This window comes from Streptomyces sp. NBRC 110028 (assembly GCF_001417735.1).
In the GTDB taxonomy this organism is placed as follows: Bacteria; Actinomycetota; Actinomycetes; order Streptomycetales; family Streptomycetaceae; genus Streptomyces.
In genome coordinates, this window is the sequence record NZ_BBUZ01000041.1 from 55713 (window position 1) to 102339 (window position 46627).

A 46627-nucleotide genomic window follows, 5' to 3' on the forward strand; every position below is an offset into this window, starting at 1 on the left:
TTCCCGCCTCGATGCGGGCCCGGCTGAGCAGCCCGGCCACCACGCGGTCCAAGTGGTCGACCAACCGGACCGCGTCAGGCATCGCCGAGGCCGCGCGTGGCGTTGCGGTGTCGCTGTTCTCCATGGTCAGGCGCAGAGTGGCGAGCGGAGTACGCAGTTCGTGGGCCGCCTCGGCCAAGAACTGCTCCTGCTGGTCCAACGCGAGAAGGGCCGGGCGCATGCTCCGTCCGGACAGCAAGTGCCCGGTGCCGGCCGAGGCGAACACCAGAACGGCGCAGCCTGCTGTGAGCCATCGGACCAGTTCGGCGTGACTTCGCTCCTCGGGAGCCAACTCCACCGCGGTGAGTACGACAGCTCCGATGTCGTCAGTGTTCCAGACCGGCGCGGCCGCCCAGCGCAGCTTTCTGCCGTCAGCTCCCACCTTCGTCGCCAAGACCGTCCCCTGTTCTTGGACCGTGGATGTCCACAGAGCGTCGAGTCCGGACGCGTGCGGCAGCACGGCATGGGAGGGCCGCACCCAACGGACCTCGACGGGACCTGTGCCCACGCGCCGGAGTACCGCGGTCACGGTCGATGCCTTCGCGAGATCGTCTTCTGACAACGGTTCGAGGTGCAGCACCCCGTGGTCCATCCAGACGGCTCGGGACAATGCCGTCGCACGTGCACTCACCTGCGCGTCCAGACTGCGGGATGCGGACCGGGCATCGATGGAGGCGGCGATGAACACCAGCGTGATGAGGCAAGCGGCACTCACGGCCGCGTACACCAGCGTCAGTGTCCATCGCATCCGTCGCAGCCTGGCGGCGGCGGGACGGTCGTTGGTCACGCCGATCCACCGATGTGGTATCCGACGCCTCGGAGGGCGGTGATGAGATCAGGAGGCCCAAGCTTTCGGCGCAGCTGCCCTATCACGACGTCGACCACATTCGACATGGGGTCGCTCATCTCGTCCCAGCAGCTTTCGATCAGCTCGCTACGAGTGAGCACCTCTCCGGCTCGCAGCATCAGCGCTTCGAGCACGGCGAACTCCTTCGCGGTCAGCGTCAGCAGTACACCGGCGCGACGCACCCGTCGACTCGGCAGATCCAACGTCAGATCGCCGACGGCGAGCTCCGGCAGCCGTGGCGCCTGACCGCGCCGGCACAGGGCGCGCACCCGCGCGGTCAGCTCAGCCATGGCGAACGGCTTGACGAGGTAATCGTCGGCACCGTGCTCGAAGCCCGACACCCGGTCGTCGACGGTTCCCCAAGCGGTGAGTACCAGTACGGGTAATGCCCTGCCGGCGGTGCGCCACCTTTTGATCAGAGCGAGAGCATCACCGTCGGGCAGCCCACGGTCGGCGATCACGCAGTCGTAGGTGTTGACCGACGCCTTGAGATCGGCCTCCTCAAGGCACTCCGCCCGATCGACTGCGCATCCCACCTTCCGGAGTCCTGCTGCTATCGCCGGGCCGAGGTCGGGATCGTCTTCCACCACGAGCATGCGCATGACCGGCGAGCCTACAAGCTCATTACGTGGGCACCGAAGCACGGCGAGACCATCGGCGGGGCATGATCTCAGGGCGCCCGCCGGTGCCGCCAGACCGCCTACGTGCTGAAGCAGCACGTTTCCGAACAGCGCGGTGCGGCGCCGACGTGGCCCTCCGACCCGGCTCCGCAGGGCGGTGACTCGCGGGCAGTCCGAGCCGACCTGCGGCTTCTCCGCTCCCAGGGCTCATTCCGTCGGCCCCGACCGGATCGCCCGACTGCTTTTTACACGACAACGGGCCGGTAGGGAAGACGCCAAGACTAGGGATTCTCGCACTCACTGGGGCCGCTCTTTACACATCCTGTCCCGGCGCAAATACTAGTCGAAAGCGCAGTCCTCAAAATCGCTCGGAACCGGCAGGCACCACTGGGTTCAGTCGTCCTCCGGTGCGATGCAAAGGAGTGACCGTCTCCGTGCGTACCGTCTTACTCCTGTTACTCCTGCGCGCGTCACAGCGCCCATCACTCGCGTACGCTCCCTGTGGCGGCTCCGCCCTCCGGCGAAGGCCGTGTCCCTGTGTCCGGTGCGCCAGAGCACTGCATGAGACCGCCTGTACCGCCACCCGGCCCGGTGAGCTGCTCAGAACCTGACACCCCGCCCGCGGCCGATCTGATCGCTGCATCAACGGGGGTGGCGTTCGCCCGGAATTCCCCACGGGAATTATCCGGCGTCACACGCATGACCAGGTGACATATCGGCGCGCAATGCACATCGCTCCTTTCCGCATGCCCGCGGTGGTCTTTGTGTTGTGCGCACCGATTTCCCGAAAACCGTTCCTCGCATTGTTTCGGGGCGTTGCCATGGCCGCATCCCCTGCGCGCTGGGTAAGCGAGCGCGAAGAATGCCGATCGCAGGAGGGAAGAACCATGCAAAGTTCGCGGCAGAGCCGGAAAACGAGCGCGCGTGCCCAGGACGGACCAGGCCCCGACGCCCGCCGGGGCCTGGAATTGCAGGTATTGGGCCCCATGACCCGGCGCCGCGAGGGCCGGGAAACGCCGCTCGGGCCGCCGAGGCACCAGGCGCTGCTGGGCCTGCTGCTCATCCGGCTCGGACAGGTGGTCCCCACCGACCAGCTGGCGGAGGAGCTGTGGAGCGGGGCCCCGCCACGCCGGCCCGCCGCCACCCTCCAGACCTATGTCTCCCACTTACGCCGCTCACTCGCCCCTGACTCCGGCGCGGAGGGCGCGCGGCTGCTGCGCTTTCAGTCGCCCGGATACGTCCTCGCGCTGGACCCCGAGTACGTCGACGCCCATCGCTTCGAGAGTCTGATCGCACAGGCCCGGCGGTACGCGGGCGAGCACCTCCTCCGGCCGGCCCACGATCTGCTCACGGCCGCGCTGGGGCTGTGGCGCGGCAGCCCCTTCTTGGGCCTGACCTCCTACGAACCTCTCGCCGAGGAGAGCTCCCGGCTGGAGCAACAGCGGCTGACGGCGGTCGAGTCGTACGCGGAGGTATGCCTGGCCCTGGGGCAGCCGGACGCGGTGGTGGCCCGGCTCGGCCCGGAGGCTCGCCGTCATCCGATGCGCGAGCGTCTCATCGGCCATCTGATGACCGCCCTGTACGAGCTGGGCAGGCAGGCCGAGGCGCTTCAGCTCTATGAGCGCACCCGCGCTTGCCTGGCCGAGGAGCTCGGGGTGGACGCCGACGCCGAACTCCAGCGCGTGCACACCCGTATCCTCCGCCATGAACTGACCGTGCCATCGCACTACTCCGGCGCGGAGGCCGGACCCCCCGTCGTCCACCTCGGCCACCCCGTGGGCCACCTCGGCCACCCCGTGGGCCACCTCGGCCACCCCGTGGGCCACCTCGGCGGCGATGACAGCTCCCGGAACAGCTTGCGGGACGGCTCGGAGAGACGGTCCCCGGCGCCTCCGGACGAGGTGCCGACGGCGGCGCGGCCGGGGGAAGCGCCGTCGTTCGTCGGCCGCGAGCGTGAACTCGCCGCTCTGCTGAGGCTCACCGACGACGCTCTGCAGGGGGCGGGGCATCTGATGGCCGTGGTCGGAGACATGGGTGTCGGCAAGACCCGGCTCATCGCGGAACTCGTGGCCCGGTTGGGAGAGATGGGGCAGGAAGTCATCTGCGCCCAGTCCGATCCGGGGGAGGGCGTTCCCGCCCACTGGATGTGGTCCCAGATCCTCCGCCAGCTGGCGCTCTCCCGCCGCAAGAGCTTCCGCGAAGCCACCGCGAGCTATGCCGAGTCGCCCAATTTGGCGCTCCTCGAACCGCCTTCCGGTCCCCAGCCCTCCCGGACACGCTTCCTGCTCCAGGACGCGGTGTGCGTCACTCTCACCGCCCTGGCCGCCGAACGGCCGCTGGTGCTCGTCCTGGAGAATCTGCATCTCTCCGACGGTCCGTCCCTGGATCTGCTCAGGCTGCTCAGAGCCAGGCTGTACGGCAGCCGGCTGAGCGTTCTGGTGACGATCAGCGACGCCTACGGCCGCGAGGAACCGGTCCGCGGCGAGGATCTGAGCGGGAAGCTGAGCGACATCCTCAGCGATCCGGGGACCCGGACGATGCGGCTCCAGGGGCTGTCCGAGCAGGCCACCGAGGACCTCATCGCCGCCCAGGTGGGGACTGGTGTCGACACCCAGGTGGTCCGCGCGCTGCACCGGCGCACCCAGGGCAATCCGTATCTGCTCCTCCAGCTGCTGTCGATGCTCGGAACGACGAAGTCCCTGCACGACCACGACGCGGTCAGTGCGCTGCTCACCGAAGTACCGCCCGATCTCCACACGCGGCTGAGCCGTCGGCTGGCGGCACTGCCCGCGCGGACGAGACGGGTGCTGGAGGTGTGCGCCGTCCTCGGCGCCGAGGTCGACCTCGACGTGGTCAAGGCGGTCCTGGACGACGGCGAGGACTTCGCGGCCGCCGTGGACAGCGCGGTGCGGGGCCATCTGCTCACGGCCGACGCCAAGCGGCCAGGGGTGTTCTCCTTCACCTCCGTTTTCGTCCGGGAGACCCTGCTCGGCGAACTCGCCCCGGACGACCGCGACCGGTTGCACGCGCGGGCGGCGCGGCTCGGGTAGCGGCCGGACCAGGTGCTTTCCGGCCCGGAGGGGCACGGACCCCGCGGGCTTGCGACCGGCTGCAAGCGGATCGCAAGGAATCCTCCAGCGAGCGGGCAAGGTTCCGGAAAGGGACACGGCGCAGACTGTGAAACAGAAGCCGACGGGCCCCCGGGGAGCTGGTTCCCCGGACCCCGTCACTTCCGAAAGGCGCCGCCTGCACAGAATGTCCCGCTGAATTCCAGGTTCGCTCCTTCTTCGTCAGGAAAGAGCCGCATGTACACGTCGGAGTTGCATCTGCCCGCCACCCGAGAAGATTTCGTCCTGGCCTGCCTGGAGCGGTCCGGCGAGAACGCGAGACGATGGCTGGAGGCCCTGGACGGGGTGTGCTCGGAGACGGTGGCCCGGCACGCGGCCTCCGTGGACCAGGAGCGCAGGGCCCCGGAGGAATCGCTCAAGGCGCTGCGGGACATCGGTGCCTTCGGGGTGCAGATCCCCGTATCGCACGGAGGGCTCGGCCTCGGGAACGCCATGGCCGCCCTGGCCGTGGAACGGACGGCACGGGCGTGTGCGTCCACGGCCGCCATCCTCATGTTCCACTACCAGGTCGTGCATCGCACCGTGCGATACGGCGACGAACTCCAGCAGAAGAGGGACCTCCCCGCGATGGCCGCCGGTGAGCGGATCGCGGCCAGCGCGTGGACCGAACCCGGCCCGTCGAAGAGCAAGTCGGATGTCAGAACGTCCCTGGCGGGCCGGGCGGACGCGCTGTTCGTCGACGGTACCAAGACGTACTGCACCGGCTTGGACTCCGCCTCGGTGATAGACGTGCTCGTGAACGCCTCCACCGACGACGGCCACGGCCCCACCTTCGTCCGGGTGGACGCGGACCACGCGGGGGTGGGCCGGGAGATCTATCCGATGCTGGGCCTGCGCGGCACCAGTACGGGGACGGTCACCCTCTCCCGCGTCCCGGTGGCGCCGAACGCCGTGATCGGCGGCGTGGGAGAGGCCCGGCAGCTGATGCGCGCCAACCACGAAACCCCGCTGAACCCCGCCCTGCTGGCGCTTGGCATCGCGTCGTCCGCGCTCGGCCGGGCCCTGGAGATGGTGCGGGAGCAGGCCGCCGAACCGACGCCGGTCCTCCTCTCCGAGAGCCGTGCGCACCGCCTGGCCGCGACGACAGTGGCTCTGGAGAGCGTCTACGCCTACGCCGCCCGTCTGGTGAGCGGTATCGCGGCGGCGCCGGATGACGCGTACGCGGCCTCCAGCAAGCTCAAGGTGGCGGCCACCACGGTGGCCGAGGACCTCACCAGAAACCTCACGCATGTGGTGGGTTCCCGCGGCTTCCTCATGGAGTACGGGCTGGAGCGCCACCTCCGCGACGCCCAGGCGACCGCGCTGATGGGACCGGGAAACGAGTTGTGTCTGCGGCGTATCGCGGACGACCTGGTGTGAAGGACCGAGCAGATCTGGAGGCAAGCGCGTGACGGATCTCATCGAAGCCCCGGCGCGGCGGCATACCAAACCGGACCCGATCGGGGCAGGTTTCCTCTATCACTGCGCCCCGAGGTTCGCCGACATGTACCGCGCCCTGGTCGAGTGCGGCGGCCGGATCGACATGATCGAGTATCTGGCGACCCATTTCGGCTCGGACGTCGAATACGTGGCGGAGGTGAACCGCAGTCTGGGCGACCCGCCCTCCACGCTCCACTGCTACGAATACATGATCGGGTGTGTGGACCGCCCCGACGAGCGGACGATCACCAAGCTCCGGCGCATGGCCGAGCTGGCCAACTGCCAGTACATCGGCGAACACGTCGGCATGATGGGCACCGGTGAGCGGTACTCCGGCACCTTTCTGCAGCCGTTCGGCACCGACGAGCAGACCGAGCGGTTCATCGACAATCTGCGGGCCCTCGAAGGCGCCCCGGGATGTCCGCTCACCATCGAGAACCAGTCACAGGTCTACAACCAGGTCGGCCCGCGCTCCATCTGCGAGCAGGTCCGGGACATCGCTCTCGGCGCCGATGTGGGAATCCTGCTGAGCCTGTCGAATTTCATCATCGCCGAGCGGTTCGTCTCCATGGACCGCGAACGGGAACTGGCCGCGATCCCCCTGGACCACGTGTGGCAGGTGCATCTCCCCCTGGGGCGGGCGGAGGAGCTGAACGACCCCGGGCTCGGTCTCGACTGGCGGCGGGAGGAACAGCGCTGGGCCAACAGCACCCTGGAACAGCTCTTCCGCGAACCCTCGTTCAAACCGGTCTCGGTGATCTTCGAGATCGAGGATGCGGGCACCCCGTCCCACGCCCGGCCGGAGGAGCTGCGTGACGCCCTGGACTGGGCGCGCGAGCTGCTCGGGGCCGATACCGAAGTGGCGGTGGCGTCATGAGCCTGCGCGAGGTGCAGACCTTCCTCGCCGAGTACGTGCGGGACAGCGACGTCCGCCGCCGCTGCGACGGCGGCGAGCTGACATCCGTACTCGATGGGAGGGAACTCACCGAGGAGGAGCGCGGACTCATCGAGCAGATCAAGCTGGACGACCTCACCAAGGTGGCGGAAACGGTCCGGCGTGAGCGGTTCGACCGGCTCAGCTCCGTCTTCGCGCTGCTCTTCGACCATCTGGCGCCCCACTGCGACGTCCCCGCGCTCTACCGCCGCTTCGACGACGAGCACCGGCACGGCTGGTGGCAACGGCGCGCGGAGATCCGCCGGTTCGAGGCATTCGTGGTGGCGTTCATCGTCGATCACCGGCTGCCGCCCTACCTGGTGGACCTGTGCCGGCTGTGCTCCGCCATCACCACGGTCGCCGAGTCCCCCAAGGAACAGGGGCCCGCGCACGCCGATCCGCCCGGGGCGGTGACCGTGCGCGGGAACTACCGGGTCGTTCTGCGGCGGCCCTACGAGGTGCTGTCCTTCCGGTACAACGTGCTGCCCCTCCTCGACGACCCGGACACGGTCACCCAGGTCACCACCCCGGGAGCCCGGAAGGTCCTCGTGCAGCGCATCTGGGACACGCACAAACGCTGCCAGGTCTTCGACCTGGCGGAGGAACCGCTGATCGGCTCGATCAGCGAGGCACCGGCGAGTGTGCTGGAACTCGCGGGACGGCTGCCGGCCTACACCTACGAGACGTTGTTCTCGGAGGTGGCCGAGCTGCACCGGGAAGGCATCGTGCACCTCGTCGTACCCCCTGAGCTTGCTGGTGAGCTCACCCGTCCGGGTGGGCGTTAGCCAGCGGGGGTGTCCGCCGCCGAGCTCACGGGTGACGGACACCGATGTCATGACCCGTCGTCAAGCGCCGGGTTGGATCTCACCAATGTGGAGGCTGTCATGCAGAAGCGTCGTAGCGCCGGCCCTGGCACCATCGTCGTGAAGTTCACCGGTTCCACCGAGACCCGCGCCGTCGCGGCTCCCGCCGTCGAGGCCACCGGGCGCGGCCGCAAGACCGGGCCGGGCACCATCGTGGTCAAGTTCACCGGCAACGCCTGACCGGTGGTGCGCGCTCGTCGGCTGACCACCGGGCACGTCCCTGACGGTGTGCCGGACGAGTGATGAGTCGAGTGGTCCGTGCCGCACCGCGGCACGGACCACTCTTCCACCCCGGCCGGTCACCGAGAAGGGAGATCCGCCGTTGACCGCCTCCGTGCGGCGAGCAGCCGCCCCCACATCCAGTGTTCTGGAGTTGCTCCGGCGTCGGTCGAGCGTCCGGAACTTCACCGGAGAGCGTCTGGAGCCGCACGTACTGGACGCCCTGCTCGACACGGCCCTCCGGGCGCCGACCTCCTTCAACTTCCAGTCCTACTCCCTGGTGACCCTGGTCGACGAGGGCCGCAGGAAGGAACTCGCCGAGATCCTGGGCAAGGACTTCGTACGGCAGTGCGCCGCCTTCGTCCTCGTCTGCTGTGACCTCGCGGCCCTGCCGGAGAAGGGCGACAACTACGGGGTGCCGCTCGGCGAGTGGTCGGCGGACGCCGCCCTGTCCGCCACCATCGACGCCTCGATGGTGGGCATGTGCCTGTCGCTCGCGGCGGATTCGCTGGGGCTCGGGACCGTCATGATCGGGGCGGTGCGCCGGTCACCGGACCGGGTGGCGGAGGTGTTCGCGCTGCCGCCCGGCGTCACGCCGCTGTTCGGCGTGTGCATCGGATGGGCCGCTACGACACCGGCCGCCCGGCCGCGTCTCCGTTCCGACTTGATGGTTCACCGCGAGCGCTACCGGCAGACCGGGTCCGAACGGGCCGCGCTGCCGAGCGACGCCATCCTCCGCAACCCCGCCGGGCCGGTCACGGAGCAGGACCTTCACGAATGGCGGGCGCAGGTGGTCAAGGGGCTGAGGACCTTCCGCGGGCCGGGCTGACGGGCCGCACCGGACCGCCCGCCTTGCCCGCCTGCCGCGTCATGCCACGCCCCCCCGAGACATGCGAAGGTGAACATGTGCCGCGTCTATGGATACATCAACCGTGACGTACCACCGACGCGCCTGGCACACACGGGCGCCCTCCTGCACCACGGCGGGCCGGACGGACACTTCCTCGACCACGGCCCCGGCTGGGCCCTGGGGGCCACCCGGCTGGCGGTGATGGCTCCCCGGCACGGTGCGCAGCCCTACGCCCTCGGTCCGATCCGGGTGGTGTTCAACGGCGAGATCTACAACCACCGGGAGTTGCGCGAGCGGCTCGCCAGGCACGGATACCCCATCGACGACCCCTGCGACGGCGCGGTGCTCCCCGCCCTCTACCACCGGTACGGCACCTCCTTCGCCGACCATCTGGACGGCATGTACGCCATCGCCGTGATGGATCTGCGGGGCGAGCCGCGACTGGTGCTCGCCACCGACGACACCGGCGTCAAACCCCTTTACTACCACCGTGACCGGCACGGTGGCGTCTCCTTCGCCTCCGAGATCGCTGCCCTGCGGTATCTCTCGGGCGCGGGTGCCCGGCACGCTCCCGACGCGCTGGACACCTTCCTGACGACGAAGACCCCGCTCGGCACCCGCTGCGTCTACGAGGACATCACGGCGCTGGAGCCCGCGCGGACGGTGACGGTCACCGCGCGCGGCCGGATGCGGTGGCACCCCCGCGCCCCGGCAGCTCCCTCACCCGGGCCGGACGCGGCCGGGCCGGAGCGAGCCGCCGGCGCGGTGCGCGACCTGCTCCGCACGGAAGTCCACCGGCTCGCCGTGGCGGACGTCCCGGTGGCCGCCGTCCTCAGCGGCGGGCTCGACTCCTCCCTCGTCACCGGGCTGCTCACGGAGGTGGTGGACGACCTGCACGCCTTCCACATCCGCTACCGGGGCTCCTGGCCCGCCGACGAGTCCACCCACGCGCGCGCCGTGGCCACGGCGCGGGGCGTCCGGCTGCACGAGGTCGAACTCGACCCCGCGCACATACCCGATCTGCTGCCGAAGGTCCTGCGCCACCTGGGACAGCCGAACGCCGACCCCATCACCGTCAGCACCTACGCGCTCTTCGAGGCCGTGCGGGACGCGGGCTTCACGGTGGCGCTCACCGGCGACGCGGCGGACGAGCTGTTCGGCGGCTACGCACGGGTCACCGAGGGGGTCTCGGCCCAAGGCGACTGGGGCGCTGAGTACGTCCGCGCCCTGGCCGCCGTGCCGTCCCCGCTGCGTACGCGGCTGTACCGGCCGGACTACCGGGATCTGCTGCGGGAGATCCACACCGCCGAGGAGGAGCTGCTGGAGCGGGTGCGCGGACGGGAGGGCGACCGCCTCGCGGCCATGACCGACGTGGAGATCGGCCTGCGGATGCCCGCGTACCACCTGCGCCGCGTCGATCACCTGAGCATGGCCAGCGCGATCGAAGTGCGACCGCCGTTCTGCCAGCGCTCCCTCGTGGCGGCGGCGCGCCGGCTGCCGGCCTCGCTCAAGGTGCACCGGGGCCAGGGTAAACGCGTGCTGCACGCCGCGGCCCGGGGGGTGGTGCCCGAGCGCGTACGGAACCGGCCCAAACAGCCGTTCACCCTGCCCATCACGGCGATGCTCGCCCCGGGCACCGCGCTGTTCGCCCACGCCCAGGAGGTGCTGGCACCGGCGGAGCTGCGGACCGGCGGAGCGCTCGACCCCGGCGGTGTCACCGCCTTGCTGCGCCGGCAGGCCCTCGCACCCGACGCCGGATCGGCGCTCGCCATCTGGTCGCTCATGGTCTTCGAACTCTGGCGGAGGCAGGAGAGCGAGCCCGTCCCGGCTCCGCGCCCCAGGGAACAGGTGGCGTGATGCGTGCCTACATCGCCCACGCCCAGGGCAGCCCCTGCCCCACCCTGGTGCTGCCGTCGCCGATCGCCTGGCCCGAGGACGAGGAGACGCTCTCCTGGATCCTCACCGGTGTCCACCGCGCGCTGTGCGAACGCGGGGCCGCTCATGTCCTGAAGATCGCGCTGGTGGCGCCGCCCGCCGACCCCGGATGCGATCTCGCGTACCGCTTCGTCCAGGTGGTGCCCGGCGCCGTCCCCCGGTTCGAGTTCGGGGGCAGTTGCGGGCATTCGATCCTGAGTTCGGTGCTCGCGGTGAGCCAGATGGGCATGGTGCCATGGCTCCGGCCGGGCGTACGGGTGCGGGTGCGGGTCCTCACCAACGACGACACGGTGGTGTGCGAGCCTTTGGACATCACCCCGGCCGGGGACCGCGTCACCTTCACCGTCGGTTTCCGGCGCACCGCGCCGACCCCGCTGGCGGGCACCCTGCTGCTGGGCGAGACGGTGAGCGTGCTGCGCTCCGGGGGGCTCGAGATCCCCTATTCGCTCGTCTCGCTCGGCAACCCCTATGTCTTCGTCGACGCACGGGAGCTGGACATCCCCGACGAGGCGGCGCTGTTCGCGGCCGGGGCACCGCTGTTCCGGGCGCTGACGCGGACGCGCGAGCTGGTGGCTCACCGGCTCGGCTGGGACTCTCTGTGCTTCCCCAAGGTGGCGGCCCTGCTGCCGGCCGGACCCGGAGTCCTCGCCGCGCGGGCCATATCGGTGCCCTCCTGGCATCCGACGCTCGCCCTCACCGGGGCGACCTGCCTGGCGACCGCAGCCGCCCAGGAGGGCACCATCCCGCACCGGCTGGCCGGGGTGGACACGAGCGGGCGGCTCACCGTGCGCACCGCCGCCGGGCGTACGCAGGTCCGGGCCACCACAGCCGCCGGCCGGCTGGTGGAGGTGAGCGTGTCACCGAAGTCGGTCCGTCTCGTCACCTCCCTCGACCTGCCGGAAGCGGGCGCGCGCAACTACGCGGTGCCCGAGCCGTCCAAGCCGTGAACGGAGTGCCCGTGCGATCACCACAGCTCTACGACCTTCTCCTGCGGGGCGGCACGATCGTGACCCCGGACGGGGCCCGCCCCGCGGACGTCGCCGTACTGGACGGCCGGATCGCGGCGCTCCTCCCGTCGGCGGCCCGCGTGGAGGTGCCCGCGGCGAAGTCGACGCTGGACGCCTCCGGACGCCTTGTCCTGCCGGGGCTCATCGACTCGCACGTCCACTTCCGCACCCCCGGTCTCACCCACAAGGAAGAGTGGCGGACGGGGTCCATGGCCGCGGTCGCCGGCGGGGTCACCACCGTCATCGACATGCCCAACACGGTTCCGCCGCTGATCACACCGGAGGAGCTGGCCACCCGCCGGCGGCTGATCGAGGGGCGGAGCCTGGTGGATTACCGATTCCACGCCGGGGTCGATCCCTCGCGCGTGGAGGCGATGCGCGACTGGGACCGGGCCGAGGCCGACTCCTTCAAGGTCTTCCTCAGCAGCCACCACACCACACCGACCGTGGTCCGCGACCTCCGCACCCTGCGGCGGATCTTCACCATCGCCTCGGACACAGGTGTCACCTTGCTCTTCCACGCGGAGGACGATGCCGTCTTCGGCCTTCTCGACCGGCGGCAGGCGCCGCCCGCGCGGTACAGCGAGTACGAACGTCATCGGCCACGGACCGGCGGCATCGTGGCGACCGCCCAACTCATCAATCTGGCAGCCGAGTTCGGTGTACGAACCCATGTGGTCCACGTGTCCACCCGGGAGGAGACCGATCTGCTCGCGGCGGCGGCGAGCACCGGCATTCCGATCACCTTCGAGGTCACCGGACACCATCTGACGTTCGTGGACGCCGACATCGGGCGCCTCGGACCGCGGATCAGGCTCCGTCCGGCGATCCGGGACGAGGCCGACCGGGACCGGTTGTGGGAGGCGGTCCGCACGGGCGAGGCAGCCACCGTGGGCAGTGACCACTCACCGCATACGGTGGCGGAGAAGGCCCGCCCCGTCCCGGATGTGCCACCGGGTCTGCCCGGGGTGCAGGAGCTGTTCGGCACCGTGTGGAAGGGGCTGCGGAGCCGCTGGCCGCAGGAGGCCACGGAGACTTTGATGGCCATCGTCGCGGAACGCCTCGCGCTGGCTCCGGCCCGGCTGTTCGGACTCGCCGACCGGAAGGGCAGCATCGAGGTCGGCAAGGACGCCGACCTGGTCATCGTGGATCCCGAGGCACCGTGGACGATGACCCCCGGGCGCATTCACACCAAGAACGACTGGTCGGCGTACCAGGGCGGCGAACTCCTCGGCGCCGTCGAGGCGACCGTCCGGCGGGGCGAGGTGGTCTACCGGCAGGACGGCTCCGGCGAGGCGTTCGGTGAACGGAACGGCAGATGGCTGCCCGCCCGGGACTCCGGGGCGGAGGGCACCGCCCCGGGCGACCGTGCCGGGCGGCCCCGGCTCCGTACCGCCGCGGCGCCCCGGGTGGGATGATGGGGCCTTCCGCCCGTACGCCGGTCATGGCGCCGGGGCGGGCCGCGCTCCCGCCGCCACCGGCCGATTCCTGGAGGTCTTCGCATCGGTAACGTGACAGGCAGGCTCCGCCGGCCTGCGGGAAAGTCCCTCGCTTCTCGCGATGTCGCCCTGCTGTGGAGTGCGACGGTCTTCGATTCCGGCGCTACCTGGGTCATCCGCATCGTGATCTTCGTACGTATCCTCGAGCAGTACTCGACCTCCACCCTGGCAATGGTGGAACTCGCCGGCATCCTGCCGTCGTTGCTGCTCATGCCGCTGGCCGGAAGCCTCGCCGACCGATACAACGCCCGCACGCTCTCGCTGCTCTCCATGGCCACCCAGGTCACGTGTTTGGCGGCCCTCCTCCTCATGTTCCACCACGGCCCGGCCACCGTCGCGGCCCTCTACGCGCTGCTGACGATCGGCAACGCGTTATGGCAGCCGGCCCGGCAGGTGTGGCTCTACCGGCTGGTGGAGCCGAGCCAGTACACCGCCGTCAACGCGACCATCGGCTCGGTGCAGGGCCTCATGACGGTCATCGGCGCCGCCACCGGCGGCGTGCTGACGGCCTGGAACCCGGACCTGACCGTCCTGCTGGCGCTCGCCGCCCAGACCTGTGCCGCCATCGGCACCCTCATCGCCCGGTACCCCACCTCCACCGGGACCACTCCCGCCGAGCCCGGGACCGCTCCCGCCGAGCCCGGGGCCCGTTCGCTGCTGCGGGACGCACGCGAGGGCGTGACGCTCGTGGACCGCTACCCCCTGGCCCGGTCCATCATCTGGGTCGGCATGGCCTGGGGCCTGATCAGCGGTGGGTTCAACGTCCTCATCGCAGGACTGGCACTCAACGAACTGCACAGCGGAAGCGGGGGGCTCGGGCTCTTCTACGTGGTGGACGGGACCGCGGTGGTGATCGGCAGCTGGTGCGCCGCCCGCCTCCGGCGAGCCGGCCACCTGCCGGGCTACGCCCTGGCGTACATCGCCCAGGGCGTGTTCTGGGCCCTGATGTTCGCCGCCGGAAACGTCGTCCTGGGCCTGGTGCTCTTCGGCGTCATGCGGCTGGCGAGCGGGGTGATCATCGCGCTGGACACCACCATTCTCCTGGAGACCGTGCCCGAATCCCTTCGCGGACGGGTCACCAGCCTCCACATGACGACCTACAACGCGGTGTCCCAGCTCTCCCTCGCCCTGATCAGTGGCCTCCTGGCCGCCGTCGACATCCAGTCGGTCGGCATAGCCACCGGTGTCCTGTCCACGGCTGTCGGCGCACTGTGGTGGATCACCACCGCCCGCCGGGCCAACCTCACCTACCTGTCCGCGGCCCACGACGCTCCGCCCCGCCCCGTAGCGGCGCCACCGCACGCCGAATGAGGCTTTCCGTGGCCACGGAAAGCCGGGCCGGTACCGGCTTGAGTGCCCCGGTCAACCGGCCGCGCCAGGGCACACGCCACACGACACCCCCTGGCCCGTGCCCGGCCGGTGTTTCAGCCCTCCAGGCGCCAGGACTGGTTCGCGCCGCCCGTGCAACTCCACAGCTGGACTTTCGTCCCGTTGGCGGTCCCCTGGCCATTGGCGTCCAGGCAGAGCCCCGACTGCACCGCTGTGATCGTGCCGTCGGGATTGATGTTCCACTGCTGATCTGCCTGCCCGCCGCAGTCCCAGATCGTCGCCGGGGCGCCGGGGCCCGTCTGGCCTGAGGTGCCCAGGCACTTGTTGCCGTAGACCACCAGCTCCTTCCCGGCGCTGTGGGTCCACCGTTGGTTGGAGCCGCCGTTGCAGTCCCACAGTTGTGCCTGCGTGCCGTTGGCCGTGGTGGAGTTGTTGATGTCGAGGCAGCGCCCCGACTGCCGGCCGACGATCTCCTGGTTGCCGGAGGGCGCCGGCGGATCCGAGCCGAACTGTGTGAAGAACTGCCATACCGCTGCCGACGTCCAGGTGCGCCAGCCGCCACCGGTGGAACCGTCTATGGGACCGGGGTCGTGGCCCGCTCCGTCGAACGCGGCCCAGACGACGGGGTATCCGGACCTGCATCCGGAGTAGGTGGTGATGATGTGGGTCAGGCTTCCGTAGGACGGCTCGGGCGGGTTCTGCGGGGTACAGCCGTTCGTCCGGACGAAGGTGTCGCGCAGTTGCCGTCCCGACGCGATGGGCAGCACGTTGTCCCTGAGGCCGTGCAGACCCATGTAGGCGATGGGCTGGTTGCCCCCGTCGCACCCGCTGAGGTTCGCGCCGGAGTAGACCGCGACCGCGCGGAAGACCGTCGCCCGGGAGCAGGCCAGGGCGTACGACATCGCAGCGCCGTAGCTGAATCCGGCCGAGAACAACTGGGTGGTGTCGACGCACAGACCTGCCTCGATCTGGCCGACCATGGCGTCGACGAAGGCCACGTCCTGGCCACCGGGGTTGGCCCAGCCGTTGCCGTTGCCCTGGGGCGCGACGAAGATCGTGCCGTTGTTCGCGTCCGCCAGGCGCCGCAGACCGTAGTAGGACCAGTTGTACCCGTCCGTTCCGCCCGAGTCGACGTCGCCCGCCGTGCCGCCCCGCCAGTGGAAACCGAAGATCAGTCGGTAGGGGTGGTCACTGTCGTAGCCGGCGGGGATCCGCAGTATGTAACTGCGGGTCTGGCCGCCGACCTGCATCGTGTGCGTACCACTCGTCAGCGCCGGGGCCTTGCCGCAGCCGGCGGTCGCCCGGACGGCGCCGGCGGTCGTGGCCGGCGCGGGCGCGCCGAGGCCGCTGCCGAAGGAGGTGCCCGGGGCCGCCAGGACGAGGAGTACCGCAGCCGCGATGGACATGAAGAGGCGTTTGGGTTTCATGTGCTCCTTCTTCCGAAAGCTTGCCGCTGTGGCCGCTCAGGCCCCGGTGATGGTCCATTCGTTGTTGGTGCTGGAGTTCGGTGTCCACATCACCGTGGTCGCGCCGACCGTGGTGCTGCCGCTGCCGTCGAGGGCGGTGCCGGTGCCCCGGTTGACGATCTGGTAGCGGTTGTCGCCGAGGCTGACCAGCCGCCACTGCTGGTTGTCGCCCCCGTTCCACGCCTCCTGCCGGGCGGGAGCGCCGTTGGCGGCATTGCCCCAGCTGTCGGCGGCCATGCCGTTGGTGCGGTTCATGATGCGGTAGTAGCCGTTGCCGAGGTCGATCAGCTGCCACTGGAGATTGGCGCTGCCGTCGTAGTTCCACTGCTTCAGGTTGGAGCCGGAGGCGACGTTGCCCCCGCTGTCGAGCGCCAGTCCGCTGGTCACGTTGGCGATCTTCACCCAGGTGGTGGAGCCCCCCGGCGCGCCCAGGACGGGGATCTCGCCGGAGAAGGTGAGCTTGACCGTGTACGCCAGGGCGCTGAACGGCGGATTGGCCGAGGGCATGGTGAGGTGCAGGCCGGAGGCGTCCTGGGTGGGTGCGGGAAGGTCGATGTAGGTGCCGGCCGTGTTGTTCAGCAGTTGCGCGCCCGTCAGGCTGCTGAGGTTGATCTGGTTCGAGTTCAGCGTCGTGATGGTCGTGGTGGCGCCCTGCCAGCCCAGCGCGGTGGCGTAGAGGACCTTGTTGTCCCGGCTGCGGGTGAACCGGATGTCCTGCGGTTTGCCGGCCACCGGCCCGCTGAACGAGCCTCCGCCCATCTTGGTGGGCCCCTCGCCGTAACTGGCCCAGGAGCGGGTGGCGTACACCGCCTCTCCGAAACGGCCGAGCCAGTCGCCCATGGCGAGCAGGATGGACTGCTGCCCGGAGGGGATGGTGCCGTCGGCCATCGGAGCGATGTTCAGCAGCATGCTGCCGCCCTTGCTGACCCGGTCGATCAGCGAGTGGAGCAGTGCCTGCGTCGAGTAGTAGCCGATGCCCACCGTGTAGCACCAGCTGGAGGAGGAGATGCTGTCGTCGGTCAGCCAGTAGGGGGTGAGCAGCCCCGCCGGGCCGCCGCGTTCGAAGTCGAAGACCTCACCCTTGTTGTTGAGGCCGTCCTTGTAGGTCGCGGCCACGTCCTTGTTCCACGAGACCGCCTGGTTGTAGTAGTGCGCGAGGAACTGGAGCCGGTAGGACTCCTGCACCAGGTTCAGGTCGAAGTCCTGCCAGAGCAGGTCCGGCTGGTAGCCGTCGATGACCTCGATCAGCTTGTCGTACCAGAGCTTGTTCTCCGCGGCCGAGCCCTGTTGGCCGTAGAGGATGCGCAGCGCCGGGTCCGACTGGGACGGCACGTGGTCGTAGTAGCCGTTGAAGTGATAGGCGTGGTGCAGCGCGGCCATGAACTTCAGCCCCTGCCCGCGGATGGCCCGCGCGTGCAGCGCCACGAGGTCGAGTCCGGGGCCGTGCCGGACCGAGTTCCACGGGTTGGAGCGGCTGTCCCACATGGAGAAGCCGTCGTGGTGCTCGGCGACCGGGCCGGCGAACCTGGCACCCGCGGCCTTGAACAGCCGCGCCCAGGCGTCCGGATCCCACTTGCCGCCCTCGGAGACCGGTTTGGGGGCGAACTGCACGTGGTTGCCGGCCTTGTCGCGGGCGCCGTCGATGAAGTTGTTGTACGGCCATGCCGAGGGGTCGCCGTAGGTGGCGATGTGGTGCCGGTTCTCGGCGGAGCCGCCGATGTACATGTTGCGCGGATACCACTCGTTCCCGAACGCGGGAACGCTGAAGACGCCCCAGTGGTAGTAGATGCCGAACTTGGCGTCCTGGAACCAGGCCGGGGCCGGGGGGTGCTGGTCCACGGAGGACCAGCTCGCGGTGTAGCTTCCGGGACCTTCGGTCGCGGCGGCCTCGGGGGCGAACCGCAACAGGCCGAAGGCCGTGGCCGCGCCGGCCGCCGTCAGCAGCCGGCGCCGGCTGACCGGCAGGGAAGAGGGAGACATGGGGGCCTCTCGGGGGAGATGACGGAGGTGATGCGGGAGTCGGTGATCGCCGGCCGGTCACCGGATCAGTCGCGCGTCCACTTCTGGTTGCTGCCGCCATCGCAGGTCCACAGCCGCAGCAGGGTTCCGTTGGCCGTTCCCGCGCCGGTGGCGTCCAGGCACAGACCGGACTGGACACCGGTGATCGTGCCGTCGGCGTGGAGCGTCCATTTCTGGTTGCCGCCGCCGTTGCAGTCCCAGATGTCGACCTTGGTGCCGGGGCTGGTGCCCTGGCCCGCCGCGTCCAGGCAGTAACTGCCGTAGACCCGCAGCTCACCGGACGAGGTGTCCGTCCACTGCTGGTTGCTGCCGCCGTTGCAGTCCCACAGCTCCACCTGGGTGCCGGCCGTCTGCGACTGGTTCGGCACGTCCACGCACCGGCCGGAGCCGGCCCCGACGATCGTGCCGGTCGTGCCGCCGTCGTTCCCGCCGCTGCCGGGGGTGATGGACAGGTTGTCGAACTGCGCCGTCTCGCCCTGGCCGGTCCCGTAGCCGATCTGCCCGCTCGCCCAGGTGCGGTCGTTCACGGAACCGACCGTGGCACCGTCGATGACGGCGGTGATGGTGGTGCCGGAGAAGGTGAGGCCCAGGGTGTGCCACCGGTTGGTACCCAAGCCTGCGCTCGTGCCGCGGGCCAGGGTGGAGACGCCGCCGCCTGTGTTCGTGTTCAGGATCGACCAGGCCCCGGTGTCGCTCACCCGCAGGTGGTAGGCGTTCAGTCCTCCGGTGCGGTCGTAGTCGTGCCCGCCCGCGCGGCCGATCAACTCGACGTATCCGGGCTGTTCGAGCAGCACGTCCGAGGAGACGGTGTAGTCGCCCCAGCTCACGTCACCGAGCAGGGCGTGCGGATCGGTCAGCGCGTCCCAGGTGATCGGCTTCTGCGGGCTCATCTGGCGCACGCACTTGCCGTTGCGGCCACCACCGCAGCCCACCGCCTCGAAGGCGCCCTGCCAGTCCATGAGGTACTTCGCCTCGGCGCCGGTGGCGTAGCTGCCGAAGGAGTCGCTGTACGGCAGCTTCAGCTTGCCCTGGGCGGGGGCGGTGGCGGTGCCCTTGCCCTGGCCGGTCGTGGTGGTCAGGGTGTACACGCGGCCGGGCTGGACGGTGAGGCTGAAGCCGCTGCCGGACGGGGTGATGTCCGTGGTGTGCACGAAGTAGTCGGCCGGGTTGCCGGAGCGCACGTCGGTCGACCACACGTGGACGGTCTTGGTGGAGAGCCCGCCGGTGACGTTGAAGTCCAGCGTCTGGGCGCCGCCGGCGTCCATCGTCTCGATGACCGTGGAGTAGTCGGAGTTGTTCGTGGACTTGAGTGAGACGTAGCTGCCGTTGTTCCGGTTGCCGCCGATGTAGCCGCTGGAGGCGTCGAGGTAGTGCCACCCCGGGGCGGTGAACTGGCTGGTCTGTGCCATCACCCAGGCGTTCTTGCCGATCGCGTAGTGGCCGGACCAGGGCTGCGAGGCCAGCGCGAGCCCCATGGTGGGGTACGGGATGTTGGGTGTGACGGCGGCGACCACCGGCCAGTTGAGGTACGCGGTCATCCGGCCGTCGATGTATCCGCGGTTGATGCCGCGGGCCACGGCCTGCGCTCCCCCGTTGTAGTCGTCCGAGCCGTTCTCGCTCGCCCACAGTGTCTTGCCGGACGACGTGGCGGCCGCCGGCACCGAGCAGTTGGACTGGGACGACCGGTAGCCGCAGGGGTAGTGCGTGCCGATGACGCTCACCGCGGCGGCGAACGCCGGGTTGGAGTTGACGTCGTTCGCCACGTTCCAGTCCGAGTCAGCCGCGACGATCTTGACGTTGCCGTAGCCGTTGCTGTTGAGCGCGCTGCGCAACTGCTCGTACCACGAGATGTTGTAGCCTCGCTCGTTCCACCCGCCGAGGTAGTCGATGCTCAGCCCGTGCTGCTTGGCGCAGCCCAGCCAGGAGAGCAGGTAGTTGGTCATGTCGGTGGACCAGAAGTTCCCGCCGCCGATCCAGCCGGGCGCTCCCCAGGCGAGCCCGTACAGCTTGATGTCCGGGTTGCGCGCCTTGGCCTGCTCCATGAGCCACCACTCGTAGCCGCGGTCGCAGTTCAGGTCGGACCGGGTGTGCTGGTGGCTGGGCTCGGCACCCGAGGTGGAGTTGGTGTCACCCCCGACCTCCGCCTTGAGGATTTGCAGGGAGGCGCCGTAGCCGGGTTTGAACAGGTAGTCGAGGACCTGGCCGCGCTGGGGCTCGGGATAGTCGATCAGGAGTCTGCTGTTGCCGCCCCCGCCGCTGATCGCGCCGACGCCGTCGAAGGTCCGGCCGCCGGAGGCGCCGTTGATCGTGACGGAGGTCGCGGCCTGGGCCGGCGCGGCGGCCGTGCCCACGATGCCGCCGGCGGTCAGGAGGAGGCCCGCGAGCACGGCGGTCGAGGCGCGCAGGCGCCGGAACAGCCGGCTGAATGCTGACACGGTGGGTTCCTTTCGCAGGTCGATCAGCGGAGGAAGAAGTCCTGGTTGGTCCCCGGCCCGTTCTTGCACTGCCACTGGTCCAGTTGCTGGCCGAGGTTGCCGCCGGCGCCGTAGACGTCCAGGCACAGGCCGCTGTTCTTGTTCTGGAAGGCGTAGGAGCCGTCGGACTGCGGCAGCGGCAGCCAGAGGCCGCCCGCCGCCGTGCCGGGGGCCTGCTGGACGATGTCCGGGGTGCCCGCCGCCGTGGAACCGCCGGCCACCGCCACGTCCAGCCCGGAGTCCTGGGCCCGCAGTTCGCCGTAGCCGCCCGAGGCGGACACGAACCGGAACTGCTGGTTGCCCTGCCCGTTGCAGGTCCACTGGTCGATCGCGGCACCGGCGCTGTTCGAGTTGCCGTGGACGTCCACGCACAGGCTGTTGGAAGCGACCACGAGCTGGTGGTAGCCGTCCGGGAAGCCGCCACCGCCGGAAGAGGCCGGTGTCAGATAGACGGAGAACGCGTCGTGGGCGCCCTGGAACGTGATCGGCACGGTGATCGAGCCGCCCGAGGCGCTCACGTTCTGGTCGTACACCGTCTGGGGGGCGCCGAGCGGCGCCTGGTCCGGTATGCGGCGCACGGTGACGTGCACGCCGTCGGCGTTCGCCAGCCAGGGCACGGACGCCAGCCCGTCGAAGGTCACCGACGCGGCGCCGGTGTACCCGTTCGAGTCGCCGATGACCGCCACGGCTCGCTTGGCGGAGGAGTCCTCGGAGGCCGAGATCGCCGTCGAGCCGACCTGGCCGGAGGTGTCGACGAGGGTGCCGGTCATGTCGGCGTAGTCCCGAAGCGCCCACCAGTTGCCGGTCGGCTGCCAGCTGCCCCCGCTCTGGGTGAGGACTCCGGTGAGGTTCGGGGTGACGCAGCACACCCAGTTGCCGCGCATCGCGTTGGTGTACCCGGACTGGGCGAACCGCGCCAGGTACCACGCTGTCACCCCGGCGGTCTGCCGGTCGGCCGGCTGGTACTCGTTCGAGGACAGCGGCAGCGGACCGATGCCCGCCGCGGTCAGTTCGCTGTTCAGGGTCCGCGCGACGGTGACCGGGTCGTCGACATCGCCCTCGTTGTGGTTGGTGATCATGTCCGGCACCGTCCCGGCCGCCTTCACGTGCGCGAGCCAGGTCTGCCATTCACCCGGGTTGCGCTGCGGGGTGAACGCCAGTGACGGCCCGACGATCCGCGCCCCGGGGGCGATGCGCCGGATCTCCCGGTAGGCGGTGTCCCACATCCGGAAGTACTGGGCGCTGTTCACCCCCCGGGTCCAGAAGGCGGAGATGTCCGGCTCGTTCCAGATGTCGTAGGCGAACGTGAGCCCCGAGGCCTGCAGCGCTCCCACCGTGGAGTCGATGAAGCTGACCCAGTTGGAGCAGTCGCCGTTGTCGCACGGGTACCGCGTGTTCGACGGCTGGCCGCCGTTCGCGCCGTAGATGTCGCTCACGAGCACCTGGTACTGCGCGTGGTAAGGCGGCCGGGTGAGCCGTCTCGCCTGCGCGGTGATCGAGTCGAGGTCGGCCCGGGTGGCCGAGCCGTACTGGTAGCCGTCCCTGATCCAGCCGCCGGAGAACCATCCGCCGCCGCGGAAGGCGTTGATCCCCAGCGGCTGCATGAACGGGTCCGCCGGCTGGCTGCCGTCCTGGGTGATGCCGTAGAGGAACCCCTCCCCCACGCCGGTCGACGGTCCCCGCGTCGACGCCAGGTGCACGCTCAGCGACTCGCCCGCGGCGGCCCGGCTCGCGGTCGCCGACAGCGATGACAGCACGAACGCCAGGACGATGCCGACCGCCAGTACCAGCCGGCCGGGCCTCGCTCTCGACCTCATCCGATCCTCCTCACGGTTCGGCTCTCACAAGGTCAGCTCAGTGACCATTGCTGGTGGGATCCCCCGTTGCAGGTCCACAGCTCGACGGGGGTGCCGTTGGCGGTGGCGGCGCAGTCGCGGATCTGGGTCTGCCTACCCGGTGTCGTGGACGCGCCCGGCACCTCCAGGTGCCTGCCCGCACCCACCGCACGCAGCGCACCGGTCGTGTGGTTCGGGGGTGCGAGGACGTGGCGAACGCCGGCGCGCCGAACGCGGCCAGGGCCGTCCCGGTGCCGGGCCGGGGCGCGGAGGGGTACTCATCCCAGCGTCCAGCGCTGGCTGCTGCTGCCGTTGCAGGTCCACAGCTCGGCGAGGGTTCCGTCGGCCGTGGCTCCTCCGGTGACGTCCAGGCACAGACCGGACTGGACCCCGGTGATCGTTCCGTTCGGGTTCAGCGTCCACTGCTGGTTGGTCTGGCCGTTGCAGGACCAGATCTCCACCTTCGTCCCGGGGCTGGTCCGGTTGTCGTAGGCGTCCAGGCACATGCGGCGGCTGCCTGAGTAGACGGTGAGCTGGTCGGAGGTGGAGTGCGTCCAGATCTGGTTGTCCCCGCCGTGGCAGCTCCAGATCTCCACCTGGGTGCCGGCGGTCGTGGTCGAGTCCGGTACGTCCAGGCACTTGCCGGCAGCCACCGCGTGCAGCGCGCCGGTCACGCTGGTGCCGCCGCCGCTACTGGTGCCGCCCGCCACCCGGTACATCACCGTGCCGTGTGCCGGCACCGAGGCGCTGATCGTGCCGGAGGTGGTCGAGGACGCTCCCGACCACAGGTCGGTCAGCGCGTAGGCGGACGCGCCGGACTTCCCGATCGCGGCCGCGGTGGTGGTGATGGTCGCCGTCGAGCCCGTCTCGTTGAACAGCGCGACCGACACGTCCCCATTGGCCAGCGGCTTGGCCAGCACGTCCAGGCCGCCCGAGGAGGAGACCATGGTGCCCTGCTTGCCCAGGGGATCCTGGTCCACCGCGATCACCCGGGAGTTGGTCAGCGTGGACAGGGTGTCCGCACTGGCCGAGGGGATGTTGGTGCCCGCGATCAGCGGCGCGGCCATCTCCGCCCACAGGCTGAACTCGCTGCGGCTCTCGGTGGCCGTCAGTGAGCCGTTGCCGACCTCCAGCATGTCCGGGTCGTTCCAGTGGCCGGGACCGGCGTAGGAGGCCAGCCCCACGTTGCTGTGGAAGATCGACAGCATGCTGGAGAAGCTGGCGTTGATGTCCCCGGTGGTGCGCCAGCTGTTGCCCACCTCCGCGCCCCAGGTCCATACGTTCTCCTGGCCCCAGTTGCACAGGCTGAACAGGATCGGCCGGCCGGTGGCCGCCAGGGCGTCACGCATCACGGTGTACCGGGTCCGCGCGGGCGCCCCCGTGTTGTTGCAGTTGTCGTACTTCAGATAGTCCACGCCCCAGGAGGCGAACGACTGCGCGTCCGTGGTCTCGTGCCCCAGGCTGCCCGGATACCCGGCACAGGTCGCGGTGCCCGCGTCCTCGTAGATCCCCAGCTTCAGCCCCAGCGAGTGCACGTAGTCCGCGGTGCCCTTGATGCCGTCCGGGAACTTGACCGGGTCCGGCACCAGGCGGCCGCCGGAGTCGCGGCTGTGGGTCATCCAGCAGTCGTCGATGTTGACGTACGAATAGCCCGCCGCCTGCATACCGTTGGTGTGCATCGCCTGCGCGGTGGACTTGATGAGCGACTCGGAGACGTTGCAGCCGTACGCGTTCCAGTCGTTGAAACCCATCTGCGGGGTCAGCGCGAGCCCGTTGCCGAGCGCGGCGGCGGGTCGCGCCGTTCCGAGGGAGACGAGGGGAACGGCCGCGGTGAGCAGCACGACCGAGACGATGAGCGTCAATGTTCTGCGCAAGGACATCCGCGGGGACAGCGACAACCGTCGCCTGACTCTCGCAGTGGACACGGGCATGATCCATCACTCCTGGGCCTGGTTGCGGAAGGAGGCGCCCACTCCCGGGGCGCCTCCGCCGGGTGTGGTGCCGGTGCGGCGGGTGACGTTCACCCGCTCCGGTTCACGGGGCCCTGGAGACCGGAAGCGCGGTCCGCCGCCGATGAATGCCGCGCCTGGCCGCGCACGGAACGGGGCGGTTTGATCCAGCCCGCCGCGTCCGCGGCCTGGACCCCCGCGTTGAAGGCGTCCGCCATCTTGCGGTAGCCGTTGTCGTTGGGGTGCAGGGCGTCGGCCAGGTCCGCGGCGGTCAGAGCGCTCATGTCCACCAGGCGTACGTGCTTGCCGGCGGCCTGCTCGGCCTGGACGATCCCGGGGAGCTTGGCGTTGAACCCGGGCCGGTGGGCCTCCTCGGTACCGCTGGTGGAGACGATCAGGGTGCCGACGAGGACGGTCGCGTCGGGCGCGTCCCTCGTGATCTGGTCGATGAGGGCGCGGAGCCGGTCGGGGGCGGTCGGGACCTGATAGTTGCCGTTGAGATCGTTGGTGCCGATTTCCAGGGTGACGACATTCGGCTTGTAGCGGGCCAGCACGGAGTCCGCGATGCCTGCTATCTGGTCGATCCGCCAGCCGGAGTGGCCTTCGTTGTCCGGGTCGGACATGGACCCGCTGCGTCCGGAGCCGACGAAGTCCACGGCGTGCCCCTCGGCCGCCAGACGGTTCCACAGAAAGCTCCGGTAACCATTCCCGGACGGGCTGCCGACGCCCCAGGTGATCGAGTTGCCCAACGGCATCAGCCGCAAGCCGGCGGGCGCGGCGGCCCGCGCGGCAGGGGGCGGCGCCCCGGTGCCGGTGGCGGCCGTCGCGGGTAATGCGGCGCCCATGCCGAGCGCGGCCGTCAGCGCCGCGGCGAAGGGGATCCGGTACGTCTTCATCAGCGTTCCTCACGGGTGCGGGATGGTGGATGTGGTGAACGAGCCGCCGGCCCGTGCGGGCCGGCCGGGAGCGAGGGCCCGGGAGCGGGCCGGTCAGCGGGGGGTGAAGTCCTGGTTGCTGCCGGGGGTGTTCTTGCGGGGCCATGGCGCGACCTGCCGGCCGAGGCCGCTGCCGCCGCCGTAGACGTCGAGGCGCAGACTGTCGCCGCCGATCACCAACTGGTGGCGGGTCGGGGCGAAGGGGGATCGGGCGATTCCGCCGGACGGTCGGAAGATCCGGGAGGTGCCGCCGGGCGCCGGGCACGCGGATGCCCGTATCCGATGGCGAGTGGCCCGTGCCGGTGGTGAGCCGGCCACGGGCCGGTCACATCAGTCGAGATTCCACTGCTGGTTGGCCCCACCGTTGCACGGCCAGAGTTCCGCCGGGGCGCCATTGGCGGTGGAAGCGCCGGTGACGTCGAGGCAGAGTCCGGACTGGGTGCCGATGACGGTGCCGTCGGAGTTCAGCTGCCACTGCTGGTTGGCGCCACCGTTGCACGGCCAGGTGACCACCTTGGTGCCGGCGGACGTCTGGTTGTTGTACGCGTCCAAACACATCTGGCTGCCGCCGCTGTAGACGGTCAGCTGGCCGGAGGGCGTGCGGGCCCAGGTCTGGTTGGCGCCGCCGCCGCAGTCCCAGATCTGTAGCTGGGTCCCGGCCGTGGTGGACGAGTTGGGCACGTCCAGGCACTTGCCCGCGCCCACCGCGTGCAGCGCGCCCGTGCCCGTCCCGCCGGAGGAGTTGCTGTATCCGGCAGCGGTGATGTTGGCCTGGACCGCGTTCTCGGTGGCGTCCGACGGATAGCCTGAGGTCATCACCCCCTCGTAGAAGGTGCCTTGGGCGCCCTTGCTGTTGTCCCCGCCGGTGCCCAGGATGATGGCACCCTGCTTCCGCATCGGGTTGTAGCCCGGGACGTTTGGACGCGGCCCGTCGTAGAAGGTGGACAGGGCGCCGGACTGGGCGTTGCCGCCACGGATCGCCCAGTGGTTCGGGCCGCCCTTGATGATGGCGGTCGTGTACCGGTGGTTGATGGTCGGGTCGCCCGCGTTGTAGCGCTGGTTGACCCCGGAGAACAGGCCGTTCTCCAGATCGGCCATGATCCAGGGGCCGTTGCCCGAACCGTAGCCCCAGACCTTGATGTTGCCGAAGTAGATGGCCTCCATGGTGCCGTTGCCGTCGTCGTTGCTGTCCGTCTCGGCGTTGCCGTAGTCGAAGCAGCATCCGCCGTTGTAGTGCGTGCCGTCGAAGATCGCGTACATGCCCTCGGGGTTGTCCCCGGTGGCGATGCCGTTGGTGTGGTTGTCGCGGTAACCCGTGCCGGGCGCCACGAACACGCCGTAGGCCTTGTGACCGCCCACCGTGGTGGGCGCGGCGGTCGCGTTCGCGAGGTTGTCGGGGCCGCCCGCGGCACCGCCGCCGGGCGCCTGGGTGAGGTTGTTGCCGCGGCCGGACTGGTCATAGATGATCGTGATGAGACAGGTCGTCCCCGAACAGAACGAGTCCTGGGCGGCGGCGTCGGCGTATCCGCCCACGTCCAGGACGCCGATGTTCCGGGTGCTGTTGTCCGAGGCACGCCGGACCTGGTAGAGCGGCCCGTTGTACGAGGCGTACAGCGCTCGCGTCGTGCTGTGCGCCGCCACGCAGGGGGTACCGCCTGCCGCGTAGATGTCGCACGGCCCGGACGTGTCCGCGCGAGCCGTACCCGTCGTGGCCGTGACCCCGGCCAGCGCGCCGGCGACGAGCACGGCCGCGGCTCCCGCCCGGGCGAACACTGTCGCCCCTGAGCCGGGCGAGCGCGTCGGCAGAGGGATGTGTGCCCGGCCCGGCACGTGGTCCGGCCCGCCACCGCGCCCTGCCGCCGCGAACAACCGTCGCACGCCCCCGCGCACGGACAGCGAGTGGCGCCTTGTACGCATGGTTCTCATCTGATCTCCCTACCGTGCCGGCGCGACCCGATCGGGTCGTCTGTGGTGGCGCTGACCATCCGGAAGCGCTTGAAGGTGCCGTTTCCGCAGCGAGATTGCAGAGAGGGTTCGGGGGGAGACGGTGCTCCGGGGTTCATGGACTGTCAAGAGTGCGGAGTCAGCTGTTGCGAACCTTGTCGCGGAATCGATTCGACGGCCGATTCGGGCAGTTCGGGACCGATCGGGGCGCTCGATCAGTCCCGGGGGGCGGCAGGCGATGGGCGGCCGATCTTCCCATCGGGCGGGCCGCGGTGGGCCGCGCGGGCCTGCCCGACGGCGGGCCATCGGGCGCCGGGTGACTACCGATCATGCGGGTGAGCGGGGACGCAGCCGCCAAACCCATGCGGTCACAGGCCGGTTCGGAGAGGCACCAGCCGATGCGGCGAGGCTTCCGGCCGCTCGTCGGCACCGCCGTCGCTTCACGTCACGGGACCGACCCCGCACTCCGCCGGGCGCAGCATCCGTCGAAGCGCTTGCGTGGAATCGATTCGCTCACGGCGAAGCGGCGCCGAGCGCCCCCGCGCGCCATTCCCTGTCACGCCGGCGAACCGGTCCGCGCGAGTATCCTTGCGACCCGCGAGTAAGTCCTTGGGGGAGTCGCATGAACATCGGGGAGATCGCCCGGCGGGCCGGGGTGTCGCGCAGCACGGTGTCGTACGCGCTCAGCGGCAAACGCCCGGTCGCCCCCAGCACTCGCAGACGCATCCAAGACGTGATCACCGAATTGGGATATCGCCCCAACGCGGCCGCGAGGGCGCTCAAGGAGGGCCGGACCCGGACCATCGGTCTCGTCATCCCCCCGGCCGGCAACAGGCTCACACACATGCAGCTGGACTTCGTCGCCAGCGTGGTCGACGCCGCCGCCCGGGCCGACCTGGACGTACTGCTGTCCCCTTCCGGCGGGGATCACGACCGTTCCTTCGAGCGCTTGGTCTCGGAGAGCCGCGTGGACGGCGTCATCCTGATGGAGATCCGCCTGGAGGACCCCCGCGTGGGGCGGCTGCGGGAGGCCGGACTGCCCTTCGTCGGCATCGGGCACACGACCCGCGACCACCGGATGTCCTGGATCGACGTCGATTACGCCGGCCTGGTCCAGCACTGCGTGCGGCACCTCGCCGATCTCGGACACCGCCGGGTGGCTCTGGTCACGCGTTCCCCGGAACTCATCTCGGCCGGTTACGGCCCCGCGCACAGGGCCAGGGAGGGTTTCGAGGCGGCCGTGGCGGAACGCGGCCTCGACGGCGTCGAAGTGCCGTGCGGGGACGACGCCCGCTCCGGTCAGGAACGCGTCGAGGCGCTCCTGCGCAGCCATCCGGACGTCACCGCCATCACCACCATCAACGAGGCCGCCCTGCCCGGCGTCCAGCGCGCGCTGACGGACGCCGGCCTCACCGTGCCGTACGACTTCTCCATCACCGGAGTGGCGGCCAGGACGTGGGCCGAGGACTTCCGCCCACCGCTCACCGCAGCGGACGTACCGGCCATGGAGATGGGCGAGAACGCCGTTTCCCTGCTGGTGGAACGCATCGCCGCACCGCAGACGCCGCCTCGGCACATCCTGTTGGCCCCGCCGATCTCGTTGCGCTCCAGCACAGCCGCCGTACCCACCGGCGGGCCGCCACGGCCCAACCACGCGGCGGTCAGGCGCTGAAGCGGCCGACCAGGCGGGTGGGCCGCTCAGGTCGTCGGAGCCGACCACGTCGACGTCGGCGGGGACCGGTCGGCCGGCCTCACGCGAGGGGCGCGCACGGCACGTCCCGGCAACGGCTCTTGACAGCTCCGGCAGGGCGCAACACGATACCGGCCATACCCCGAAGGTTCTGAACGCCATGCGGAGAGCTTCCGATGGGAGCGCTCCCAAAGCCGGCCTCCGGCCCTTCGGGTATGCGTCCCCGCCGGACCCCGCCGGCCCGAGGGGCGTCGTACCGCCGCACTTCCTCAGCGCGTCGCACGTTCGGCACCAGAGCGTGTGGCGCATCCCTGCCAGGAAACCGAGGTACAGTCATGCGCCGCAGACTCCGCGCCCTCGTGGCAGCGTTCCTCGCTCTGCCGCTGGCGCTCGCCGTCGCACCGTCCGCCCACGCCGCCGACCCGACCACCATGACCAACGGGTTCTACGTGGATCCCGACTCCAGCGCGAAGCGGTGGGTCGCCGCCAACCCCGGCGACGGCCGGGCGTCCGCGATCAACACCTCGCTGGCCAACACCCCGGCGGCCCGCTGGTTCGGCTCTTGGAGCGGCTCCATCGGGACCGCCACGGGTGCGTACGCGGGCGCGGCGGACAGTCAGGACAGGCTGCCCCTCCTCGTCGCGTACAACATCTACAACCGCGACTACTGCGGCGGACACTCCGCCGGCGGAGCCGCCTCGCCGTCCGCCTACGCGACCTGGATCGCCCAGTTCGCCGGCGGCATCGCCAACCGCCCGGCCATCGTCCTCCTGGAGCCGGACTCCCTCGGGGACTACGGCTGCATGACCCAGGCTCAGATCGATGAACGCGAAGGCATGATCACCGGCGCCCTCACGCAGTTCAACCGTCAGGCGCCCAACACCTGGGTCTATATGGACGCCGGCAACCCGGGCTGGGCGAACGCGGCGACCATGGCCCAGCGCCTCCACGAAGCCGGCCTCCGGCAGGCCCACGGCTTCTCGCTCAACATCTCCAACTACTACACCACCGCCGAGAACATCGCCTACGGCAACGCCGTCAACGACCAGCTCAACTCCCGCTACGGCTATACCAAACCGTTCGTCGTGGACACCAGCCGCAATGGCAACGGCTCCAACGGCCAGTGGTGCAACCCCACGGGCCGCCGCATCGGCACTCCCACCCAGAAGGGCGGAGGCGCCGAGATGCTTCTGTGGATCAAGACTCCGGGCGAGTCCGACGGCAACTGCGGCGCCGGAGCCGGCTCCTCCGCCGGACAGTTCCTCCCCGAGGTCGCCTACAAGATGATCTACGGCTACTGATCCCCGGTGCTCCCCCGCACCGCGGAACCCCTGAAGACCCGGCCCCGCGCCGCGGTCTAGGCTGCCTGTCATGACGGAGACCTCACGCATCGCCCTGACGGAGTCCGCGGCCGAGCTGATCCGTCGGCTGCGGGCGGAACACGGGCCGTTGATGTTCCATCAGTCCGGCGGGTGCTGCGACGGCAGCGCGCCCATGTGCTACCCGCTGGGCGAGTTCCGTACGGGCGCGTCCGATGTGCTGCTCGGCGAGCTGCACGTGGACGGAGTCCAGGAACCGGTGGGCTTCTGGATGTCCGCGTCGCAGTTCGAGCGGTGGCGGCATACGCATCTGACGGTGGACGTCGTGCCGGGGCGCGGCAGCGGTTTCTCCCTGGAGGCGCCGGAGGGCGTCCGCTTCCTGATCCGCTCCCGGCTGCTGGACGCGCCGGAGCCCCAGTAGGGCGCGCGGGCGGGCCGGGCACCCGGCCCGCCCGCACCTCCCGTACGGGCGGCGCTCAGCTGGCGTCGGCCAGCGCCAGGGTGTGCAGCCGCTCCGGGGGGCCGGGGCGGGCGTAGTACCAGCCCTGGGCGGTGTCGCAGCCCAGCATCCGCAGGTGCTCGGCCTGCACGGCCGTCTCGACGCCCTCCACCGTGACCGCCAGGTCGAGCGTGTGGGCCAGCGAGACGATGCCCTCCACGATCTTGACGTCGACGGGGTCGGCGGGGGCGCGCTGCATGCCGCGGGTGAAGGAGCGGTCCAGCTTGAGGGTGCTGACCGGGAGGCGGCGCAGATACGAGAGGTTGGAGTAGCCGGTGCCGAAGTCGTCCAGGGCGATGTCCACGCCCAGGTCGGCGAGTTGCCGCAGCGGCCGCAGGGCGTCCTCGTCGGCGCCGATGAGGTCGTTCTCGGTGACCTCCAGGCACAGGGCGCTCGGGCTCAGCCCGGCGTTCTCCAGGACCGCCACGGTGTCGGACACCAGCGTGGGGTGACCGAGCTGGCAGGGCGAGAGGTTGACGTTGACCCGCAGCCGCTCGGCGTCGCACTCGGCGTCGTCCTGCCAGGCGCGGGCCTGCCGGGCGGCCTGCTCCAGCACCCAGCGGCCGAGCGGCACGATGAGCCCGGTGTCCTCGGCGAGCGGGATGAACTGGTCGGGCCCGAGCACCCCGTGCACCGGGTGGAGCCAGCGCACCAGCGCCTCGGCGCCGCGTACGGTGCCGTCGGCGAGCCGTACCAGCGGCTGGTACTCGATGAAGAACTCACCGTTCTCCAGGGCCGACGGCAGCCCGTTGCTGAGGCTGTGGCGGGCGATCACCCGGGCGCTTTCGTCGGCGTCGGCGAGTTCGTAGCGGTTGCCGCCCGCGGCCTTGGCCCGGTACATGGTGATGTCGGCGCTGCGCAGCACCTCGGCCCGGCAGATCTCCCCGGCCCGCCCGTCGACGACGCCGATGCTGGCCCGTACCCGCAGCTCCCCTCCCTCGACCTGGACGGGGTCGGCGAGCGCGGCGAGCATCCGGCGGGCCATCGCGGTGCCGTCCGCCTGCGCGGCGGGCCCGGTGACCAGGGCCAGGAACTCGTCCCCGCCGACCCGGGCGACCAGCTCGTGCGGGGAGGTCACGCACCCCTGGAGCCGTTCGGCGACGGCCCGCAGCATCCGGTCCCCCGCCACGTGCCCGAGGCTGTCGTTGACGGCCTTGAAGCCGTCGAGGTCCAGGTAGCAGACGCCGAAGCGCTGGGCGTCGGCCGCGGCGGCGAGCACCTGGTCGAGGCGTTCCAGGAACAGGGTGCGGTTGGGCAGCCCGGTCAGCTCGTCATGGGTGGCCTCGTAGCGCAGCCGTTCCCGCAGCAGCCGGTGCTCGGTGATGTCCTCGGCGAGCGCCAGCTGGTACTGGGGCGCGCCACTGGAGTCGCGGAGCAGGGTGACGGTGAGATTGGTCCACAGCACGCTGCCGTCGTCGCGGTAGTGCGGCTTCTCGATGCGGAAGTGGTCGCGTTCGCCCGTGACCAGCTCGCGGTACAGCTCGTGGACGCCCGGCGCGTCGTCGGGGTGGACGAACTCGGTGACGTTGCGGCCGGGCCGGAAGAAGGAGACGCCGCCGAACATCCTGGCCATCGCGTCGTTGACGACGAGGACTTCACCGTCGAGCCCGGCGATCCCCACGCCGATCGCCGCGCCCTCGAACACGGCCCGGAACTTGGCCTCGCTCGCGTGCAGCGCCTTCTCGGCCTCGATGCGGGCGGTCAGCGCGGCGTGGGAGATGGCCTTCCGCTCGTCGCGCTCGCGCTCGCGCAGCTCCCGCACGAAACCGGCGGCGAGCGCGTGTTGCAGCCGGGCGCAGCGGGCCCGTACGTCCTCGTCGCCGGTCGTCCGGTCCGGCGAGGAGTAGAGCACCAGATAGGCGTCGATGACGCCCAGGATCGCGGGCAGCGCCTCGGGTTCGGCGCACTGGGCGTCCACCAGCGCGGCACCCACCTCGTAGGCGTCGGCCGTGTCGAAGGGGGCGGTGTGCAGGGCCTCGCTCAGCCGGCGGGCCAGCGGCAGCAGATAGTCCTCGAACTCGTCAAGGGTCATGGCGGTGGCCGCCATCGGGTGGACGGCCCGGCTCCAGATGGCCGCGAACCGCCGCAGCCTGTCGTTGTCCGCCTCGGCGTCCTCGACGTCCTCGACGCCGTCCCGACGTCTCGGCCCGCCCGGCGCCGAGGTCATATCGCACGCCTCGCCGGAGGGACGCCACCTGGGGCCGGTCCGGTTTCGCCGGTGGCGTCGATGTCCGCGCCTGTGGCGTAGATGCCCGCCGGCCGCCAGGTGGCTTTCAAGTCCCGCACTTCCTTCGCCCTCTTCCGGCTTTCGGGGCCGCCCTCGGGGTCGTCCGCGTCCTCGGGGCAGTGGAGCACGACGAAGAGCGGCAGGGCAACCCGCTTCTGAGGCGAGATTACTGATCAACCGTTGGCTGAGGAAAGGAAAAATGGACATTGGCCATCCGGATGTACGCGCGGAGAGGGGAGAAGCCGGGAGAAGCCGGGCATCGGAACGGCGGCGCCCGGGTGGGGCGCCGCCGTGGGGAGGGTGGGTTCGGTGGGGTTCAGCGGTTGCGGCCGCGGAACCCCCAGCCGGAGGTGCGGGTCCCACCGGTCTCCTGGGACTCCTGGGTCCCCTGGGGCTCTCGGGCCTCCTGGGACTCCTGAATCCCAGGGGTCTCTCGCGCCCCTTGCGGCCCTTGAGGCTCCTGGGTCTCCTGGAACCCCCGGGATTCCTGGGCTCCCTGGGTCTCGGTGCCCCTGGCGGTGGCCTCGCCGGTTATGCGCGTCCCCGCGCTCTCGGTCTCCCCTTTCTCGGTGATCTCCACATGACGGGGTTTCATGGCCTCCGCCTTCGGGACGGTGATGGTGAGCACACCATCGGCCATCCCGGCCCGGACGGCCTCGGTGTTGACCTCGGCGGGCAGCAGCATCCGGTACTCGAAGCGCCCGGTGCGGCGGGTGCTACGGCGCAGCACGCCCTCGCGCTCGCGTTCCCCGATCTCGCCGGAGACGGTCAGCTCCTGGCCGCTCACCTCCACGTCCACGTCCTCGCGCCGGACGCCGGGGAGGTCCACCTCGACGCGGTAGGCGTCGTCGGCCTCGCTGACATCGGCGGCGGGCGCCCAGGCGGTGAGGCCGGGCGGGGCGGCGCCGACGGTGGATTCGAGGAGTCCGCCCATCTGGCTGAGCAGTTCGTCGAATTCCGCCAGGGGGTTGCGGCTCCAGCCCCGGGGTCGCTCGAGGGGGCCTGCGCCCCGGTGTCGTCGGACGGGCATGCTCATCGTCCTTCACCTCCGTGGTGATGGTTCTCGGCAGGTCAGACCAGGGCCTCGTGGACGTAGCACCACCGCCATTCCTCGCCCGCCTCCAGGGGCTCGACGACGGGATGGCTCGCCGCGGCGGCATGGGCACGGGCGTGCTTGAGCGGGGAGGAGTCGCAGCAGCCGACGTGTCCGCAGGTCAGGCAGAGCCGCAGATGCACCCAGGGCGATCCCAGGCGCAGGCACTCCTCGCACCCCTGCGGGGTGTTCGGGGTGACCGGGCGCACCATGGACAGATGGGGATCGGACTCGATGGCCATGGCGTCGCCCTCCTCGCCGTAGCGGATGCCCGCGTCGCCGCCAGTGGCCGGACCATTGACCGGACCACGTGCGGGACGTAAGGCCCACGCCGTCAGGGTGACAAGGCGGGACGAGGGTGTGCCTGCGTCCCCGAGGTCGAAAATACGAGCCTCAATTTGCCCTCTTGTGGTGATTCGCCGGTATATGGGTATTTCGGTAGGGAGGGACGCGCCGAGGACGCCCGGAGTGACCGCATGGCCCGATCAGGTGTCGCCGATGAGCTGGTGCTGCGCTGTCTGACGATGTTCGACAGCCGGGACGAGACGGAGATTGTGCGCCGGGCGATGGCCCAGGTCAGCACGGTCGCGGGCCGCGCCGAGGCGGGCTATCTGCTGCGCGGCGACGGCTTGGTGCGCTGTACGGACGACGGCCACGGCTCCCGGGCGACCCCGGCCCTGGACGCGCGGGTCAGGGAGCTGGCGGGCCGGGACGGACCGGTGCGCCTCCCCCGGCGGGCCTGGGGGTGGGCGTTCGCCCTGCGCGAGCCGGACGGACTGCGCGAGCCGGAGAGGCGGCGCGAGCCGGACGGGCCGCCTGAGCCGGACGGCCTCCCTGGACCGGACGGGCCCGGACCGGAGCGGCCCGGACCGGACGGGCTCCGGGGCGCGCTGGTGGTCAGCTCCCGGGACCGGCCGGGCGAGGACGAGCGGTTCCTGCTCTCCCTCCTGGTGCGTCAGACCTCCGCGGCGCTGTCCGTCGCCGCCGCTCACCGCCGGGAGCGGGCCCAGGCCGCCGAGCTGCGCCGGGCCCGGGGCGAGCGGGACGCGATGCGGCGGCGGCTGGACCGCGCCCTCTCCGACCTGGGACATCTGCGCGAGGTGCACGACGCCCTCGCCCGGGCCGCCGCCCGTGGCGACGGCGAGGCGGGGATCGCCCGGGCGCTGCACCGCGTCACCGGCCTGCCCGCCGCGGTCGAGGACCGGTTCGGCAACCTGCGGGCCTGGGCGGGCCCCGGGCGCCCCGATCCGTATCCCACGCCCGATCCGGCGCAGCGCGAGGAGCTGCTGCGCGACGCCGCGCGCCGGTGCGGCCCGGCCCGGCTGCGGGACCGGCTGGTCGCGGTCGCCGCGCCGCGGGGCGAGCTGCTGGGCGCGCTGTGCCTGGTGGATCCCGAGGCCCGGGCCGACGAGCGGGCCGTATGCGCCCTGGACCACGCCGCGGCCGCGCTCGCCCTGGAGCTGACGCACCGGCGCCGGCTGGCCGAGCTGGAGCTGCGGCTGCGCCGCGAGCTGGTGGACGATCTGCTCACGGGCGCGGACGACACCAGCGCCTACGCCCGCGCCGAGGCGGTCGGCCACGATCTGCACGGTCCGCACCATGTGGTCGCGGCACGCCGGGCGGACGGGCCGGCGGACGACGGGTTCCTGCGGGCCGTCGTCCGGGCGGCCTCGGGGCTGGGGCTGCGGGTGCTGCCGACCCGCCGCTCCGATACGGCGGTGCTGGTGGCGCGGGGCCGGCCGGCCGAGCGCACGCTGCACACGGCGCTCAGCCGGGAGCTGGGCTCACCGGCCGGGGCGATCGGGGTCGGTGGCCACTGCGACACCCCGCATGAGGTGCCCCGTTCGTACCAGGAGGCGCTGCGCGCGCTGGAAGTCCGGCAGGGCTCGCACAGCGCGTACGGCATCACCTTCTTCGACGATCTGGGGCTGTACCGCATTCTGCGCACCGGAAAGGATCAGCGGGAGGTCGAGCGGTTCGTACGGGAGTGGCTGGGCCCGCTGCTCGACTACGACGCGAAGCACCACACGACCCTGGTGGAGACCCTGACCGTGTACTTCGACCGCGGCGGCAAGTACAGCGAGACGGCCGCCGCCCTGGTCGTCCACCGCTCCACGCTGCGCTACCGGCTGCAGCGGATCCGGGAGATCAGCGGCCGCGATCTGACGGACGTGGACAGCAGGCTCAACCTCCAGGTGGCCACCCGCGTCTGGAAGATCATGCGGAGCGGGCCCGAGTGAACCGCTGCTCGGCGGGCACTCGCACGGACCGTCCTCAGCGAGGAGGTGGGCTCCGAGATGAACCAGAAGCACACGAGCGACAAGAACACCAGCGTGGTGCGCAGCCTGCTGGACCGGCAGGGCACGACGTACGCGGCCGAGGCCGGTATCACCCTGCGGAACACCCCCGGCTCCCTCTACCAGCTGCTGGTGCTGGCCCATCTGCTGTCCGCCCGGATCAAGGCGGACATCGCGGTGGCCTCCGCCCGCGCCCTCTTCGACGCCGGGATGCGCGATCCGCGGAAGATGGCCGACGCCACCTGGCAGCAGCGGGTCGACGCGCTGGGCGAGGGCGGCTACCGCCGTTACGACGAGCGGACCGCGACCCAGCTCGGCGAGGCGGCCGAGCTGGTGCTGCGCGAGTACGACGGGGATCTGCGGCGGATGCGCGAGGCCGGGGACCCGAAGAAGCTGTTGCGGGAGATCACCGGCATCGGGCCGTCCGGCGTCGACATCTTCCTGCGGGAGGCGCAGGGTGTCTGGCCGGAGTTCGCGCCGTACTTCGACCGCAAGGCGCAGGAGGGCGCCGAGCGCGTCGGCCTGCCGAAGAGCGCCGCGTCCCTGGAGAAGCTGGTGTCCGCCAAGGACCTCCCCCGGCTCGCCGCGGCCCTGGTCCGGGTGGCGCTCCACGCCGACGCCGCCCAGGAGGTGCGCGCCGCCGCGTGACCCGCCGGTCAGTAGCCGACGGTGAAGCGGCGGTTGAGGCGCCTGCCGGGTCGCCGACCACTGGTCCGGACCGAGCTGCCGCCGGCTGGGGACCGGCGGTGACCGGGCGTGCCGTAGCGCCGCAGCAGCCACACCCCGAACGCGGCGTAGAAGACGTACACGATCGCGTCCCACCAGTCCGGGGCCGAGCCCGGCGAGCGGATCTGGAAGAAGTCGTCCAGCGCGTGGACGACGACCAGGGGCCAGATCGAGCCGATCGCGTAACGCAGCCCGGCGCAGGCGAAGCCGAAGAGCCCGGCGGACAGCATCTGCCACAGCGTGTCGTCCAACGCGGCGCCGAAGAACAGGTAGTTCTGGACGTGGCCCACGCCGAACAGGACGCCGACGGCGACGGCCGCCCGCATCACCCCGAGCGGACCGAGCACCTGCTGCACCAGACCCCGGCTGTACGCCTCCTCGTTGACGGCCACCCACAGCAATGACACCAGCGAGCCGACGATCACGCGCGCGCCGCCCTCGAGGCCCGCGACGGCGTAGGAACACGCGACCGCGAGCATGGGCACGGCCAGCCACCAGCGCCGCACCCGGCCGTGCGTGGCGGCCCCCGACGCCCGCAGCCACCCCCACCGCCACAGCACGCACCAGACGCCCGCGAAACAGACCGCGTTGACCACGACAGCGCCGAGGTCGGGAAACCAGGACGGAGCCAGCGGAGGCAGAATCACCTTGGCGAACAACACCAGCACCACGTGCCACGCGAGCGTCAACGCGACGGCGCCCCACAGCGGATGGCGCGTGGCATGGCCTTTCCACCGGCTCTCCACGGTCCGAGGATAGCGGCGGTCCGCTTGTCTGCGGCCGCCTACGACCGCTGGGGTCTCAGGAAAACCGCGCGCCCGTGTCCGCGGTACGGGTCGGCGTAACGACACGTGGACGGTCCCCCGGCGTCCGGGGCGCACCCGACACGATAACGATCACTCCGCCGACCTGGGGTTTTTGCGCTGGTTGGCATGGAAGCGCGCCTTCTTCTGGCGATTCCCGCACGTGTTCATGTCACACCATTTGCGCGTGCGGCTTTGACTGGTGTCGAAGAAGGCGGCTCGGCAGGTCGGCGATGCACACAGGGCCAATTTGCCGTCCCGCTCCCCCGCGATGATGCTGATCGCGTCGGCGGCGATCACGCCGAGGGCATCGTCCACACCGGAGTCCGAGCCGAGCCGCCATCGCCGCTTGCCCTCGGGCGTCAGGACCGCCGCGGCCCGGCCCTGGGCGCTGCGGTCATTGATGACCTGGACAGCGGAGGCGGGGAGAGCGTCCTGGACCGCAGCCGCTGTCGCGGCGGCGTGAATCGACTCCCTCAGCTCCCGGGCGAGGTCGAGCTGGGCAGTGGTGCAGGAGTCCACGGCGAGGCCGTTCACCGCCAGCCAGTCGACGAGCCGGTGCGGGGCGGGAATGCGCTCCACAGCGTTGCCATGACGCTCCGACAGAGTCCCCGTGAAGCTGGTCGCCAGCACGCTGCCGAGACGGAAGTCAGGAAACCCAGCACGCATGGAACCACCTTAGCAGGTTGCAGTGTGGCCCGGAGAGCTGCTAGAACCGCCTTAGCCGGTTCCACGATGGCCAGGAGGTCTCATGCCCCGCCCAACCAGCGACGTGCAAGCATGTGAAGCCCACGCGACTGACGCCGACCTCGACGATCTGCGCGCACGACTGGCCGCGGCGCGGCTGCCGGAGGCCGAGACGGTCTATCGCCCCGCGCCCGACCCTCGTCGATGGGATCAGGGCGTTCCCCTCGCCGACCTCGTCGATGTCGTGGCCTACTGGCGCACCGGGTACGACTGGCGGTCGTTCGAAGAGCGCCTTAACCGCCTCGGCCAGTTCCGCACGACCATTGATGGTCTGGGAATCCACTTCCTGCACCGCCGATCCGCGCGCGCGGATGCCACTCCCCTGATCCTGACGCACGGCTGGCCGGGCAGCATTGCCGAGTTCGTCGATGTCATGGACGAACTGGCGGATCCGAAGGACGCGGACGCGCCGGCGTTCCACGTCGTGGCCCCGTCGCTGCCTGGATTTGGCTACAGCGACAAGCCGGCCACCACCGGGTGGGGAACCGAAAAGATCGCGGCCGCCTGGGTGGAACTGATGGGAAGGCTCGGCTACCACACGTTCGTGGCCCACGGCGGCGACTGGGGCGGCAATATCACCACGGTTCTCGGCGGCAGGTTCCCGGCGCACGTTCTCGGCATCCACACAACGTTCGCGGAGGCACCGCCCGGGTTGACAACGGACGGGCTGACGGCGGCCGAGCGCACATGGACCGAGGACACCCGCGATTTCTGGCGCCACCGCGCGGCGTACGCGAAACAGCAGGCGACCCGGCCGCAGACCATCGGCTACTCGCTCGTCGACTCGCCGGTCGGGCTTCTCGCCTGGATCCTGGACAAGTTCGCCGAGTGGACGGACACCGAAGACAGCCCGTTCGAGACGATTTCCATGGACAGGGTTCTCGACAACGTCACCCTGTATTGGCTGACGCGGACCGGCGCATCGTCGGCCCGCATCTACTACGAAAGCCACAACTCCCTGGCCCCCGAACTCCGGGTCGACGTCCCGTCGGCGATCAGCATGTATCCCCGCGACATCGAGAAGTGTCCGCGCCCCTGGGCACAGGAGCGCTACCGGCACATCGTCCGATGGCGGTCACCCGAACGCGGGGGACACTTCCCGTCGCTGGAGGTCCCCGGGTATTTCGTCGAAGATCTGCGAGAGGGCCTCGCCGCGGTGCTGGCCGCGCGCCGGTGAAGAGATCACGCAGGGCCGAGGGCGGCATGGAGTCGTCGACCGGATCCCGGTTCCCCGCTTTGCCTAACCGGCCACCTCGTACTGCCCCACCTCACGGAAGTAGCGCAGGGTTTCCGGGGAGCCGTCGTCGAGGGCAGCATTGGCTGCGGCACGCAGGGCGTCACTGATGTCCGGAGCCGCGAGCATGCGAGCTATGTACACGGCGTCGTCCTCGGCTTGGGCCAGCCGGTAGCCGGTCTCCAGCCAGGCGCGCATCTCCTCCGGGGAGTTGTCGTCGAGGAGCTTGTTGGCCTCCTGGATGACTCGCTTGTCCTTGTTCTGCGTCGCTACGTGGAGGATGCGGGCGATGGCGACCCGGTCGTCCTCCGACATCTCGTCCACCGGCGTGTCGGACGAGGTCGCCGCAGCGGTGGCGACGACCGGGGCCCCCGAACCGTTGGCGAACGCCGGGGCGGTGAAGAGGAGGGCAGGGGCCAGGGCGGTGGCCACGACGAGCAGAACGGCTCGCGTCGGTCTCATGAAGGTATGCCTCCGTGATCGGACTTCAGGTATGCAGATGATCACCTATACGCCTCAACATCGCACCAGGAATCGTCGAGTCCGGAAAAGAGCGCTGCGGGTGAGGCGCTCCCCCACCCCAGGCAAGGCGCCGATGGCGGTGGAGACGGGGGCGGGGCCGGTCACAGAACCCACTGATGTGTCGCGCTCGTGGCCCCGCCCAACCACGGACGCGACCGCACTCCCGCCTCACGCGGTGTTGAAGCGGGAGTGCGATCTCCAGGCACCAACAGGCGCTGCACCTGCAGAATGTGGTCTGCCCGGTGGTCCAAACGAAGCCGCCTAATAGCTGTCGTAGCTGGGCTTACCGTTTGGCCGGTAGACGGCGACGATGGTGCCGCCCTTCGTCGTCGAGACGCTGACCGGCTCCAGCGCGGTGGGGATCGCTCCGTCGGCGAACAGCCGCTTGCCGGTGCCGATGATCACCGGATGGATGGTCAGCCGGTACTTGTCGACGAGGCCGTGCCGCATGAGGGTCTGGGCGAGGTCGCCACTGCCCACGACGTTGATATTGCCGCCGTCGGACGCTCTCAGCTTGCGTACGGCATCGACGATGTCGCCCTCCAGCAGCGTGGAGTTCTGCCACTCGACGGATGTTAGGGTCCGAGACGCCACGTACTTGTGCATGCCGTTCATCCGATGGGTGAACGGGTTGTCGGGATCGGCGGTCGGCCAGTACGACGCGAAGATCTCGTACGTCTTGCGGCCGAGCAGCATCGCGTCGGAGGACTCGTACCAACCAGCGATGGCCGCGCCGACCTCGTCGTCGTCCACCGGCTTCTGCCAGCCGCCGTACTCGAAGCCGCCCTGAGCGTCCTCGTCCGGACCGCCCGGCGCCTGCATGACACCGTCCAGCGTCAGGAACGTGCAAACGATGATCTCGCGCATGGTGCGCTCCCTTCGTCGACAGGTAGACCGCACAACCACCGGAAACTCATCGGCGGAACTTCCGCGGCGCAGCACCAGGGCCGTCGTCCGGATCAGGCCGGCTGTTAGTGCGGTACCTCTTCGACCCGAGGAGGCTGGTCCGCAGATGCGCACCAGAGACCCCGCACCGCCGGGGCACCGCGCGCACCCCCCACATGTGCGATGACGCTGCCAGCCAGCACGATCGCCTGCCCACGTATTGGACCAATTCAGCCCCTCGCACCGTCCAGCACCAGTGGCACCAGACAGCACATGTGGCACCGCCGGAAAATCGAGCTACAACATCACTCCCGGCGGGAAAGTTCATGGGACCGTGCGATCAAGCAGCTCGGACTTCCCGCGTACACGCCGCACGATCTTCGGCATAAGTGGGCGACCGTGACCTTGACGAACGGGGTGTCCATCCACGAGGTGTCCCGATGGCTCGGACACCGGTCGATCAAGGTCACAGTCGACCGTTACGGTCACCTCACCAAAGACGGGCGGGAACGCTGCCGTCAGGTGGTGGAGTCGACCTTCGGCGGCTATCTGCCGCCGGAGCGGGATGCGGGTCCGGTCACAGGACTCCCAGCTCCCGCAGAACGCGGTGCTGAGTTGGTGCCGGCTTAGCCGGGAAGTACAGATAGCACACGCCACCCGAACCGCCCTTGACCTGGCCGTTTGCGTCGTACCGCTTGGTGCGCAGCCAGATGTTCTCCCACTGCCTGCGCTTGTAGACCCGGCGGACGGACGGGTTGTCCGGTGAAGCCGGGTCGTTCGCGATGACGTCGCCGGTGGGAGTGAAGCCGATGACGGTCATGAGGTGGCCTGCGGTGCCGTAACCCGCCCCGTCCAGTTCGTCCTTGAGGAAGGACTGCGAGGTGATCACGGGGATGCCCGCGGCGATCAGCTTCTCGACATCGTTGAGGGAACCGAGCCGGGTGACCACGCCCTGCATGTCGCGGTAGGTGGCGGCGTAGGCGGCGTTGAAGGGCCAGTTGCCGCAGCCGTCGTACTGGTAGTCGAAGGTGGATCGGGCCGCGTGGCAGATCTGCGGGTCGGCGTAGTCGGGGTTGACCCAGGCCAGGTCCTCGGGCGTGGGCTTGCGGCCCCAGAACTCGATGATCATCTGCGAGGAGGTGGGGCTGCACCAGGCCTCGCCGCCGTTGTCGTACTCCGGGTACTGGCCCTTGTGGATCTCCTGCGAGTAGCGCGGTACGGAGAGTTCGCGGCCCCCCGGCAGGCCGGGCTCGGAGGCTGGCACCTCGAAGCGGTCGGGGACGTCCGAGCCCATCGCGCCGACCCGCCACACGGTGGGGGTGCGGGTGGTGCCGGGCTTGCGGTAGAGGGTCAGGCGCAGCTGGTACGCCGTCAGCCGGAGCCCGCTCGCCGGGTCGTCGATGGCGAGGGTGTCGGTCCACACCGCGCTCTTGTCGTCGCTCTGGTCGTCCACCGAGGTGCGCCGGATGGAGTCCGGGCCGTCGCCGGAGGTCCAGCGGCCCATCACGTACCAGGGGGTGGCCGTGCCGTCGGAGTAGGTGCCCTTCAGCTCGGCCTGGATCCAGGTGCCCGCCGGGGTGCGGGCGTTCCAGGAGACGATGGCCTCGGTCGCGGGGACGGAGAGTTCGCGCACCGGTGAGGTCCAGGTGGCGTACTCCCAGGCGGCCTTGGTGCCGGTGTGCGGGTCGGTGTAGTCGACGGTGCCGGCCGGGCGGGAGATCACGATGCCGGGGCGGGCGCCGGCCTCGGCGCGGACACCCTTGGCGGAGCCGGTCAGCCAGTCGGTGTGGCTGGTCCAGCCGTGGTACTCGGCGGTCGCCTTCTTCGCGGCCGAACCGGCCGCACCGACGGCACCGACGGCACCGACGGCACCGGCCGAACCCGCCGAAGCCACCGTCTGTACGGCGGCCGCGCCCGCGACGCCGAGGGCGGCGGCGAGCACGGAGCGGCGGGGCGTGAATCCGGAAGTGGTCATACGGGGCTCCCCCAGTCGTCGTCCAGCGGCGGCGGATGCGCGACAGTCGCACAACTATGGCCGCTGCGAGTGGTGTCAGGCCAGTGCTTCCCGTCCCGCCCGCATACCAATATTGGTGTGGACCAATGGAGTGAATACCGCCGGGTAGCCGTAGAGTGCCCTTCATGGAGACCGCCGACCGCCCCGCCGAGACGCTTCGCGCGTTCGCCCGGTGGCTGCGCGCCCTGCCCCCGTCCTGCGGGCCGGTCCGGCTCGTCGCCGTCGACGGACACGCCGGCTCCGGGAAGACCACGTTCGCCGGGCGGCTGGCCGAGGCTCTGGGCGGCGCGCCCGTCGTCCATACGGACGATCTCGCCACGCACGAGGAGCCGTTCGGGTGGGCCGGGCGGCTGCAGGAGCGCATCCTGGCCCCGCTGAGCCGTGGCGAAGCCGCCCGGTACGCCCCGTACGACTGGGTCGAGCGCCGCTTCGCGGCCACCCGGCGGCGGCTGGACCCGGCCCCCGTCGTCCTTCTCGAAGGCGTCGGCGCCGGGCGCCGCGCCGTGCGGCCGCGACTGGCCCATCTGGCGTGGATGGAGCTGCCCGACCGGGACGCCTGGCGGCGCGGGAGGCTGCGCGACGGCCCCGGACTGTCCACATTCTGGGACGGCTGGCAACCTGCCGAGCGCGCGCATTTCGCCGCCGACCCCTCCCGCCCGCATGCGGAAACCCTGATAGCGCAGCGAAATGAGGGGTACGGGTTACTCACGGGACCCGCGGCGACCACCCGATTCACCCATGGGCGTCACTCAGCGTGAGCGGCCGGAGCGGACGGCGCGGACCCTGGTCCCGGCCCGCCGGGCACGCCCCAACTCGGCTTGACCTGGGGCCCATACAGGTCTTACGTTCTCAATGTGCGACTCGTACGAGTCGCCCCAGTACGCGAAGCCCCCGGTTGTTCCCCCGTGATCGGGGGCTTCGTCCTGTCCCCACCCGGTTCGACACCGTTTTCCGGCTGCGGTACGGCGCGGTATCGTCACCCTCGGTCACTCACCCCTCCGGACCGTGTGCGCCCCTTACACGCCCCCGCGCACGCCCGCCGAGCCTTGTGCGATTGCGACGAACAACAGTGCGGCGCCCTCGGCCGGTGCGGCCTGCGCAGGTACGATGCGAAAGGGCAGCCGCCCCGGCGGCATCCACGGGGGCAGGGGTTGTGGGGGACGTGATGGATTTCGGCACGCAGGGTTCGCAGACCCCGGCCGATCTCGCCTGGCTGCGTGCCGTGGACGCCTACACGATGGGCGCCTACGCACAGGCCGAGGAGGAGTTCCGGGCGGCGGTGCGGCACGATCCGGGCATGGCCGACGCGTGGCTGGGCCTGCACGCGCTGCGCGCCGACACGGCGACCGCGCTGTTACGGATGTACCGGCACCGCGATCGCTTCGGCGAACAGCGCACCCGCCACCGCCGCACCCTCAACTCCTGGTATTGGCTGGGCTGGTGGGTCCAGCCCGTGCTGGAGACCAGCCGGGACCTGCTGCTGGCGCACGCCTCGCACTGGCTCGACGGCCGCCACGTCCCCGAGCTGGACCGGGCGCTGGCCGGCTGCCCGCCCGTGGAGGCCGATCCGCAGGCCCGTTTCCTGCACGCCTGCCGCGCGTATCTGGTCAAGGACTGGGAGCAGCTGGTCCGCCACACCGAACCGCTGCTGGACGACGCGTTCCTCGGCATCGAGGCCGGGCTCTTCGGCGGCATGGCCCGGGTCCGGCTGGAGATGTACGGCCAGGCGGAACCGCTGCTGGCCGCCGCCCTGATGCGTTGCCGCAGCGAACAGCCCCAGCGCAAGGAGCTGCGCTACTGGCTGGCCCGCGCCCATGAGGGCACCGGGCGCAGCGCCGCGGCCCTCCCCCTCTACCGCGCGGTGCACCGTATCGACCCCACGTTCATGGACACCTCGGCGCGGCTGGCCGCCATAGCGGAGTCCGACGGCCTGGACGAGACCGCCGACCTCGCGACCGTGCCGCTGTCCGGGGTCAGCAGCCAGGACGCCACCGACGGCAGCGTCGGGGACCCCGCCGACACCCTGTCGGCCGCCGCCGACCCGGCCGACGGCCGGGATCTGCGCACCGGCGGGGACGGCGCCGAGGGCCCGCCGCTCATGACCGGTCCCGTGACCGGCGCCGGCACCACCCGCGACCGGGGCGGTGTGCCCGCCCAGCCCGGGCCCTCCGACCCCGCCCTGCTGGAGAGCGCGCTGCAGGAGCTGGAGCGCATGGTCGGCCTGGAGCCGGTCAAGCGGCAGGTGCGGGCGCTGTCGGCGCAGCTCCACATGGCCCGGCTGCGCGCCGGGCAGGGCCTGCCGGTCCAGCCGCCGAAGCGGCACTTCGTCTTCTCCGGCCCCTCCGGCACCGGCAAGACCACCGTCGCCCGCATCCTCGGCCGGGTCTTCTACGCGCTCGGGCTGCTCGGCGGCGACCATCTGGTCGAGGCCGGGCGGGCCGATCTGGTCGGCGAATACCTCGGGCAGACCGCGGTCAAGGCCAACGAGCTGATCGACTCGGCGCTCGGCGGGGTCCTCTTCGTCGACGAGGCCTACAGCCTGTCCAACTCCGGCTACAGCAAGGGCGACGCGTACGGCGACGAGGCGCTCCAGGTGCTCCTCAAGCGCGCGGAGGACAACCGCGACCGGCTGGTGGTCATACTCGCGGGCTATCCCGAGGGCATGGACCGCCTCCTGGCCGCCAACCCCGGCCTCGGCTCCCGCTTCACGACGCGCGTCGACTTCCCCAGCTACCGTCCGCTCGAACTCACCCGTATCGGTGAGGTGCTGGCCGCGGAGAACGGCGATGTGTGGGACGAGGAGTCCCTGGAGGAGCTGCGCAGTATCAGCGGGCACGTCGTCGACCAGGGGTGGATCGACGAGCTGGGGAACGGGCGCTTCCTGCGCACCCTGTACGAGAAGAGCTGCGCGTACCGGGATCTGCGGCTGTCGGGGTGGACGGGCATCCCGACCCGGGACGACCTGGCGACGCTGCGGCTGCCGGATCTGATGCAGGCGTACGGAGAGGTCCTGTCGGGTCGCGGTCCGATGTACCGCGACCCGGAGGACCCCCCGCTGTAGTCCCTCAGGCCCAGTCCGGCGGATCTTCGTGGATCAGCCTGCGGCGTCTGGTGCAGGGGGCACCTCCCAGCGGTAGCCGGGGGAGCATCGCAAGGCGGAGGATCGCCCTCGTACCGGGTCGTACGCGGGCGATCCCGACAACGCGGCGAGGTGCCGCGCCAGGCGTCGCGGGCCCGCGAAGATCCGCCGGACAGGGCCT

The 46627-nt window shown here is 70.6% G+C and carries 36 protein-coding genes and 1 pseudogene (1 of these 37 running past the window's edge); 19 read left to right on the forward strand and 18 right to left on the reverse strand.

From position 1 onward, the window contains the following. Together ASC60_RS31675 and ASC60_RS31680 are read right to left on the reverse strand one after the other, a co-directional pair. Nucleotides 1-826: the 5' portion of a sensor histidine kinase KdpD gene (locus ASC60_RS31675; protein ID WP_234357212.1), read on the reverse strand. Its footprint begins 443 nt before the window's first position; 826 of the gene's 1269 nt are visible here — the first part of the coding sequence; it begins with the start codon at nt 824-826; the stop codon falls past the left edge of the window. Continuing rightward, entirely contained in the window at nt 823-1488 is a 666-nt protein-coding gene (locus ASC60_RS31680; protein WP_055557019.1) for a response regulator transcription factor, read from the reverse strand. Before ASC60_RS31680 ends, ASC60_RS31675 begins: the two co-directional genes overlap by 4 nt. 1004 nt (nt 1489-2492) lie before the next feature. Between ASC60_RS31680 and ASC60_RS31685 the strand changes: the two genes are divergently transcribed. The 10 genes from ASC60_RS31685 to ASC60_RS31725 all read left to right on the forward strand — a co-directional run bounded on the left by ASC60_RS31685 (nt 2493) and on the right by ASC60_RS31725 (nt 14671). After that, the gene (locus tag ASC60_RS31685) at nt 2493-4556 is read left to right on the forward strand and encodes a BTAD domain-containing putative transcriptional regulator (RefSeq protein WP_055557021.1); all 2064 of its coding nucleotides are present in this window, start codon (nt 2493-2495) and stop codon (nt 4554-4556) included. Between the two features lie 255 nt (nt 4557-4811). Next, the gene (locus tag ASC60_RS31690; protein ID WP_055557023.1) at nt 4812-5993 is read left to right on the forward strand and encodes an acyl-CoA dehydrogenase family protein; all 1182 of its coding nucleotides are present in this window, start codon (nt 4812-4814) and stop codon (nt 5991-5993) included. 28 nt (nt 5994-6021) lie between these two features. Then, nucleotides 6022-6930, forward strand: a complete 909-nt coding sequence (locus ASC60_RS31695; protein ID WP_055557025.1) for a DUF692 family multinuclear iron-containing protein — start codon at nt 6022-6024, stop codon at nt 6928-6930. Then, complete coding sequence (locus tag ASC60_RS31700; RefSeq protein WP_055557027.1) at nt 6927-7772, forward strand: hypothetical protein; 846 nt, start codon at nt 6927-6929, stop codon at nt 7770-7772. The genes ASC60_RS31695 and ASC60_RS31700 overlap by 4 nt, the downstream gene beginning before the upstream one ends. 99 nt (nt 7773-7871) lie before the next feature. Then, complete coding sequence (locus ASC60_RS41860) at nt 7872-8030, forward strand: hypothetical protein (RefSeq protein ID WP_159043349.1); 159 nt, start codon at nt 7872-7874, stop codon at nt 8028-8030. Between the two features lie 142 nt (nt 8031-8172). Further along, complete coding sequence (locus ASC60_RS31705; RefSeq protein ID WP_159043350.1) at nt 8173-8898, forward strand: nitroreductase family protein; 726 nt, start codon at nt 8173-8175, stop codon at nt 8896-8898. Nucleotides 8899-8973: 75 nt separating this feature from the next. Beyond that, on the forward strand, nt 8974-10776 hold the full coding sequence (gene asnB, locus ASC60_RS31710) for an asparagine synthase (glutamine-hydrolyzing) (protein ID WP_055557031.1): 1803 nt from the start codon (nt 8974-8976) through the stop codon (nt 10774-10776). Continuing rightward, nucleotides 10776-11801, forward strand: a complete 1026-nt coding sequence (locus ASC60_RS31715; RefSeq protein WP_055557033.1) for a PrpF domain-containing protein — start codon at nt 10776-10778, stop codon at nt 11799-11801. Before asnB ends, ASC60_RS31715 begins: the two co-directional genes overlap by 1 nt. 11 nt (nt 11802-11812) lie before the next feature. Then, nucleotides 11813-13279 carry a dihydroorotase family protein gene (locus ASC60_RS31720; RefSeq protein ID WP_234357213.1) on the forward strand — a complete coding sequence of 489 codons (1467 nt, stop codon included), beginning with the start codon at nt 11813-11815 and terminating at the stop codon, nt 13277-13279. A gap of 93 nt (nt 13280-13372) precedes the next feature. Next, nucleotides 13373-14671 (forward strand): MFS transporter, encoded by a 1299-nt coding sequence (locus tag ASC60_RS31725; protein ID WP_159043351.1) that lies wholly within the window; start codon nt 13373-13375, stop codon nt 14669-14671. Nucleotides 14672-14784: 113 nt separating this feature from the next. On the opposite strand, the gene ASC60_RS31730 is transcribed toward ASC60_RS31725, so the two are convergent. The 8 genes and pseudogenes from ASC60_RS31730 to ASC60_RS31760 form a co-directional block, all read right to left on the reverse strand. After that, nucleotides 14785-16095: a ricin-type beta-trefoil lectin domain protein gene (locus ASC60_RS31730; protein WP_055557081.1), complete on the reverse strand. Its 1311-nt coding sequence runs from the start codon at nt 16093-16095 to the stop codon at nt 14785-14787. A 57-nt stretch (nt 16096-16152) separates the two neighbouring features. Then, a complete protein-coding gene (locus ASC60_RS31735; RefSeq protein ID WP_055557039.1) occupies nt 16153-18135 on the reverse strand; it encodes an alpha-L-fucosidase in 1983 nt (660 codons plus the stop codon). Nucleotides 18136-18200: 65 nt separating this feature from the next. Beyond that, entirely contained in the window at nt 18201-20609 is a 2409-nt protein-coding gene (locus tag ASC60_RS31740; protein ID WP_055557041.1) for a ricin-type beta-trefoil lectin domain protein, read from the reverse strand. A gap of 23 nt (nt 20610-20632) precedes the next feature. Beyond that, nucleotides 20633-22465, reverse strand: a complete 1833-nt coding sequence (locus tag ASC60_RS31745) for an RICIN domain-containing protein (RefSeq protein ID WP_055557043.1) — start codon at nt 22463-22465, stop codon at nt 20633-20635. A gap of 296 nt (nt 22466-22761) precedes the next feature. Next, nucleotides 22762-24363, reverse strand: a complete 1602-nt coding sequence (locus tag ASC60_RS31750) for a ricin-type beta-trefoil lectin domain protein (protein ID WP_055557083.1) — start codon at nt 24361-24363, stop codon at nt 22762-22764. Between the two features lie 224 nt (nt 24364-24587). Next, nucleotides 24588-25328 (reverse strand): annotated as a pseudogene (locus tag ASC60_RS31755) (SGNH/GDSL hydrolase family protein); the annotation flags it as partial. A 93-nt stretch (nt 25329-25421) separates the two neighbouring features. Next, a complete protein-coding gene (locus ASC60_RS41865; protein ID WP_159043352.1) occupies nt 25422-25685 on the reverse strand; it encodes a hypothetical protein in 264 nt (87 codons plus the stop codon). A gap of 12 nt (nt 25686-25697) precedes the next feature. Beyond that, a complete protein-coding gene (locus ASC60_RS31760; RefSeq protein WP_370592991.1) occupies nt 25698-27293 on the reverse strand; it encodes an arabinofuranosidase catalytic domain-containing protein in 1596 nt (531 codons plus the stop codon). Nucleotides 27294-27933: 640 nt separating this feature from the next. Between ASC60_RS31760 and ASC60_RS31765 the strand changes: the two genes are divergently transcribed. The 3 genes from ASC60_RS31765 (at nt 27934) to ASC60_RS31775 (ending at nt 30741) form a co-directional block, all read left to right on the forward strand. Then, nucleotides 27934-28983, forward strand: a complete 1050-nt coding sequence (locus ASC60_RS31765; RefSeq protein ID WP_055557046.1) for a LacI family DNA-binding transcriptional regulator — start codon at nt 27934-27936, stop codon at nt 28981-28983. 353 nt (nt 28984-29336) lie between these two features. Further along, nucleotides 29337-30302, forward strand: coding sequence for a glycoside hydrolase family 6 protein (locus ASC60_RS31770; protein ID WP_055557047.1), 966 nt, complete (start codon nt 29337-29339; stop codon nt 30300-30302). A gap of 70 nt (nt 30303-30372) precedes the next feature. Continuing rightward, complete coding sequence (locus ASC60_RS31775) at nt 30373-30741, forward strand: DUF779 domain-containing protein (protein ID WP_055557048.1); 369 nt, start codon at nt 30373-30375, stop codon at nt 30739-30741. Nucleotides 30742-30796: 55 nt separating this feature from the next. Here ASC60_RS31775 and ASC60_RS31780 read toward each other — a convergent pair whose 3' ends face one another. The 3 genes from ASC60_RS31780 to ASC60_RS31790 form a co-directional block, all read right to left on the reverse strand. Further along, complete coding sequence (locus ASC60_RS31780) at nt 30797-32986, reverse strand: bifunctional diguanylate cyclase/phosphodiesterase (RefSeq protein WP_055557049.1); 2190 nt, start codon at nt 32984-32986, stop codon at nt 30797-30799. 376 nt (nt 32987-33362) lie between these two features. Continuing rightward, nucleotides 33363-34076 carry an Hsp20 family protein gene (locus ASC60_RS31785; RefSeq protein WP_370592992.1) on the reverse strand — a complete coding sequence of 238 codons (714 nt, stop codon included), beginning with the start codon at nt 34074-34076 and terminating at the stop codon, nt 33363-33365. A 41-nt stretch (nt 34077-34117) separates the two neighbouring features. Beyond that, nucleotides 34118-34381, reverse strand: a complete 264-nt coding sequence (locus tag ASC60_RS31790; RefSeq protein ID WP_055557054.1) for a UBP-type zinc finger domain-containing protein — start codon at nt 34379-34381, stop codon at nt 34118-34120. Nucleotides 34382-34615: 234 nt separating this feature from the next. Between ASC60_RS31790 and ASC60_RS31795 the strand changes: the two genes are divergently transcribed. Continuing rightward, nucleotides 34616-36379, forward strand: coding sequence for a helix-turn-helix domain-containing protein (locus tag ASC60_RS31795; protein WP_055557056.1), 1764 nt, complete (start codon nt 34616-34618; stop codon nt 36377-36379). A gap of 57 nt (nt 36380-36436) precedes the next feature. Further along, nucleotides 36437-37084 (forward strand): hypothetical protein, encoded by a 648-nt coding sequence (locus tag ASC60_RS31800; protein ID WP_055557085.1) that lies wholly within the window; start codon nt 36437-36439, stop codon nt 37082-37084. A gap of 8 nt (nt 37085-37092) precedes the next feature. Here the strand turns inward: ASC60_RS31800 and ASC60_RS31805 are convergent, their stop codons facing one another. Further along, entirely contained in the window at nt 37093-37908 is an 816-nt protein-coding gene (locus ASC60_RS31805) for a CPBP family intramembrane glutamic endopeptidase (RefSeq protein WP_079038749.1), read from the reverse strand. 150 nt (nt 37909-38058) lie between these two features. Next, the gene (locus ASC60_RS31810; RefSeq protein ID WP_055557058.1) at nt 38059-38634 is read right to left on the reverse strand and encodes an ABATE domain-containing protein; all 576 of its coding nucleotides are present in this window, start codon (nt 38632-38634) and stop codon (nt 38059-38061) included. A gap of 82 nt (nt 38635-38716) precedes the next feature. Here ASC60_RS31810 and ASC60_RS31815 point away from each other — a divergent pair, with 82 nt between their 5' ends. Further along, the gene (locus tag ASC60_RS31815) at nt 38717-39889 is read left to right on the forward strand and encodes an epoxide hydrolase family protein (RefSeq protein ID WP_055557060.1); all 1173 of its coding nucleotides are present in this window, start codon (nt 38717-38719) and stop codon (nt 39887-39889) included. 63 nt (nt 39890-39952) lie between these two features. Here the strand turns inward: ASC60_RS31815 and ASC60_RS31820 are convergent, their stop codons facing one another. Continuing rightward, entirely contained in the window at nt 39953-40408 is a 456-nt protein-coding gene (locus ASC60_RS31820; RefSeq protein ID WP_055557062.1) for an ALF repeat-containing protein, read from the reverse strand. A 321-nt stretch (nt 40409-40729) separates the two neighbouring features. After that, the gene (locus ASC60_RS31825) at nt 40730-41335 is read right to left on the reverse strand and encodes a dihydrofolate reductase family protein (protein ID WP_055557064.1); all 606 of its coding nucleotides are present in this window, start codon (nt 41333-41335) and stop codon (nt 40730-40732) included. Between the two features lie 291 nt (nt 41336-41626). On the opposite strand from ASC60_RS31825, the gene ASC60_RS40045 reads away from it, so the two are divergent. After that, nucleotides 41627-41983, forward strand: a complete 357-nt coding sequence (locus ASC60_RS40045) for a tyrosine-type recombinase/integrase (RefSeq protein WP_234357218.1) — start codon at nt 41627-41629, stop codon at nt 41981-41983. On the opposite strand, the gene ASC60_RS31830 is transcribed toward ASC60_RS40045, so the two are convergent. Further along, nucleotides 41931-43328 (reverse strand): peptidase C39 family protein, encoded by a 1398-nt coding sequence (locus ASC60_RS31830; RefSeq protein ID WP_055557066.1) that lies wholly within the window; start codon nt 43326-43328, stop codon nt 41931-41933. The genes ASC60_RS40045 and ASC60_RS31830 overlap by 53 nt on opposite strands. Nucleotides 43329-43492: 164 nt before the next feature. Between ASC60_RS31830 and ASC60_RS31835 the strand changes: the two genes are divergently transcribed. Both ASC60_RS31835 and ASC60_RS31840 read left to right on the forward strand, forming a co-directional pair. After that, nucleotides 43493-44125: a uridine kinase gene (locus tag ASC60_RS31835; protein ID WP_055557068.1), complete on the forward strand. Its 633-nt coding sequence runs from the start codon at nt 43493-43495 to the stop codon at nt 44123-44125. A 407-nt stretch (nt 44126-44532) separates the two neighbouring features. Then, nucleotides 44533-46428 (forward strand): AAA family ATPase, encoded by a 1896-nt coding sequence (locus tag ASC60_RS31840; RefSeq protein WP_055557070.1) that lies wholly within the window; start codon nt 44533-44535, stop codon nt 46426-46428. Nucleotides 46429-46627 lie beyond the last annotated feature (199 nt).

Coding starts and splice junctions, on each gene's coding strand:
- ASC60_RS31760 (WP_370592991.1), bottom strand. CDS start 27,293: ATGAGAACCATGCGTACAAGGCGCCACTCGCTGTCCGTGCGCGGGGGC.
- ASC60_RS31685 (WP_055557021.1), top strand. CDS start 2,493: ATGACCCGGCGCCGCGAGGGCCGGGAAACGCCGCTCGGGCCGCCGAGG.
- ASC60_RS31835 (WP_055557068.1), top strand. CDS start 43,493: ATGGAGACCGCCGACCGCCCCGCCGAGACGCTTCGCGCGTTCGCCCGG.
- ASC60_RS31745 (WP_055557043.1), bottom strand. CDS start 22,465: ATGAGGTCGAGAGCGAGGCCCGGCCGGCTGGTACTGGCGGTCGGCATC.
- ASC60_RS31840 (WP_055557070.1), top strand. CDS start 44,533: ATGGATTTCGGCACGCAGGGTTCGCAGACCCCGGCCGATCTCGCCTGG.
- ASC60_RS31690 (WP_055557023.1), top strand. CDS start 4,812: ATGTACACGTCGGAGTTGCATCTGCCCGCCACCCGAGAAGATTTCGTC.
- ASC60_RS40045 (WP_234357218.1), top strand. CDS start 41,627: ATGTGGCACCGCCGGAAAATCGAGCTACAACATCACTCCCGGCGGGAA.
- ASC60_RS31730 (WP_055557081.1), bottom strand. CDS start 16,095: ATGTCCATCGCGGCTGCGGTACTCCTCGTCCTGGCGGCCCCGGGCACC.
- ASC60_RS31815 (WP_055557060.1), top strand. CDS start 38,717: ATGCCCCGCCCAACCAGCGACGTGCAAGCATGTGAAGCCCACGCGACT.
- ASC60_RS31770 (WP_055557047.1), top strand. CDS start 29,337: ATGCGCCGCAGACTCCGCGCCCTCGTGGCAGCGTTCCTCGCTCTGCCG.
- asnB (WP_055557031.1), top strand. CDS start 8,974: ATGTGCCGCGTCTATGGATACATCAACCGTGACGTACCACCGACGCGC.
- ASC60_RS31715 (WP_055557033.1), top strand. CDS start 10,776: ATGCGTGCCTACATCGCCCACGCCCAGGGCAGCCCCTGCCCCACCCTG.
- ASC60_RS31750 (WP_055557083.1), bottom strand. CDS start 24,363: ATGTCCTTGCGCAGAACATTGACGCTCATCGTCTCGGTCGTGCTGCTC.
- ASC60_RS31790 (WP_055557054.1), bottom strand. CDS start 34,381: ATGGCCATCGAGTCCGATCCCCATCTGTCCATGGTGCGCCCGGTCACC.
- ASC60_RS31800 (WP_055557085.1), top strand. CDS start 36,437: ATGAACCAGAAGCACACGAGCGACAAGAACACCAGCGTGGTGCGCAGC.
- ASC60_RS31785 (WP_370592992.1), bottom strand. CDS start 34,076: ATGCCCGTCCGACGACACCGGGGCGCAGGCCCCCTCGAGCGACCCCGG.
- ASC60_RS31775 (WP_055557048.1), top strand. CDS start 30,373: ATGACGGAGACCTCACGCATCGCCCTGACGGAGTCCGCGGCCGAGCTG.
- ASC60_RS41860 (WP_159043349.1), top strand. CDS start 7,872: ATGCAGAAGCGTCGTAGCGCCGGCCCTGGCACCATCGTCGTGAAGTTC.
- ASC60_RS31795 (WP_055557056.1), top strand. CDS start 34,616: ATGGCCCGATCAGGTGTCGCCGATGAGCTGGTGCTGCGCTGTCTGACG.
- ASC60_RS31825 (WP_055557064.1), bottom strand. CDS start 41,335: ATGCGCGAGATCATCGTTTGCACGTTCCTGACGCTGGACGGTGTCATG.
- ASC60_RS31765 (WP_055557046.1), top strand. CDS start 27,934: ATGAACATCGGGGAGATCGCCCGGCGGGCCGGGGTGTCGCGCAGCACG.
- ASC60_RS31680 (WP_055557019.1), bottom strand. CDS start 1,488: ATGCGCATGCTCGTGGTGGAAGACGATCCCGACCTCGGCCCGGCGATA.
- ASC60_RS31780 (WP_055557049.1), bottom strand. CDS start 32,986: ATGACCTCGGCGCCGGGCGGGCCGAGACGTCGGGACGGCGTCGAGGAC.
- ASC60_RS31820 (WP_055557062.1), bottom strand. CDS start 40,408: ATGAGACCGACGCGAGCCGTTCTGCTCGTCGTGGCCACCGCCCTGGCC.
- ASC60_RS31810 (WP_055557058.1), bottom strand. CDS start 38,634: ATGCGTGCTGGGTTTCCTGACTTCCGTCTCGGCAGCGTGCTGGCGACC.
- ASC60_RS31830 (WP_055557066.1), bottom strand. CDS start 43,328: ATGACCACTTCCGGATTCACGCCCCGCCGCTCCGTGCTCGCCGCCGCC.
- ASC60_RS31700 (WP_055557027.1), top strand. CDS start 6,927: ATGAGCCTGCGCGAGGTGCAGACCTTCCTCGCCGAGTACGTGCGGGAC.
- ASC60_RS31735 (WP_055557039.1), bottom strand. CDS start 18,135: ATGTCTCCCTCTTCCCTGCCGGTCAGCCGGCGCCGGCTGCTGACGGCG.